The sequence below is a fragment of the Flavobacterium sp. I3-2 genome, from assembly GCF_013389595.1.
Classification (GTDB): Bacteria; Bacteroidota; Bacteroidia; order Flavobacteriales; family Flavobacteriaceae; genus Flavobacterium.
This window is the reverse complement of the sequence record NZ_CP058306.1, coordinates 3344344-3402014: the sequence shown is the minus strand read 5'-3', so window position 1 is coordinate 3402014 and position 57671 is coordinate 3344344. Positions and strand designations below refer to the sequence as shown.

Here is a 57671-nt window from a genome sequence, read left to right as displayed (position 1 = left end):
CAAAAAGAAATACGTTAAGAAAATGTAGCTTTTTGCGTAAAGAATCATTTGGCTGACTGAAGCTTTGAAAAAGCAAGATTCAAATGATTTAGCAAAATGCGCGCATTTTTAGAATTTCTTTTTGCAGTCTTGAACTTTTGTTTCTTTTGTTTCAAGACAAAAGAAAAGAAAAAGATAATTAGTTCTATTAAAACCTAGACATACATTTGAAAAACTATATACGATGCTGACCCGAGCCTGTGAATTATACGTAGTAATCCAAGTTTAGCATGACAAAATATAATATTAAGTACAAACAAAACAAGTACATTGTGATAGGGAATCGGGAAAAGAGAATCGGGAATCGAATTTCAAAATTTAAAGATTTGAAAATGAAATTAAATATTCAGTAGAATCGAAAACCCGACATCAAAAAGAAATACGTTAAGAAAATGTAGCTTTTTGCGTAAAGAATCATTTGGCTGATTATTCGAGCGCTAACAATTTTTTAAGTTTCTCATGAATACTGCGCCTTACACGCTCAGTGTAAATAGCCAAGTCATTAAGGCTTGTATTTGTGTTCTTTTGAGGGTAATCCAAACCGAAGGTTCATCGACACTTTAATTTAAAAATTACAAAGAGGAGGTAAAAGAACAAATAGAATTATAAATCTAAAATAAACATTTGAAAAACTAGATGCGATGCTGACTCGAGTTTCCCAACTACGTTTCACTTCGTTGTCTTCTTTTTTAAAAAAAAGAATCAAAAAACCCCTTTGAGAACTTCGTTCTCTTTTATAAGTTTTAAAATTAAGTTTTTCAAAAGTGAAGAAGAAGAGATGTTTAAAGTGTTTTGAATAGTTTAAAGATTATTAAATCCAACTCCAACAACAACAAACAACAATTCTCCTTTTGAATAAAATGTAATATCATTTAACACAACATCATTTAAACTTCATACAATCCATTTTTATACTTCAATTGATAAAATATTCATTTGAATAAATAAAACAAAGTACAACTTTTAAAAACATCTTTTCATTATTTCAATATCCAAAACAATTAAAATCCTTTTGAATAAAATAAAGTAATTCACTTTCAATTATCTATCAAACATTTCATACAACAACATTTATTTTAAGTACTACCAATTTTAATATCAAAATCAATAAAATATACATTTACATTTAAAATAATCAATACAACTTCAATTATTATCCAAAACGATAAATCCTTTTGAATAATCTTCTTTTACTTCCTTACTTTTAAAAAAGTAACAAAACTTCCTCTTTCAAACACTTTTATAACAAACGTTTATAAAAATCAAAATAATCGACTCACTGTCGCTCCTCTCTATTTTTCTTTTTATAAACTACCTTTTAAAATATTTAAGTGAGAATTTTAAGTTATACCAACGTTTTTTTTAACAACAACACTTTACCCCAAAACCATTTTTAAATTGATTGTACTTCATTTAAACATTATACAACCAAATTTTAAACTACACTTTTATAAAAATATATTATCAAACACCCACATTTATAGTGTGTTGGTGATGTTGTGGTTTGTTAGTGGTTACATTTATTTTGTGGTGGGTGTTGTATAGTTGGGGTGGGTTGGTGTACTTTACCTTTGTAAAACACAATACCTTACTACGTCCTTTGAAAAGTCGAAACTATTTAAGTGCAACAGCAGTAAGTGTTTTATACAAAAAGAGCTGACTTTTTACGGTCAGCTCGAGTTGTTTTTATTTTAATAAACATTATTCAACGTAGTAATAATCAAGGGGTGTGCTGATAACACCTCTTTTGACGCATTACGATTATTTATATTGTTTCCAATCAATTTGACTCATCAAATAAAATGCAAATATTAGATTAAAAAAAATTAAAATTATTACCCCCCAAACAATTATCCCGCCAATTATATTCTTCCTTTTAGATAATTGACTAAACTCTTTGTTATAAAGTTTCCACTTATTAGAGTGATTAAATATTAAATAATTAAGAGCAATAATCGCAATTAGAGGAATATAAACAATTGGTTTATATATTGTTAATTCAAATGTTTTTTTTGTGTAAACTGAATAGTAAATACCCAATGATAAAACTAGCCATAATTCTAAAGCAACGATAGAAATCCCTGCTTTAATATCGCTCCAAAATTTAGGAAAAGAAATAGTTTCCCAAAAAATAAAAAGCTTATAAAATAAATAATAATATCCCTTCATCTTAAAATTGTGGTTTCATTACAGCACCATTATTGTACTTTCTATAGATATTTTGAGCTTTATTATAGTCGTTTAAAGCGCCCTCAAACCCTTCAGGATGAAAAACTTCTGCACCATAATACAAAACCGCAGCCGGAGTTCCATATCCTGTTAATCCCCAGAGTGTGACAGACGTATTTAAAGTTGCTTTAGCAGGATGAACAACATGTTTTGATTCTGGATTTTGATAATAGTTCCAAACTCCAACTCCATCTAATGTTATTCCTATACCTGCAGTTGTCTTTGATAAAATACCCCCTATTTTTCCAATATTAGTTGTCTTAGCATATTGATTACCACCCCAACCGTTAGAATAATATTTTGGACTAAAACCCTTTTTTGTAGTTGAAAATCTAAATGACCCTGGAATTGTTTCTATACCAGAAGCTGCTAAACCAAAAACAGTGTTAGCTGTTCCCAAAAGTCCAAAAGTTCCTCTAGAATCGGATTCTCGACTCGAATTTATAGTTGTACCTCTTGGAGTAATAAAATTTGAACTCATTTCAGTACCACCTCTCGAGCTACTGCTACTACTTCCACCTCCTCCGTTAGGATTGTGATATTCCAGTAATTCAAAATTATAGTATACTGCACCTTCAAAAAATCCTTCAGTAACAACTAAATTGTATCCACCTAATATTTTATTTTCTTCAATTTTATAATTAGCTCTACCAATTTTATTAAGTGCAGCAAATTGCTTGGCTTGTAATTCAGTCTCAAACAACCCCGACGCATCACTAAAGAACACAGGATTATTAAAACCGTAACGGTAAGGAGTAAAGTCATAAGCTAATTCAGCTAATGGATCCATTACATTAAAACGTCCTAATGCACTATCATAATGTCTAAAGTCTGTTTCAGTTACGTTTAAACCAAAATTATCTTCAAATTCTTTATCTAAGAACTTATATTGCTCCGCTTCAACACTTCTTTCATCTCTGACTCCCATGTTGTATCCGTCGTGCTGTAACCCAAAGGGATAATAGTTTTTCTCTTCTAATATTTCACTTCCAGATTCTATCTTACCATTGCCATCTAAATCTGCGTAACTCAATCTTACATTTCCTAAGTGATCTTTGTATTGATATACGTAAAGATAACCACCGCCGTCTTTAGGCTTCACATAGCCCTCACTGTGCGGGAAGAACTGTAATTCGTTGTTTAAATACTGAAAACCATTCATGTATTCGGTGGTCTGTGCCAAACCACTCGTTGGCTGTACTACTTTGTTTACTTTTGTACCACTAGCATCGTAAGTATAAAGTATTTTACCTGTATTAAATGTAATTTCGATTGGTAAATTTAAGTGATTATATTTAATACTAGAAATATCTTTGTTATTATCTTTTGTTATGTTACCGAAATCGTCATAATCATAGTCATCTCCAGTGTTGGTTCCATCTTTAAAACCATCTTCACTACCTATTTCGTCGGTTACTTTCATTAATCTATTTCCTTTGTAGGTATAGGTTAATTCATCGATTTCGTTTAATTGTCCATCTGGTTCTTCGCCTGTTCTGTATAATGAAAGTATATTTCCGTTCTTGTCATAAGATAAACTTTCTTGGTGTTCTGATTTTCTAATCATCCCTGGTCCTCCACCAAGAGCACGTAACATTTGTGCATTTGTAAGTCTGTTTAAATGGTCGTAATCAAAGGAATAGCCTCTAAATTTATTATCTGTTTTTGTATGCCAAAGAACGCTGCTTATTCCGCCATTATATAATTTTACATCATCTAATATTCTATAGCCATCGTAATTATAATTTATTATTAAATTGAATAAATCTTTGTTATCCAAAGGGTCAAATTGATAGTTGTTTATTGTTGTAAGCCAACCACGAACGTTGTATTTATAATCTACTTTTTGTAAACTTCCTGAAGTTGCCCCAACATTTTTGGTTACTAAAACACCTAGCTCATCATATGTATTAGAAAAAATAGTTTCAAAAGGCTGACTACCAATTTGCTGTTTTTGTGTCAATAATCTTTCTCTATCATCATACGTAAACAGGTTAACAATTTTAGTATCACTATCACTTGATACTTTTTTGTAAGTCGTCGTAGTTTTAATAGGTGAACCACTAAATGTTAATTGATTATCCGTTTGTATAAAACCGCCTAAATAATTTTTAGTATAGCTTCTTAAAGGTTGATATTTGGCATTATACAAAGTATAAGATAAATCTCCTTTTTTTTCAGTGCTTGATGTAAGTACTCTTGTCCAGTTTCCGGTTTGTAAACCTTTAGGATTTTGAACACTAGCCACAGTTTCTATAACCGGAAATGCTGTTGGAGCATCTGGGTAGTTATAATCGTCATAATAATTTACACTTAATAGATTTATAGAAGACATCGGTAACACATTATTTGTATAACGAATCGCAATACCGTCTAATGTGCTGTTAGAGGTTTGCTTTTTTTCATTTAACACGGTTTGATTAGTAACAGCAGTTTGAATATTTTTTCGATCTAACGAAGTAAAATTTGTAGCATTATAAAAACCGGTATAAACAACTCGATTTAGTTCATCATATTTACTAAAGATCCAAGAATTAGATGTTTCACCAAATGGATTGCGTACAGGTCCTGTTTGTACTATGCGGTCTGCCTTGTCATAAACGATATACTCCCAAATTTTCTGAGGTAATTTTTTTTCTATCAGTCTGTTTTTTTTGTCGTAAATATATATATAGCAAAGCGTATTTAAAACTGTATCTGTAACAATTCCGTTTGCTAATGGTGGAATAACAAAAGCTAAATTACCATGAAAATCATAGGCATAATAAGTATCGTGCGCTACATTGTTGTTATAGGTTCGTTTCAAAATTACTTTTCCATCGACACCTTTGAATTCTTCGGTCGTATTATTTTTTCCAGAAGTCCAATTTTCGTTTTTTACAATGGTTTTATGTAAAGCGCTTTTAGGATAAAATCCATTATCAGAAATTGAATTTTTAAAAGATTCAGTTGTTGGGTCCCAAGTTGTACTTACATTAAATTTTTTTACTTCATTTGCATCATTAAAACTATATTCTGTTTTTATGGTATGCCCGTTACCCATTGCCCAATCTGCTCCAGGAGCTGCAGTTTCAACTACTCTAGGATCAGGTCTTTTTTCTAATCTAACTTCTGAATATGGGTTGTTTTTTCCCATGTATTCATAGGCATACCGATTTGTATGGAAATTAATTGCATTTGTTTTAGCATCAGCTACAAATTGAGTTCCGGTATTTGTAAAAGGTAAATAATCCTTGATTTTACCTATGTTTTTTTCATATTCAACATGAGTAACAATACTTTTTCCACTTTCAGGTGAAGCATTTTGTTCAACTACTTGTATGGTTCGTCCCAAGCCATCTAAGTATGTTGTTGTTACTATATTTTTAGTAGAAGTTGAATTGGAGACATTGTTTTCGTTCGCATAAATAATCTCTTTGACATAGTTTTGATCTGTAGATTGCGAAAAACCTAAATTGCAAACTATAAAAAGCGCGATATATATATAAATTTTATTTATCATGATGATTAGTTTTTATAGTTATAATTATATTCTTTCAAAATCAATCCACTATGGTCTTTGATACGGTAAAGCCTGTTAAAAATATCATATTCATAAAATTCGTCTCTACCATTAACATCAGTCATAGACGTCATGCCTACTAATGGATTAAAGGTGTAAGATTTTATTTTCGCATCTGGATGTGTGGTACGTAAATTATCAACAAAGTTGCGAATGTTGTTTTCATTGTAATTAAGATCAGTTAAATTACTAGCTGAAATTAAGTTTGTTAATGTTTGTACGTTAATTTCAGAATATCTTATATTATGTAATTCAGCGATTACAAAGGCTCCATTATATCCCCAAATTTGAGAGACATAAACTCCGTCTTTGGTTTTATATTCCTGAAGCTTGCCATCACAAGAATACACAGTGTATTCATTTTCTATTTCTAACGGAAGATTTGCTTTTGCAATTTCTGTTCTAATTAAATTATATAATGATGACACTGGTCTACCAATAACAGCACACTTTTTTAGTGAATAAAAATTTTCTGAACGATTTAAAGCTATGCCATTCTTAAATTTATTTATAGTTTTAGGCAAATACGAATCGTTATGTTTTACATAGGTATATTGCTCCTCAAAAGTTTCGTTTAAAAGAGAATTAATGATTTTTTTAGAAGTTAAATTTCGAGAAATCGTATCAAAGGTGCTTTCAGTAATCAATTCCAAAGGAGTTGAATTACCATTTACATAATTACGATTGATTACTTTCTCGTAAGTTATGATGGGTTGCTTATTAATTCCAGAAGCATTCGGGTTAAATTCTTTAAATGTTCTTGAAAAGATATTTTCTTCTACAATATTTCCAGTTTCGTCTTTTTTAACAATCTTGGTTGGAAGTTTTTTTATAAATGAATTATTTGGAAAATTATTTGAATTACTGCCGGTTGTATAATTTGGATTGTCAAAAGTGTATTCAATTGAACCTAAACCAGAAGTTTTAATGGAAACATTTTTATATAAAATTAAATCCGAATAATTTTTTAATTCATAATCATTAGACGGTGAATCTATTGAAGAATGTTTTGTTTGTCCGCTACTTGAGTTTACATCATTAAATTTTTTATAATTGAATGCTACTTGATTAGTAGGAATTTCGGAATTTATCCCATTGTTAAAATGTGTTAATTTTACATTGCTATCAAAAGTTGTTATCTTTTTTATTCTTAATCCGTTGGCATATAGGTGTTTTTGAATTGTACCTTCATTGTATATTTTGGCCTTTGCTGTAATAGATGAATAAGAATTTAGATGTCCAGCATCATAAACTAATGAATATTTAGTATTATACATCGGTATTCTGTAACCTAAATTACATAATGTTTCTGTTTGGGTCAAGGTTTTTTGAAGGCTACCAAAACTAGCCGAGTAATCTGCATTTAGGAAAAAACCATATATTTTTAATTTAGGAAAAACCATTTGATTATAACCTCCTTGTCCTGGTAGAGTAGGAATACCATTATTATCATTATAATAAGTTCCTGCATAATTTACATATACAAATCCATCAGAGTTTTCAAAATTTTGATAATTTAATTTATAGCGATTATTTAATGGATCATGTTCTAAAGGTACATTTTCAATGACGAAGTTTTCGGAATTAAATTGTTTGTATCTTTGTAAAAAAATATTTAATTCACCACTATTAAAACTTTCTGAAAGATTAAAATCATTTGGTTCAAATTCAAAAAAAACGCAACCTCCAGTTGGATACTTTATTTTTTTTAAAACAAGATGGTCGAAATATAAATTTTCTTTAAATGCAGCATAATCACTACTAAAACAAGGATCTAAATTCACTAGAAAGCCATGAGGTGTTAATCCAATATTTTTAATTTCTCTAGTATTGTATTCAAAGGTGTACTTTTGTTCAATGTAATTTGAAATATTATAAAATTCAATATTTTTCAATATTTTCTTACTCCAATCCCCATTTGATGTATTTATTACGACTTGATTATAATTTAATAAAATATTTTTTAAAATTGAATTATTAGGTTTTATAAAAGTTATTTGATCTTGATTAGTAGTAATTCTTGAAAAATTTATTGACCCAATTTTATTAATTGTTATTTTTTTTATTCTGTGTCTAATGTTCTGATAATTTTTAGTAATTGGACTTGGAAGTCTTCTTGAACCATAAATTTCATATTCATAATCACATATAAGATTATTATATTTGTCTGTAATTTTTGTCAGATGAAAATCTGTAGTGTATTTTTCAGAACCTTCAAAAATATAGTAGTCAAAAAGTTCAAAATCATATTTCAAACCATTTTTATCAGTAATCGAAAATGAGTTTGTTTTGAATTTTAAAAAACCATCAACATTGCTTTCTATATTTATATGTGCATTTATCTTAGCAAAATCATTTTGTTCGATTATTTGTACAATAAAATTATTATTTTCTTTTTTCAAATAAAATTTTCCTGATAATCCAAAAATATCATAATTGAAAGTGTCAGGATAGTTTAAATCATTATTAAGGTTGTTTTCATAATATTTTTCATCCGTCATTTTAGGTTCTTGTCCATAATGGAAATTGGTTGTTCTATTACTTATTCTTGTGATTTTAGGTAGAATAGATAATCTCCATGTATCTCCAAATTGATTTGTGGTATATTGTGCTGATGAGTTTGAATATAAATCATAATTTAAATTTAGATTTAAGTTAAAATTGGAATTTACAGTTGGTACATTGAATAAATCTATATTTATATCTGGGATTCCAGTAACATAATTGACTGGTGTATCTATACTACTTAAAATCGTTGAATTTGATCTTGACGCTTCATACATGGTCTGTCCAAAAACGTTCAATGTAATTAGTAAAAAATATATTTTTATAAGATATTTCATAAATTATTTTATTTTTTGATTACTTTAACGGAACCGTTAAAAACGTCTGTTTTAACATGAATTACATAAATTCCTACAGGATAGTTTCCTAAATCGATAGGTACCATATCATAAGAAATAGTTTCCGTATGAAGAATACGTCCTGCTAAATCGACAATACTTAGTGTTCCTTCAGTGTATTCATGATTGATAACAATGTTTGCGTATTGTTCGGTTGGATTAGGAAAGGCTTCTAATTTGATTTCTGTTTCCTTTTCTTTCTCTTTAGATTTTAATTTCACTATCCAGTAATCATCACGTCCTTGTGAACTTTTTTTGTCAGCTGATATTTTTCCGTTAGAATTACCTGCAAATACAAAACCTCCGTCTCTAGTTTGAGTAACTTTTCTTAGCAAATCGCTTCCATCAGTAGAGAGTTTTTTATTCCAAATTTCTTCACCTTTAGCGTTAGCAATTAACGAAATGTAACTTTTCTTAAAAGTCTTCTCATCCATTTGATAACCACCTAATAAAATCTCATCGGAGTTAGAATCGTAAATTATACTAGTTAAATAGTCATCACCTTTAAAATCATATGTAAATTGTTCGTCATTTTCGAAATTAAAATCAGTTTTAATAACCCAAAAATCATTGAACTTTTCAGAATTGACCGATTTGTTTCCACCTCCATTAGATGAACTGGTGCCAGCAATGATAAAACCCTTTTCTGTTTCAATTATATCAGTCAAAAAATCATCTGATTCACCACCAAATACTTTTTGATTTTTTAAATTACCTTCGGCATCTAATTTTAAAATCCAAAAGTCAAAACCTCCATTGGTGTCAAAATATTTGAATTCACTGATGGGAGAATTGGAACTTCCGCCAATAATAATTTCATCATTCTTTGTTAACAGTACAGATTTTACTTCATCATTATAAATTCCGCCAAACGTTTTTTGCCAAATGATGTTACCTGTTTTATCAAGCTTTAGTACCCAATAGTCCAGACCACCTAAATTTTTGTCTTGCTTTTCACCTGAGATAGTAGAATTAGAATTCGCAACAACTAAATATCCACCACCTTTGATTTGTTTAATTTGAACAAGCTTATCATCTCCATTACCACCAATGGTTTTTTGCCAATCAATACCACCTTTTGCATTAAGTTTAACAAGCCAAATATCATTTTTACCTCGTAACGTATCGGTTTTATCTCCTGATTTGTCAGAGTTTGAATAACCGCCTAACATGTATCCACCATCACTTGTTGAAATGATGTTTTTTAGAATATCAGCATTGGACCCTCCGAAGGAAAGTTGCCATTCTTCTTCGCCATCTTTATCCATTTTCCAAATGAAATAATCCAGATTCCCATTACCGTCTTTGGTCTTGTTACCTGATTTGTTTGAGAGTGAACTTCCAGCTAAGATAAAACCGTTGTCTGGAGTTGGTGTCATGTCGAAAAGATACTCGGAATATTTACCTCCCATTGTCTTTTCCCATAAAATTTTTTGCGAATAGCTGTAAAAACTTAATACTCCAAAGAGTATAAAGAGTAGTTTTTGTTTCATAATAGGTTTGATTTTTTAAAAATAAAATGGCGAAAATACTTTATAATATTTGATGTAGAGTAGTGGTAAACCATGATTTTTAAAATGTTTTAGTAGCTGAAATTATGTTTTGAAAAACACATTGAGGATTTAATTTTCTTTTCATAAAAATACCCCCAAATAGTGTATAACTTTTTTGGGGGCAGTGTATTCTGATATAGGTTCTTATTTGTAGTGTATTATCCAACGCGATTAATTTTTAAATTGTTTATATTTCTATAAAAGACAAATTTATTAAGACATTGAATAGATGTAAGAGCTGTAATTTTAGTCAAAATAGCTTCGCTAGTTCAAGCAAGCTCTCGGGTCTTGTTTTATATTCCTGAAAAAGTTTTAGTATAATTTCTTCTTATCATAAACTGATCATAAAGTTGAGAAAAGTGTAAAATCAAAAGCTGATTATTCGAGCGCTAACAATTTTTTAAGTTTCTCATGAATACTGCGCCTTAGTCGCACAGCTTAAATAGTAAAGTCATTAAGGCTTGTATTTGAAAATGATTTAGCAAAATGCGCGCATTTTTAGAATTTCTTTTTGCAGTCTTGATCTTTTGGTTCGTTTTGCATCAAGGCAAAATGAACAGAATAAAATACCAAAACGAGTACGTACTATTAAAACCATAACAAACACTTGAAAACTATATACGATGCTGTACTTCGACGAAGCTCAGCAACCAGTTCAATATGACATAATAGAATATGAAGTACAGGCCAAAAACGTTCATTGAAAACACAATAAAATATTAAGTAGAATCGTAAACCCGACATACAGAATTTTGACGAGAATCTACAAGGTGCAATTTCGTAAAAAAGTAACCTCTGTCCGAAGCGAAGCAAGTTTATTCGAGTGTTAATATTTTTTCAAGTTTCTCATGAATACTACGCCTTACACGTGTATTTTAAAAAGCTAAGTCATTAAGGCTTGTATTTGGTTACTTTTAGAAATAAGCCGTAGTAGATCGTTAAAATACTGCGTCGAAAACCCCTTTTGTTTCTTTTGGGGGTAATCCAAACCGAAGGTTCACCGACACTTTAATTTAAAAATAACAAAGAGAAGGTAAAAGAAAGAGTGAATTATAAATCTAAAATAAACTCTTGAAAACTATATACGATGCTGTACTTCGACGAAGCTCAGCAACCAGTTCAACATGACATAATAGAATATTTAGGACAAACAAAACTCGTTCATTAGAATAGGGAATAGGGAAAAAGAGAATCGGGAATCGAATTTCAAAATTTAAAGATTTGAAAATGAAATTAAATATTCAGTAGAATCGAAAACCCGACATCAAAAAGAAATACGTTAAGAAAATGAAGCTTTTTGCGTAAAGAATCATTTGGCTGAATATTCGAGTGCTAACATTTTTTTAAGTTTCTCATGAATACTGCGCCTTACACGCTCAGTGTAAATAGCCAAGTCATTAAGGCTTGTATTTGAAGCTTTGAAAAAGCAAGACCTTTTTGATTTAGCGTTCAAAACCATTTAGACCGTATTTAGACTGCGTCGAAAACCCCTTTTCGTTCTTTTGGGGGTAATCCAAACCTAAGGTTCACCGACTCCCTAATTTAAAAATAACAAAGAGGAGGTAAAAGAAAGAGTGAATTATAAATCTAAAATAAACATTTGAAAAACTATATACGATGCTGACCCGACCTTTTGAATTGTACCTAGTAAACCAAGTACAGTATGACAGAATAGAATATTTAGTACAAACAAAATACGTTCATTGAAAGAATAAAATCAATACTCAGCAGAATCGTAAACCCGACATACAGAATTTTGACGAGAATCTACAAGGTGCAATTTCGTAAAAAAGTAACCTCTGTCCGAAGCGAAGCAAGTCTGGTTACTTTTAGAAATAAGCCGTAGTAGATCGTTAAAATACTGCGTCGAAAACCCCTTTTCGTTCTTTTGGGGGTAATCCAAAAGGACAAATAGAATTATAAATCTAAAATAAACTCTTGAAAACTAGATGCGATGCTGACCCGACCCTGTGAATTGTACATAATAAGCCCCACCCAACACAAACCCAACACAAACCCACCACAAACCCAATACAAACCCAACAAAAAACCAATGTTTATCGTGGTTTAACCCACCACAACCAACAGTCAACCAATACAAAACACTAAAAGTGAATAAATACGTCTAAAATCAACCAAACCAGTTCGTATTTAGTCAAACCAGTTCGTAAATAACCAAATTCAAACGTAAGTGTTCACAAAAAAATATCCAATGCATTAATGTTTTAAGTTCGTAACATTAATAACAACTAAAAATTAAAATCATGGGAAAAATCACAGACAGCATTATTTCAGGTTCAACCGGTAGAATAGGCAGGGTGGTAGTAGCCAACGTAAACGGACAAGAAATTTTAAGAATGCGACCTCAAAAATCAACAAAACCACCAACAGCAAAACAAAACCTAATTAAAGATCGTTTTTTAAAAAGCATCCTCTTTGTACAAAGCTATAAAGAATTTGCAAAAATGCACTTTGGTACAAAAATAGGTATGAAATCGTGCTATAACCAAGCCACAGCCAGTGTGCTAAAAGCATTGGTTTGCGATATGGACACGCTAACCATAACACCCAACTATGCAGAAATTCAGTTTGCAAAAGGCAACGGACTTATTCCAAGTCCAATTGGGCTAGCTAGTTCGTCTGCATTAACCATTGAAATTTCGTGGGACAACAATGCACAAGGCACCCCTGCAGAAAACGATACTTTAGTGGTTTTATTGGCAGAAGATCAGGCATTAAACAACAATACCCTTTTTTTTACAACAAACATAGATCGCAGCCAAGAAAATTATGAACTAACTTTACTCTCAAGGTATCAAGGCATACAAATGCACGTTTGGATCGCTTTTATAAACCAAGAGCAAACCAAAACTTCAAATTCTGTTTACCTGGGTACAGTAACAGTTACTTAAATGTAAAAAAGCTCTTGAAAATTAATTTAAGAGCTTTTTAGTTTGTAATCTATTTTACTTTATTTCTAATAAGTTAAAAAATAAATTTAAGCCTTTACTCATAGTATCGGTCAATACGGTCTGTTTCGTCTTTATTGTCTTTGTAGATTAGGTCTCTTTTTATGAGCATAATGAGCTCTTAGATATAATTATTATTTTGACACTTTATAATCTCTCATATTTTGAAGATTACTATAAAATTCTTGAAAATTGTTTATATACCATTCTGTGAATTCATTCTTTTTATGAGGTAAAAGCTGATGTAAAAAAATTAATGTAGCTGTCATTAAAAAGTTTAATGTTTCTTGTAGTACATTTTGAGCGTTAATAGGTTCTCTAATTTGTGATATATATACTAAGTTGTTATTTTCGCCTTTTAATAGTTTACCTTTTATCACATCCATACCATGAATGTTGTTAGATAGTGTTCTGTAGAATATGTCATAATGAATTTCCATCTTTAAAGAATCTGCTAACTCTTTAATATTTCTTAATCCACTATCTATCGAATACCAATTGAATACCTTGTTTTTCTTATAGTATCTTTCATATTCAATAGCAGATTCTTTATATCCGGGTTGTTTTAAAATATCAGCTGAATTCGAAAGTGCTTTATCCACATTTATTCCTTCTACAGTTGAATAACTTTTAATTAGCTTATCATTAGTAAATTTACTTTTGAAAGTTTCATTTTCTAAAGTGTCTGATTTTAGTTTTTTATAATTCTTAATATCATTTTTAATTGACCAAACTAAAAAGTTGAAAGATCTTTTATCAGTATCTTTTATTAATAAATAATCGAGTTGAAAAACATTCTCAAGTAAAATTCTATTTAATGCTTTAATAGGTTCAATAGAAGAGTTTTTAAGAAGAATGGATATAGAATCAGCATATTCTATTATATTTCTAAAAAAAAGACATGGAACTATTTTTTCATCTCCCGATAAATTAGATTCTAAGTGTGATAACAGAAGGTTAGATGACATATCAGTCAATTTGTCAAGCATGCCAGAATAGTTTGATAATATATCTGGTATTTGATCATTACTTCTATTTATAAGAGCATTCGACATATTTGGTGGTATGAAAGAGTTATTTCTAAAAAAGAAGCTAAGTAATTAAACTTAGCTTCTAGAATAATGATAACTGACCAGGATATGACCTGCAATGTTGAGTTACATTTTCTAAACGGCCGTAGCGCATTCTAGTATAGGCTCTAACAAATACTGGTTTCCTACCAGCACATACAAAACATTTTTTCATGATATATGAATTTAAATTATTAAGCCATAATTTTAAATCTTCATGAATTTTTGTAATGCAGTGCGAATATAAAGAATAAATTAAAAAATATGTTACACTAGTTCATATTTTTTACATCAAAGTAAAGTTTTGTTAAATGAGTAATGGACATGTCTATTAGTGGTTCATACATAAATGAATTCAAATGAATATTTTCGGGTGTCATTAAATTAATTTTATCAATATATACTTTGTTAACGCTTTTTGGAAAAGCTGATAAGTATTTATTGGACAGTTCTCTAGTTTGGTTATGACCTAATTTACTTATATCTAATTCAGGTAATTTATTTAACATATATTGTTCTGCTTTTAACCTACATGCAATTGCTAAAACAATTTTGTTCTCTAAAATGATTCCGTCAATATTAGTTTCTTTAAGAATGTCATCTGCTACACCATATATGAACGCTAATAGGTTATAATCTTCATCAAAATCAAAAACTTTACCATGTAACTTTAATAGTCTACTTTTATATAATTCAATTATATCTTTTAAGATGATTGTATCTGTTACATCTTTAATATGTAAACAATTTGTAAGCATTGAATAATCATTACATTTGCTGGAATCTGTATATTCAATTATATTACGTACAAAAGGAATTAAGCTAATAAATACTTTAGGATCAGTATGGACTTGATCTAAAAGTTCTTTAAAAATTACTTTCGTATAGTTACTTGTTTTTAAAGTAATCTCTTTGGATTCATTTTTTGTTACGATGTAACAATTTTTATGTAAATCTAATCTTGAGGCAATAGTTCTATAAAAATCAAAGTTATGAGTTAAGATGATAGATTTAAATTTATCAGAATCATGTAATTCTTTAATATATTCAATTATTGCGTATTTATTTTTGTAATCAAATGAATCAGCAATGTCATCGAAAATTAAAAGTGTAGGAGTATCATGTAATTTTCTAGATTCAATTTCAAATAAAAATTGTAATATAAAATAAGCTCTTTGTTCTCCCTTACTTAATATTTTTAAAAGGTTTTCTTTGGTTTGTTTTACATCAGGTTCATTTGCATCTTTATAAACAAACTCTAAATTTGCTGTTTCTTGCTTTAATAAAACATCTTGTTTATTAGCTATATTAACTTCAAATGGAACATAAAATCTATCATTGAATTTCTTTGTGATTTCTTTCCATAATTCAATTTCCTCATTAGTTTTTGCAATAATTGCTTCTAGGGTAACTTTTTTTTCTTCATATAATTTTGAAAGATCTGTAACCTCTTTCTTTATCTCAGAAAGAAAATTTGTCCATACTTTCTTTTTATACCCATTATAGTCTTTTAATTCAATTAATAAAGTATTATTTTCTTCAATAACTTTTTTGAATGTTCTAAGTTCAGCATTTGCACCAATAGCTTTATCTACTTTGTCAAAGGATGCTTTAAGTTTTTGGTCAGCAAAAATCTTTTCAATTTCTTCTTGAACTAATTTTTTTAATTCTTCAGAATTTTTAATTTCCGTACCATCTTCTAAAATAAATTTATGTCCTGCATCAAAGAAAGCATTATCTTCTATTGATTTAATGATTTCATTTACTTGTTGTGTACCAAAAGTATTATTTGAAATTTTAAATAATTTCGACGATGATATAAGGCTATTGTAATTTGTTATATAATCATCAAGTAGTGATTCGTTCTTTGTTATAAATTCTTTTACTTTTCCTTTATTATCAAAAACTTCATTGTATTTAAATGGTGTTTTTTCAAAATCATCTTTTAATTCGTTTATATTGTTAGATAGTACCTCAAAGAAATTACCACTGTTATAAGTCGAAGTATATTCTCCTTCACAGTCAGTACTTCTAGATATATTTTTTAGTTGCTTTAGTAAATCATCTTTGGCTGTGTTTAACTCTGTATAAATTGTATCATACTGTTCTTTAAGTTCTTTACTAGCAATAAATGAAGTTATTTTATTTGTTGCATCAAATGTAATGTCTTCCGCGTTTATAACTAAAATTTTTGAAGGTTTAATTGTATTTCCATCTACAACTATATCATATTTTGATTTTTTACCATATACAAGATCTTTAGGTACATTCTTTTTAGAAACTAAATCAAAAGTCTTAGCGAATGACGTTTTCATCGTTCCATTAGGGGCGTAAAGTAAATAAGAATTCAATTTGGAAAAATCGAATTCATACTCAAATTTACCAATACCGAAACAATGTTCCAGATCAATTGCAAGTTGTTTCATAAGTGTAATTATAATATTTTGTTTAACAAGCTTTTGCAACAAGCTATGTTATTTTGTGAAATTTAATTAAAATAGTTATTTCCTGCACATCCATCTAAAAACCAATCATCGTTTATTAAGCAATGGTACATTACTGTTCTCCAATCTAATAATCCAAAACTATCCAGGTAACTTTGATAAGTTTCATTTAAATGATCTATAAGTTCAGTTCTATTCCTTTGAATATGTCTTTTAAAAAATAATCTCCTACCTCTTAATTCATTATTTGCTTCACTAGAGAAAAGCTCATTTATTTTATATGCGTCGAAATGAGTTAGTGAACGACTATATTTATTATCATCCCATGTAGGTATTCGTTGAACTTTAAAATGAAAACTTAATGGTTCTGCTCTTAGTAGCTCTGCAATAATCCAAGGTTCGTTATCAACTATGTCAAAATAGGGATGAAATGTTTGATTATCTCTATTTGTTGGATAGCTAACTTTTTTATCTGTGTTGCAATCTCTACAACTTGGTACTAAATTAGTAGGGGTAACGGATAAAAAAGGATATTTACTTTTTGGCAAAAAATGATCAATAGTAGTAACATTTTTTATTGTACAATATGGACAAGTATTATATGGTACAGATATTAAAAGTTTGTCATAGAAATTTCTGCCATTATCTCTTTCTAGCATCCTATATTCGTAATATCTTATCAGAGATTCTTCAGTTAATGTAATAGAAGCGGGAATTCCTCTCGAAATTTCGTATAGTGTATTATCTTGTGTTTTTGTTATATATTGATTTTCTAACGCTATCAGTGCTGTTCTATTAGAATCAATTTCCGAAACTGTCTGTTGCCTTGGACGATCATTTAAAAAAATATCTAAAATATCATTTATAGTTTCAGTTGGTCTTGTTATGTTTTTCATTTCTTCAATTTGTCATAAAATAGACTTCTTAAAATAGATTTTCCTTCTATTCCAAGTTTATCGTTTATACTATGTAATGCTCCTTCGTAATTATCATTTTCAGAAACAATTTCCTTCAGTAGTTTATAGTAACCAGCTTCAGTAATTTCTAAACCAAATATTTCATTAGTTAAGACACCAATATTTTCACCAAAGGTTTCTATTTGCGGTCTTTCAAATTTTGAAAACTCTCCCATTCTTGTAAGTTTATATATACAAGATTTTGGAACTTCTTGTAATACGATAGGTGAATGAGTTGTCATGATACATACTGCGTTTCTATTAATCAGTAATTTAGATAATGCTCTAATAAAAGAAGAAAGTAACGGTGGGTGTAAATGCGTTTCAGGCTCATCAAAAAACACTAGGCTTTTCTCTTGTAATAATTCAACCATCTTAGTAATAGTAAATAAAATTACTTTGTGTCCGGAACTTAACCTTCTAAATTTTTGGTTTAAACTATCTTTAATCATTTCAAAGTTGTTGTCAGTAATGAACCCTATAAAATCCTCACTTCTAAAAATTGGGTCACTTTCTAGTTCCATAACAATACTTTTCCATCTGTTAATTTTTTTGGTATTTAAAACAGATTCGATACTTGTAGTGAAGTCTTCAGCAAAATTATTAATTGTATGATGCTTATCTTCACTTACATATTTAGATCCTATATAATGATACTTTATACCTGATGTACTATTCTTTGATTGAAAATCATATTCATCAAATGTGCTAAACGATATACAGATTAAATTCGAGAAATTTTCATTTTGATTATAAGATTTGAATGTAAAACTTCCTTCTTTTAAAAAATTTTGTGGATTTAAAAGGTGAATAATCATATTGTTGAGCAAATGTGATTTTCCCGCACCATTACTCCCTATTATAGTATGAATATTTGTAGGAGGATTTTGTTCTGCAACTATGTTAAATTCAATAGATTGGCGTTGTGGTTTTGGTAAAGAATAAATAAAGCTATAATTTGTTAATCGGGCACCTCCATTTGCTATTCTTCTAAATTGATTGACAACTGTAGAATAAGATAAATCCCTCAGTAACGAAAATTGAGTAACTTCTTCATTAATAACTCTATTTAGTTGTTGATCATCAATTGCTATATCATTTAAAGCATAGAGAACAAAATCTTTTAACTCTTCAGAAATTGAATTCAAATTATCATAATAAGTATCTTCAGTCCCTAAAGAAAAAAAGTTTTTATCTAACTTCTCAAATGTATCACCAATATTTAAAACTCTTTCTACAGTTCCTATTTTTTGTTGAACTCTTGCAATTCTTACTGTACCAATTTCGTCAACTTTTCCTTGATAATTTACATAGTTTATACCAAAAAGAGTTACATAACCGAAATCATTCCAGTTATTTATACTAAGAAGAATCGTATTTTTTGTGTTTTCAGGAAAGTCACCAAAAGAGTTGGTAACAAGAAATTTAAATTGTTCCATCAAATGACGTATTTAATTTTAATTATCTTATTTTTTTTAATGTTTCTATTTTAAAAAAGCCCGTTTCCAGTTTAGAACCAGAAAACCATTTACAAATAATTTCACCATCTGTATGACCTGCTGTTTTATATGCTAGAGTAAATTGTTTTGTTGTTGTTTTTCCAAAAATATCATGTACAGACATTTCAGGTCCACCTGAAATTAATTGTACAATATCTCCAATATTAATTTCCATATTCATATAGTATTTTGTCAAAATTTTTTAGCTTAGTAGAACGTTCAAATATGCTACTATTTTATTTAACATTTCGTTTAGAGTTTGTTCTATATTTAGATTTTGTAATCAAACTATCTTTATTTTCTTCTATCTTAGTCTTTGTTAATTCAATTGAATCACATTTTTTTTGTGAATAAACTTCAAATTTTTGTATATGGACTTGTAATTTTTGATTATTAATTTCAATTGCAGGTTTTGCAATTTGTATTAATGAATATATAATGAATAATATCAATAGCGAACTTAATATTATTTTCAGAATAATAATTAGTGTCTTAAGCTTGGAAATCTTAGTCCAGATTTTTTTGAAGTCGTCTTGAAAATCAGAGTATAATTTGTTATAAGTATTCTTTATTTCATTTTCTTCTTTATTCACATCTTGATCTAAACACTTAATGTTATAACTAACCATATGCAGAATGTAAAAGGCTATTATAGTATAAAAAACATAGGCGGTAAGTATTAATCCTAATATCCAAAATTTATCTTTTACTTGGTAGCTTGCAAAAGCAGCTGCACTGAAAGTTAAAGGAAAAGCAAAAACTTGTTTATTTACAGTTTCAATATTTTTCTCCAGACTTTCGAAATATTTATTTCGTTCTTCTTTAAATTTAGATTTAATTTTTTCAAAACCAAAGTCTAAGACATAATTTTCATAATCTTTTTCGGCTAAATTTAAAAGCATTTTTAAATTTTGAATGATTTCGAAAAAACGATCATTTTTATCTTTTAGATGAACTCCAGAGTTAGTTACGATTTCTTTAAAGAATTGAATAAACTCTTTTTTTTCAAATAAAAGTGTTAATTCTTGATAGACAGGTTCTAAATCCTCCAGATTTTTTACACGTTTTTCTCTATATTTATAACCAATATGATAAACTCCATTATTTTTACTTACAATTATAAATTCATTATTAGTTTCATTTGTTAGTGTAGTGAATAAGAGATTTTGTTTAAAATAATTTAATATTTTTCGATAGACATAATAATTGAAAATTATTGATTTTTCAACGGAAAATACCTCTTCTTTATTTTTCAAAATAGGCTTGCCGGTTTCTTGTAGCACTAAAATTAGTTGTTTATTAAAATTTTCTTGCCATTTTTCAAAACCATTAAAAAAATCTTCAATCCCCCAATAAATAAAAGTTTTTTTTAAAATTAAAGATGATAGTACAACCTCGATTCTATTTTTAAGGAGTATATCAACTTTACTAAATATCTCTCTAAAAAGTGTGATGTTATAGCTTTTTCGATCATTTTCAGTAATTGTGAAACTAATTTTATGACCGTCATAATTTATAGATTTTGCTTCTATATCATTTGTAAAAACAGTTAAAAACGCTTTAAGTTTATCAAAATCATCCATTATCTCCATTTACCAATTGATATTGCTTGTTTATTTGATTTACTAATGTTTTTGAGTTTATAACAATTCTATTTTCTTCTATAACAACATCGTCTTTATTTATCTTATTATAATCAACATTCAGCTCAACACCTTCAACTCTAGCTCTTATTGTGACTAAAGTTTTCCATTTTGCCGAATCTCTAACAAATTCAGGATCTAAAATGATATTATTATCCACTGCAAAATTCAAAAATGTGAGTTCTTTATCATCTCCATAAAAATGCCTTCCCATATCTTTTAAATTTACAACTCTATTAGCTCTTGACTTAGCATATTCGTAAACAGCTTTTTTAAACTCATTATGATTATTATACCTTTTATTACCATTTTCATCAATAGGTAAATCTATGGATTTAATAATCATTACCAAATTTGCGGTATTTAAAGTGTTTTTGATATAACCAGCTGCTAAAACCCATTCTCTAAAATATTTAGAAACAACACCGTTTTGTTGTGTAGTAATTAAAGCTAAATAATTTCTTTTATCTTCAGTATCGCTATATATTTCAAGATTCAGTCTCGCAGCCATAGCAATTTTATCAATATTTATATTTTCGGAAGTTTTTAATTTATAAGTATTTCCAACTTTAGTAATATTGATGCCTGATTTCTTTCTTAGTAATATCACTCCTATAAATCTTTTACCATCAACAAAGTAATCTACAAACAAATAATATCCACCTGTCGCAAATGATTCGTTTTCAATTTTTGCTTTTAAATCTTCAAGACTCTTAGAAAATGTAAAAAAATCATCTTCTCCGTCAGTAGATAAATAGTCTATTAAACTATTAGTAAAGTTATTGGATTCATTATCTTTAAAATGTGTGTTTTTAAGTGAGCTACTTTCTGTTATTGCTTTATGAACTTCAGTCATTAAAGCAATTGAAAATTCATCACTTTCCATCACATCATTTGAGAAATCCAAGGTTGTTTCAGTTTTCTTAGCTTCTTTCTCTAAGAGGTGTATTATATATTTATTTATCTTTATTTCCATGTTTTCATAAGTGTTTATTAAGTTTTTTTCGGTTTTTTCTTATACTATATTTAATCTAACTCCTTATTAAACCCCATCTTTAAAAGTTCCTTTTCCATCGGATTAATTCCTTTTTTTCGAGCTTCACTATAAAGTGTATACAATTCTTCTAAATCATCAATTCCTAATTCTTTTGCAGATTTAGCCCAATTGTATAAAGCCATTTCACTATAAGTAGCGACAAGTCCTGGTTTTATTTGGTAGCCATCGTATTCTTTTCCTTTTATAGGTGTAAAGAAGTCTAATTTTCCTTCGGTTTGCGTTTCTTTGATTATTAATGTTTTAATCTCATTTAAATCTTTAGAGCTTTCTTGAGCATAGCTAAAAGAAGATATAATGATAAAGAAATAGAGTAGTAGGTGTTTCATATAAGAGTAGTTATTAGTTTGGTGCTATTTATTTTTTTATTGTAAAACCTTTAGGAGCCTTCAATGTTCCAGAATCATACATATTTATATATATCGAAACAGTATCTTTTGCACCTTGCCAAGTAACACGATAATTGTCTAGCATAACGCTACCACTTCCAAAGGGATCGTTTTTACTTTTAATAGGACAACAGCTACCAGCTCTAAAATAGGTAACAGCTTCACCATTCGGACCCGCAAGTGCATTTAAAAATCTGCGTTCATTTTTTGGTCCTTCATTAGAAGCTACTCCACCTACTTGAATTGGATTTTTTTCTGTTCCGTAGGTAGCATCAGTAGATATCTCGGATAACTCAAAAGTATTGTTGTCTAATAAATTGGTTTTAATATTTGTATTTCTAATAGGTGTACATGCAATAAATAACAATGTCATTCCAATAAAAGAAATTTTTTTCATAACTGTAATTTTATTTTTATAATATAAATTTTGAATTGGGACTAGATTCCTACTTTCTCAAAAAAATCTGCCAGTGTTATTCTGTTATTTTTGCATATTCTAATTATTGTAGATAATCCAATTCTATATTCTAGATCCTCTCTGATTTTTCTAACAGTCTTTTCATCAATTCCATTTTCTTTTGCAAATTTGCTGTTATTATTCATAGGGTCAGCGTATTTTTCTTTTATGAAATCTACTATTTTTCTATTCTCATCTCTCATGTTAAAAAAATATATCGGATATTTATCCGAATTGTAAATTATTTTATTATATTTGTATTAGCGAATTGATAATTAGACTGTTTTAGTCATAATTAAACGATGTAATCTCGAACCGAAACGACCAATTTTCTATCGAGAGTATCGTGAGATCGCTCCATGTCTCAAAAAAGTTTTGTACTTTCGCATACGGCATGGGCGGTTTTCACATATGCTTTAGGTAGAAGCTTAAATTTATTTTAAGTCGGGTTTGGTCGCCCTCGGTACTAAAGTGTGAAACCGCCTTGCCTTTTTTTGTGCAAAGTATCTTCATACCCTAGAGTACATCGTTCCATAAACCCAAAAACTATAAATTATGAGAACGAATTTTTTAAACTCCGTAACCCAACCTCCTTAAAACTTAAGCTACCTTTTTACCCTTGTAAACAACGTACACCGTTTAGTTAAACAGGTATTGCCCATACAAACCACTAAATACGTGTACAAACCACCATTTTGAAAACGTTTTAACTTTTTCAACAAGGTCTTCTATGTCTTTAAATTCGCACTTTAAAAATAGAGGCTTTTTTTAGAAGTTACAAACATATTGTTAGATATTTTTTAAAATAAGTTTTACAAGGGGGAAAGGTTTCTATAAAATAGATAAAAATCAGTAGTTTTTTAAGGAAAACGTTTGGTGAAAAGGGGAATAGTGAATAGGGAATGAATTTGTAATTAGTAACGAGTGACAAGGTAACTGGTGACGAGCTGAGTAAGTATAATAAGGAGTAGGAAAAAGGGAAAAGAGAATCGGGAACTGAATTTGAAGTATTTCGGTTAGGTAGTTATAAAGTTAGACGGTTATAAGGTAAGTGAATTTGTATTTAGTGACAAGTTACGGGTAACGAGGTGAGTAAGTATAATACGAAACAGGGAATTGGGAAAAGAGAATCGGGAAATGAATTTGAAGTATTTCGGTTAGAAAATTATAAAGTTAGACGGTTATAAGGTAAGTGAATTTGTAATTAGTGACAAGTAACGAGTAACAAGTGACGAGCTGAGTAAGTATAATAAGGAGTTGGGAATTGGGAAAAGAGAATCGGGAAGCTAATTTGAAAATGTAATAATTTGAAAATAAAATTAAATATTCCGCAGAATCGAAACCCGACATCAAAAAGAAATACGTTAAGAAAATGAAGCTTATTGCGTAAAAAATCATTTGGCTGATTATTCGAGCGTTTATATTTGTTTTGGTTCTCATGAATACGACGCCTTTCACTTTCAGTGTAAATAGCTAAGTCATTAAGGCTTGTATTTGAAGCGAAGCAAGATTATTCGAGCGTTAATATTTTTTAAAGTTTCTCATTAATACTGCACCTTAGTCGCACAGCTTAAATAGTCAAGTCATAAAGGCTTGTATTTGAAAATGATTTAGCAAAATGCGCGCATTTTTAGAATTTCTTTTGGTAGTCTTGATCTTTTGGTTCGTTTTGCATCAAGGCAAAATGAACAGAATAAAATACCAAAACGAGTACGTACTATTAAAACCATAACAAACTCTTGAAAACTAGATGCGATGCTGACCCGAGCTTGTGAATTGTACGTAGTAAACCAAGTACAGCATGACAGAATAGAATATTTAGTACAAACAAAATACGTTCATTGAAAGAACAAAATCAATACTCAGCAGAATCGTAAACCCGACATACAGAATTTTGACGAGAATCTACAAGGTGCAATTTCGTAAAAAAGTAACCTCTGTCCGAAGCGAAGCAAGTTTATTCGAGTGTTAATATTTTTTCAAGTTTCTCATGAATACTACGCCTTACACGTGTATTTTAAAAAGCTAAGTCATTAAGGCTTGTATTTGGTTACTTTTAGAAATAAGCCGTAGTAGATCGTTAAAATACTGCGTCGAAAACCCCTTTTGTTTCTTTTGGGGGTAATCCAAACCGAAGGTTCACCGACACTTTAATTTAAAAATAACAAAGAGGAGGTAAAAGAAAGAGTGAATTATAAATCTAAAATAAACACTTGAAAAACTAAATGCGATGCTGTACTTCGACGAAGCTCAGTAACCAGTTCATCATGACATAATAGAATATTAAGTAAAACAAAATAAGTTCATTGTAATAGGGAATAAGAAAAAGAGAATAGGGAATTGAATTTGAAAATGATATTGTGATTAAAAACCCAGCATATAGCCTAAAGCTTAAAATGAATATTTAATTTGAAAATGTAATAATTTGAAGATTTGAAAATGATATTCCGATTTAGAATTCGGAATAAAGCCTAAAAATTAAAGCATAATATTGAACGAAACCAATTCAAATAAGGTTTCACAATCATTCAGAAAATGCGTAAAATAGAGATTTACATTATCTATACTTCATCAACAAAGTATATTTTCCGCAATTGTTTACTTAAAAAAAAATAACCAATCAAACCACGCAAATAAAATATCATTTCATAAGTAGGTTTATAATTGTAGAAAGTCGTGGTTTGGGAGGTTTTGTTTAGGGAATGGGGAAGTAGAGAAATAGGGAATTGAATTTGAAAATGGAGTATTCAGGTTAGGAAGTTAGAAGGTAAGTGAATTTGTAATTAGTAACAAGTAATGGGTAACGAGTAATGAGGCGAATAAGTAAAATAAGGAATCGGGAATTGGGAAAAGAGAATCGGGAAGCTAATTTGAAAATGTAATAATTTGAAAATAAAATTAAATATTCCGCAGAATCGCAAACCCCGACATACAGTCAAAATACGAGTGTCTAAAAGTTGAGAAAAGCGTAAAATCAAAAGGTGTTTAAACGAAGTGAGTTCTTTTGATTTAGTGTTCGAAACCCTTTAGACCGTATTTAGACTGCGTCGGAGCACTTTGCTTCTTTAGTGCATTTAAAGAAGAAGAAAAAAGATAAGAAATTGTAATACGTACTATAATAACCAAATGTAGTCAGAAGGTAGAATCAAAACCCTTTGAAAAAGCAGTTTAAATTATTAAGTAGAATCGTAAACCCGACATACAGAATTTTGACGAGAATCTACAAGGTGCAATTTCGTAAAAAAGTAACCTCTGTCCGAAGCGAAGCAAGTTTATTCGAGTGTTAATATTTTTTCAAGTTTCTCATGAATACTACGCCTTACACGTGTATTTTAAAAAGCTAAGTCATTAAGGCTTGTATTTGGTTACTTTTAGAAATAAGCCGTAGTAGATCGTTAAAATACTGCGTCGAAAACCCCTTTTGTTTCTTTTGGGGGTAATCCAAACCGAAGGTTCACCGACTCCCTAATTTAAAAATAACAAAGAAGAGGTAAAAGAACAAATAGAATTATAAATCTAAAATAAACACTTGAAAAACTAGATGCGATGCTGTACTTCGACGAAGCTCAGTAACCAGTTCATCATGACATAATAGAATATTAAGTACAAACAAAACACGTTCATTGTAATAGGGAATAGGGAATAAGAAAAAGAGAATCGGGAACTGAATTTGAAGATTTGAAAATGATATTCCGATTTAGAATTCGGCTTACAGTTTACAGCCTAAAGTTAAAGAAGAAAAACACTCATATATTAATTATTTAGTTAGTTGCAGAGCAAAGTACACAGTTATGATAAAAATAAAGTTTAACCCGCTAGGTTTATTGTTGAGACAGATTAGCTGTGTACGGAAGCTCTTTTTAGGGAGTGGAGAATGAGGAAAAGGGAAAAAAAATAAAAAAGCAAAACCGAAAAATATTCTAAATACCAACAGTATAGATGCTACGTACGTAGAGCGTACTTAAAGCGTATATAGAGCATGAATTGGTTTTTAAGGTAAAAGATTAAATTATAGTTTATTTATCTAATATTTTAAAGTTTATTAGATTTTTTATCAAATGAAAATGTAAAGATTTTACTTGAAGTAGATAATCAAAGATAATGAATATTTGGAAATAGTTATTAGTAATTAGTTAATAGTGAAAGGGGAATTGAGAATTAAGAATAGTGAATAGTTTATTTACTGTCACTCCTTGCTTGACAAGGAGTCTCACAAGAAATTTATAATAATACGTTATTCTACTATTTTGTAATACCAAACTAAAAAGCATTAATCAACTATTCAGCAGTATTGCAAACCAGATATCAAATAAAACAATTTAATAAATAGAATCGAAAAATCGCCCTAAATAAAACAAAACATTCTATTTTGTAGAGTCGTAAAACCGACATCAAAAAGAAATACGTTAAGAAAATGAAACAATTTTCGTTAAAAATCAATTCGCTGATTATTCGAGCGTTTATATTTGTTTTGGTTCTCATGAATACGACGCCTTTCACTTTCAGTGTAAATAGTTAAGTCATTAAGGCTTGTATTTGAAGCGAAGCAAGATCGAAATGATTTAGAAAAATGTGCGCATTTTTAGTATTTCTATTTGCAGTCTTGATCTTTTGTAACTTTTGGATCAAGCCAAACCGAAGGTTCACCGACTCCCTAATTTAAAAATAACAAAGAGAAGGTAAAAGAAAGAGTGAATTATAATAATCTTAATATATTATAAAACCAAAACATATATAAAAAGCTTGATGCGATGCCTGGTACACCCAACATGACATAATAGAATATGAAGTACAAACAAAAACGTTCATTGAAAACAAAACAAAATATTAAGTAGAATCGCAAACCCGACATACAGAATTTTGACGAGAATCTACAAGGTGCAATTTCGTAAAAAAGTAACCTCTGTTCGAAGCGAAGCAAGTCTGGTTACTTTTAGAAATAAACCGTAGTAGATCGTTAAAATACTGCGTCGAAAACCCTTTTTGTTTCTTTTTGGGGTTATCAAAAAGAATAAATAAAATATAAGAATCTAAAATGTACTATTAAAACCTAAGCAACTCAAAAAAAACAAATGCTGTATTAAGGCAAAATGAACAAAATGAATTAAAAACATAATTATTGTAAACTCTAGAATTTGAAAATAAAAATTAAAAAAAATCATATACCTAAAAGGTTTTGAAAACCTTGCAGGAAAAAAAAATCCCCCTGACTAAAGTTGGCGCTCACATCAGGGAGATAAATATTAATTAACTGATTAAAACAAGCAAAATAACCAAATCACAGAATTTTCATTATTCATAATAGATAGGTAATTTTTCATTTCGAAAGTCGTGGTTTGGTAGATTTTATTTAGGGAAATGAGAATGGGGAACAGAGAATCAAATTTGAAAGTTTGAAGATTTAAAAATGAAATTAAATATTCCGCAGAATCGTAAAATCCGAACTCAAATAAAACAAAATAATTTATTGAGTAGAATCGCAAAATCGCCCTAAATAAAACAAAACATTCTATTTTGTAGAGTCGTAAAACCGACATCAAATAGAAATGCGTTAAGAAAATGAAACAATTTTCGTTAAGAATCATTTGCTGTTTGAAGCTTTGAAAAAGCGAGTTTCAAATGATTTAGAAAAATGTGCGCATTTTTAGTATTTCTATTTGCAGTCTTGATCTTTTGTAACTTTTGGATCAAGCCAAAAGTTAAAGCAAAATGTAACAATCTAAAACGTACTATTAAAACCAAAACAACTCAAAAAAACAAATGCTGTATCAAGGCAAAATGAACAAAATGAATTAAAAACATAATTATTGTAAACTCTAGAATTTGAAAATAAAAATTAAATAAAATCATATACCTACAAGGTTTTGAAGACCTTGCAGGAAAAAAAAATCCCCCTGAGTAAAGTTGGCGCTCACATCAGGGAGATAAATATTAATCAACTCGAATTATTAATTAACATTACAAAAGTATGAAAAAAATTACTTTTACAGCACTAACCGTACCCCTAACGTACGTGCTAATTATGCTGTTGTGTAGTTTAAAAACCTACGCACAAGAAAAAACACTGACTCTATCTGGAGTAGTGAAAGATGCCAACGGTCCACTAGCTGGAGTAAACGTGTGGCAAACCGATACCGAAAATGGTACCCAAACCAACGAATTGGGATTCTATACCATTCAAATTCCATTAAATACCCAAGTAACTTTTGATTATTTAGGTTACAAACCGCAAACGTTTACTGTAAAAACCAGCACTTTAAATGTTACACTGGTAGCAGATGAAAACACTTTAGATGAACTGGTAATTAATGCGGGCTATTATACCGTAAAAGACAAAGAACGCACCGGTAGTATAAGTAAAATAACCGCAAAAGAAATTGGTCAACAACCAGTTGCCAACCCACTGGCCGCTATGCAAGGACGTATGGCAGGGGTAAACATTACGCAGAATAGTGGTGTCCCTGGCGGTGGCTTCGATATACAAATAAGAGGGCGCAATAGTTTAAGAACCGAGGGAAATGCGCCCTTGTATATCGTTGATGGTGTACCCTATGCTTCGCAGTCTATTTCTGATAATGGGATATCATCATTTGTAATGCCTTTTGGTAATGTGAGTCCACTCAATAGTATCAACCCTAATGATATCGAAAGTATTGAGGTATTAAAAGATGCCGATGCAACGGCTATATATGGTTCTCGTGGTAGTAATGGCGTCGTATTGATCACAACTAAGAGAGGTAATTCTGATAAAACCACATTTTCATTTCAATCGACTACTTCAGTGAGTACTGTAGCCAAATATATGGATTTAATGAATACTGAAGCATATTTAAAGATGCGTAAAGATGCTTATGCGAATGATGGTATTATAGATTTACCTGCAGATGCTTATGATGTAAATGGTACTTGGGATGAGAATAAGTACACCAATTGGCAAAAAAAGTTTTTGGGTGGTAAGGCAGTATCACAGAGTACGCAATTTTCAATTGGTGGAGGCTCTGGTAAAACCAATTACTTGATTAATGCAGGACATCGAAAAGACGAAACAGTTTTTCCGGGTGATTATGGTTATAAACGAACAAATTTTGGATTAAATGTAAACCATCAATCAAAAGACGATCGTTTTTCAATAAGAGTCAGCATATTAAAAAGTTTTCAGAAAAATAATTTGATGGCTACAGATTTTTCAAATAAAATATTTCTATCTCCAAATGCACCAGACTTGTATGATGCAGACGGTAATTTAAATTGGGAAAACAACACCTTTGAGAATCCTTTAGCTAATTTATATGCAGAATATCGTTTTAAATCAAATGATAGTAATGGTCAATTAGGTATGGATTATAAGTTAACAGATCAATTTACATTTCGATTGAATACTGGATTCAATGAAGCTTCTGTTGATGAATGGCGTACAGCACCTTCTAAAATGTATAACCCAGGTTATGGTATTGGCAGTGACTCTTCTATATTGTCTTATAGTACAAGTAAACGATCAAGTTGGATTGTTGAACCACAATTGCATTGGGAGTTAAATTTGCATAAAGCAAAAATTAATTTTTTGATAGGAACAACCTTTGAAGAAAGAAAAGCACAAAGTATGCGTCTTGACGCAGGTGGTTTTACCACAGATGATTTCATTTATAATTTGGCAAATGCAACTATTGTTGATATCATTCGTGATACAGAATCACGATACCGTTATGCCGCAATTTATGGAAGATTTAATTTTATCTATAATGATAAATACATTGTAAATCTAACCGGACGTAGAGATGGTTCCAGCCGTTTTGGGCCAGGTAAAAAATGGGGGAATTTTGGAGCTGTTGGTGCCGCTTGGTTGTTTAGTAGAGAAAATGTATTTGATAAATCGTCTTGGTTAAGTTTTGGAAAACTAAGAGCAAGTTACGGTATTACAGGTAGCGATTTAATAGGAGATTATCAGTATTTAGACAATATGGGAATCAGTAGATATCAATATGATGGAATTATTGGAATAGAGCCCATACGTTTATTTAATCCTGATTTTAGTTGGGAAAGCAATAAAAAACTAGAAACGGCTCTTGAACTTGAATTTTTAAGAGGGAGGTTATCAACCTCAATAGCTTGGTATCGTAACCGTTCTTCGAATCAATTGGTGGGTATTCCGTTACCTGGTACTACAGGTTTTACAAGTGTACAAGCCAATTTGCAAGCAACAGTAGAAAATACGGGATGGGAATTTACACTAAACTCATTGAACGTTTCTCAAACCAATTTTAGATGGACAACAGATATAAATGTATCAATTCCTAAAAACAAACTGATTGCTTTTCCAAATTTAGAAGAATCAACTTATAAAAATCAATATGTTATAGGAGAATCTATTCACATGAGAAAGCTTTTTAATTATGTTGGAATAAATAACGAAACTGGTTTGTATGAGTTTGAAGATGTAAATGATGATGGAATTATTGATGCAAATGATAGAACGGCTATAGGTAATGTTGGCCCAAAGTATATTGCAGGTTTCCAAAATAGTTTTACTTATAAATCGTGGTCAATTAGTTTTTTATGGCAATTTGTAAGCCAAAAGGTAAACTCTCCAGACTATTATTCAGGCTATCTAGGTATGGCAGAAAATAGAACAGATCGTTCAATTGATTATTTTACTCCAGACAACAAAGATGCAAAATACCAAATACCTACAAGTGGTAAGAATACACTTGCAATTCAAGCAAATCAAAATTTCAAAAATAGTACAGGTGTAATTACTGATGGATCTTACATCCGATTAAAAAGTTTGCAATTGCAATATAAAGTTGGAGGTGATTGGTTGAAAAACAAATCGTTAAACGTTTACGCACAAGCAAATAATTTAATAACTATTACCAAATATTGGGGGCTAGACCCTGAAAGTATGGGTGGATATGTACCAAATATGAGAACTATAGCTTTTGGTTTTAATTTCCAATTTTAAAAAAAATTAAAATGAAAAAAAAATATATACAAATAGTACTAAGCATAACTTTGATAGGGTCAGTTTATGCTTGCGAAGATTTTTTAGAAGTAGAAATACCAAAAGATCAATTAGATAACAATAAAGTTTTTCAGAATGAAATGACAGCAACTGCTGCTGTAGTAAATGTTTATTCATTACTACGAAATAACGGTTTTTTAAGCGGAAATAAAGAAGGTATTGGTTATTTGATGGGATGCTACACTGATGAGTTAAAGGCAGTAAATAATCAAGATGTGAATTATCGTCTTTTTTACAACGGTACAGTCTTAAGTACCAATTCGGCTGTTAAAAGCCTATGGAATAATACCTACCAACAAATTTACGCGGTTAATAATATATTAGAAGGCATAGAGAATTCGAATAGTTTGTCCCCTGAGTTTAAAAATCAATTAAATGGCGAGGCATTAGCAATTAGAGGTATGTTACATTTTTATCTTGCAATGACTTTGGGTGATGTGCCTTATGTGAATACCACAAATTATGAACTAAATAAAAAAATTAGTAAACTCAAGTCTGAGGTTGTTTTAGAAAATGCAGTTCAGGATCTTTTAGCTTCAGAAAGTGTAATAAGCGAAAATTACGTTTCAATTGAACGTGTTAGATTAAACAAAAGTGCAGTTCAGGCACTTTTAGCAAGAGTATATCTTTATCAGAAAAAATGGGCGTTAGCCCAAGAATATGCTCAAGAAGTAATTAACAACACAACTTATGGTTTGGAGAGTTTAGATAAAACCTTTTTAAAAGAAAGTAAAAGTGCCATTTGGCAATTATTACCAGATAACCAAGGTAAAAATACTTTAGAAGGTTCTAGTTATATTTTTACCGCAATGCCTGCCAAAGATGTGGTGATTACGCAAGAATTGTATGATAGCTTTGAGAGTAATGATTTACGAAAAATACATTGGTTTAAAAGTGTAGGAGATTCAAATGTAGATAATATACATGCATTTAAGTATAAAGAAAGAGGTGCTACAGGTACCACATCAAAAGAGTATTCAATAGTTCTACGAATTGAAGAAATGTATTTAATACATGCAGAAGCTGCTGCAATGTTGAATGATTGGACAAGCTGTAACCAAATGTTAAATGCAATTAGAAATCGCGCAGGTTTGACAAATTCAGAACTTTCAGATATAAACACAGCACAAACATTGATAATAACTGAGAGACGCAAAGAGCTCTTTTGCGAATTTGGACATCGATTTTATGACCTTAAACGTTTACAAAGATGGAACGAATTAATTATTTCAAAACCTTTTTGGAGCAGCCATTTTGAAAAATTGCCGCTTCCAGAAACGGAGTTGCAGCTTAACCCGAATCTGCTACCGCAAAATAATGGATACTAATAGTGGTAATATGATGAATAGAGTCTTTTGTTTTTTTTGTATGGTGATTTGTTTGGTGTGTCATTTTAAAGTTTTTGCTCAAACCAGTCAGCACGAAATTCTGGTTAACGGGAAGGTGACAGAATCGGGAAGGTATGTTTCCTACTTTACGATTGTTAATAAGGTAAAGACAGGCTACGTAAAAGATATTTATAAGGACAGCCTTTACAGCTACGGTGATATAACGGATAAAACGGTATTAACAGACCGCTGGTTCATCGGATGGAATTACCGGAATAAATCTCTTTTTATAACAGACTTTAAAACGAGCAGTACGGAAACCCTGCACGATGTAAGCTATTATGAATTCGATGAAGCTGCTCAAATGCTGGTCTGCTACGACGATAATCATAGAACATTGAAGATCCGCTTTTTGAATGCAAAAACGAAAAGGTTCTTTACAGATGTCGTCTACTACAATTATTCTTTTGTCTCAAGAAAACTTCTCGTAGCAGACGACTCAGGTAAAGTTACGGTTCTTAATGTGGAGAAATCTGAATATAAAGAGTATGTTTTTAAAGATATTAAACAGCAGCATATAAAAAATACGCTATGGGATAAGCAAACAGTTCTTCTGTTAACGACTAAAAAAGATGACTTTAAAATTTTAAAGCTTGAAAAGAAAGGTGTAGCTGAGGTTTTTAGTGAAAAGATCGTTAATGAAAACCATCGTTATGCTGTAGATACTACTTTTTTGAATGTGAGGTTGTTGGCGAAGTATAGAGTTGCGCTTGGTGTGAAGAGCTACGATGGTCCGCAAGGGAAGGATGAAGCTGCGGAAATTTGGATGGGGAAAACAGACGGTATTCCGGGAGCTATGACGGGTAATGCGGAAGATCAGCTGAATCTGGCCGTGATTGATCTTAAGACAAAAAGAATTAAGCCTTTTATGGATACCGGTAAAAAGCTGCGGCATAAGATCAGTTTTAATGATGATACCATTTATGAAATGGAAGCTGTTGATGATATCACACAACAGTACCTGGGGTTGGTAGCGTATTATTATGATGAGGATCTGACTCGTAAAATCAGGTTGGCGCAGTTTGAAAATAGTAAGAATCCAATATTCAGTTCAAGACACTTTGCATCGGTATTTTATAAAGAGGGAGATAGGTGGATCGCATTCAATCCCAAAACAAAGAGAAAAATTTTAAGTACTGAAGTTAGCTCAGGTGATTTGCGCCCATCTCAAAACTTTTCGGTGTTTAGGCGCAGATGGCTGCTCTTTAATGACGGAAAGGACGTTTGGTTTTATGATGTGCTTAAAAATATTTTTACTAAAAAGACCGAAGGAGGGAGATTTGAGAAAGAATTTTATGTCTTGTCCTGCAATTATGAATTAACGAGTAAACCTTGGGGTTTCTCAACAGAAAGAGATATACAGCATTATAACGATATAGTCGTTAAATGGAATACTGAAGACTTTAAAAGTGAAGGGCTTGTATTAATAAATGAATTTTCACAAATGGTTTCTCTGGTAGAAGACAAAGCTCATATAGATCAGGTTAAAAGATCGCAGAATATTTTTACGTATGTGAAAGAAAACGTTAATAATCCGCCAGCTTTATTTCATCTTGATAAAAACACGGGGAAAGAGATATTGGTTTATCAGAGTAATAAGGATGATGATTCTGCTAAAAAAATTGTTTCGGAATATATAAGCTGGACAAATAAAGAGGGAGAGCACAGGGGAGCCATTGTGAGGTATCCGCTTTTTTACGATAAAGAGCAGAAATATCCTACTGTAGTAAGTATCTACGAAAAAAAAATTCAAACCCGCAACCACTATACTAATGATCTTGAAATCTTTGGAAATGTAATTAATTATAGAAATTATATTGCTGATGGATACTTTGTCATAGAACCTGATATTTATTATAAAGAAGGTGATCCTGGTGTGTCTGCTGTTGAGTGTGTTGATCAAGCTATGGATGTAGTGGGATCCAGATATGGTATAGATTTGGAAAACGTAGGTATCATAGGTCATTCGTTCGGTGGATATGAAACTAATTTTATAATAACCCAAAGCAAACGGTTTAAAGTGGCAGTATCAAGCGCAGGGGTGGCTGATCTGATAAGTATGTATCATACCGTTAATTGGAAAACCATGAAACCGGATATGTGGCGTCTAGAAACGCAACAGTGGAGGATGGGAAAAGGATTTTATCAGGGAACAGAAGCTTATCATAGGAATTCACCACTTACATACCTGCAAAATGTAGAGACTCCTCTATTGCTGATTGCCGGTAAGGAGGATTTTCAGGTCAACTATAATCAGTCTGTTGCAATGTTTTTAGGATTGAAGAGGTTGGATAAGGAAGTCAACTTTATTCTTTACAAAGATGAAGGACATACGCTTCAAAAAGATACAAATAAGAAAGATGCGCATGATAAAATTAAGTCGTGGTTTGACTACCACTTAAAAAATAACGAGCGGCCTGAATGGTTAAAGAAAGGCTGTCTTTAAGACAGCCTTTCCGTTAATTAATACTACGGGTTCATATAAAGTTCTCCTGAACAACTTAATAAGCCATTAAATTCCCAAGCAACATTCAATGAAGCGTCGGTACAGATTGGACCACTAATATTATTACAATCTACTTCAACTTGAACACATCTTTTACCTGCTGGTTCAGAAGCTTTGTAATAATACCCATGAGTAACATCTGTATTAAGTTTGTTATTCTCATTCTTTACATTTGATGCAAAAGCACCTACTACGCCAAGTACAATTACACCGAATGGTATCAAGGCTTTTTTAAAATTTGTTTTCATAATATTAATTATTTAGTTGGTTTACTCTTTTATACAGGTTTTCAACCGTTAATCCCTGCTATTGGCCAATAGATTTTTTTTGGGAATAGAGAGTAGGGAATTGGGAGTAGGGAATTCCCTTTTTTCCCTCTTTCCCCATTTCCCTCTTTTCTCATTTCCCTAATTCCCCCTTTCCCTAATTCCCCCTTTCCCTAATTCCCTAAATTATTTCCTCATTTTCAACGAAGCAATAAGCTTTATCAGCATCTTTTTTATAAGGGTTAAATCTTGAGTCAAAATAGAAGTAGAGGTACAATAGGTTAATCGATTCGAAATTTCTAACAGGCATTCTATTTCAGAAGTTGAGCCTAGCGAAATGTATAGAAATCGGATATATTCTTTAGTTGAGTTTTTAGAAACACCCTCAGATATATTGGTAGGAATAGAAACAGCTGCTCTTCGTAATTGGCTGGTAAGTCCGTATTTCTCTTCACTAGGAAAATCAGCCGTTATTTGATAAATGGATATAACAAAATCTAACGACTTTTGATAAACTTGTAAATCTGTATGCATCATAATAATATTATTTTAAATTTATTCTCTCATTCCCATTTCCCCATTTCCCTCTTTCCCCATTTCCCCATTTCCCCATTCCCAATTCATATTTAACCAACTCATTCCCAACCAACCCAAAGAAATACAAATCATTCAACGCAAATTCTTTGATTTTATCTTTTTGGTGGTCGTAAGCATAAAAGCTGTACAAGTATTCGTTTTTGTTATAATCGTATACATCAATAATACTGGCTTGATTCCACATACTTTTGGGTTCATTTTTACCTAATAATTCCGATTTTATATACAATTTACCCTTATAAGCGTAGGTTTTTGCATTCACTTTTTGTGGTGGAGCTCCCATTTTCTTTGTTCCATCAGCTAATTGGGAAACTTTAATTTTGGCTAGGGTAGTGGTGTCAATGGTTTTACCTTGAGTGAATGTGTTAGATTGTGAATGATATACTAAATATTGATTTCGATACGTGTAGGTATAAATGCCTTGTTGTGTTTTTTGGTCTGTAACCAATTGTCCATCGGTATCAAACACACCGTCAATTTGTTTTTGTAAAGCATCTTCATAAAGTTCAAAGCTTACTGTATCAGTCACTAATAGCTTACCTAAAACATGTTCACCGTTACTAGCCCGCTGACTCCTAAATAAAAAGGTATTTTCTGTTAAAGGTTGTAATAGTGAAAAGTAGATGGTTTCGGTCATAAATTTATGAGCATACCAGTTGCTTGTATCTCCTCTGTAGATGATAGGGATGCTTCCGTCGCTTACAAAAAAAGTATCATTTTGTATACGAACCAATAAACTACGAAACGAACGTTCGGTTTCATCGAGCTTTATTTGATGTTCTACTTTTGTTTTTAAGTCCCTAGAAATGGCAGTGATTAATAAGGGAGCTGTATAATTTCCTAAATAAATGGTATCTTGGGTTAATCCAGCTATATAATACGAATTAACTCCCAAATCTAAATACTCTGCTTTATCAATGTGATGCGGTATGAACCTACGAACAAACGGATTTTCTTTTTTCATCAAATGTTCTGATGTAAAAAATAAACTTATTACAACTAAACAGCTAATAAATAATGTAACAATAACAAGTAAGCCGGTACGTTTAATCTCGTAGCGATACAATAGAATCCATATAGCGAGTATACAAATAATACTATTAAACCAAAGATGCGCTGTCCAACCCATTTTTTCAAGTACTCCACCACAAGAACAAGGTACAAACGGACTGAAATTAAGAATAAGGTAAATGTAAACGCTGAAAGCAACCATAAAACCTAAAAAAAGATAAAGTCCCAATTTTTGAGTTTCACGAAAACATAGTAATAATGCAATGATAAGTTCGCCAATTACAACGCCATAGGCTATGGTAGTTGCAAAAGCACTTAATAACGGAGATTGTGCGATCTGTACTTGAAAGTTTTCAAAGTCGATAAGCTTACTTACAGCAGTATACACAAAAAGTACAATAAAGAAGTAAATGCTTAAAAAAGTTACATTTTTAATACTATTTTGCATGATATTATTGATTTTTATTTTAGTAAAGTTCAATAATGTAATTATATTTTAAATGCAGAATAAGAATTAAAAAATATAAAATAAGAATTATTTACTGCTGCTTTTTAAGCGAATTCCGTTTTTTTGTATTTTATTTGGTTCTATTTTTGATGCGAATTTTTTAAATTAAACCGAACTTCTTTTGGAAGTGTATTAAAATACGATTTAAAATAATTCACAAAAGGAGAATATTGTGGGTAACCAACCATCACAGCAATTTCTTTAAAAGCTAAAGTACTTGTTTCAATAAGTATATAAGCATGTTTCATTCTAAGTGAAATGAAATATTCGTACACAGAGGTTTGATATTGTTCCTTAAAAAGTTTTTTTAGTTGATTGGAATTGACTCCAAACTTTTTGCATATTTGATTTAAAGTTAGTTTTTTATTTAATGGGTAATGATCTATATAAACCTTGATATCTTCAATGATGAACTCATTTCTTCTGCGCTCTTTCAAACGATTGATATCAAAATTTTCTGTAATTAAAGATTTAAAATGTTTTGTATCCAAATACATTTGATACAAATTGATAACTAAGGTTTTATCATCATTTAATCCCCTGATATTAAACATATAATTTTGATCAAATAAAATAAGTGTTTGTTTAGAAAGTTTTGTAAAGTCTATGTTTTTTTGAATGCAGTCTTTTAAATATTCTGCTGTTTCTTGGTCTATTAAGTCTAAGAAGTTGAGATTTTTAATATCTTTAAAACACAAGGATTGGCTCGTAATAAAATCTTCACTAACATTATTGATTTTGAAATCTTTATTTACTATAATAGCATATTGATTTATATATTTTTGAAATTCATTTGGTTTTATAAACGATAAATGAAGTAAGCGTTCACGCCATTCTTCATTAACCAGATTGAATAAAACTTCCAAACATTCAAATTCGTCACCAGTATTTTGAATAAACACTTGTTGATCTAGTTTGCCGTTACCAAGATCAATAAGCGCATCAATTAAATAGTTCCATCTTTTTTTACTAACAGTGAATTCTTTCATAATTAATTTTTTATAGTTTCTTTAGTGATTTAATGTAAAGTACCGCTTCATCAATCGAATTAAAAAGCTTAGTTGTGGCTTTTGGAGTGTTAATTTTTATATAGAAGCGTGCCATGGTATAAACCCTTGCATTAGCAGCCACAAGTGCTACATTGGTCAATAAATTAGAACCATAGGTAGATAAATAAGTTCGTGCCTCACTGTTGATCGATCTAACTTCAGAGACATCGCAGATAACATCAAAATTAGAATAAGACTGAAAACGCAATCTATCTTGTACCAATTCTCTTGCTACATCATAAGTGATGTCCAAAGATTCTTTAAAAGTGACGTATAGAATTCGATCTTTTAATTTATATCCTGCATTGATATTTTCGTAATCATAATCCATAGTTTATTTTTAAATGTTATTAGATTATTTTATAAAAATATTAATATTTCGGGTAGCATTTTAGTTTTTTAATCTATAAAAAGTGATATAAAGGGATTAATACATGTAAAAAAAGAATTATTTTATAACAATGTAGCGTGATTTATGTGATTTATTTTCAATTTTAAAATTCTAAAAATGAATAGTATGGCTAAAATTAATTACAACAATACCTATGATACGATAGATCGAGTTATTGAAAATGCGAAAAATAAACAAACGATACATTTATATGCAGAAGACGAAGTCCTTAATGGAGATTCACTTTGTATCAACGGAAAGAAATTATGGCATTTTGCTACAACAGGTTACTTAGGTTTAGAGCAGGATGCGCGAATAAAACAAGCTGCAGCAGAAGCTATATTTAAATATGGTACGCAATTTCCTTTGTCAAAAACCTATATTTCTCATCCTTTGTATCGCACCTTAGAGCAAAAAATGGAGTTGATTTTTGAAGAATCAGTTCTTATAGCTAAAAATAGTACTTTGGCTCACCTAGCGGTTATACCACAAGCTGTAAACGATAATGATGTGGTTATTTTAGATCATCAGGTACATTGGAGCGTTCAAACGGCCTGTCAAATTCTTGAAACTAGAGGTATTTCTGTATTGTTAATTAGACATAATAATATGAACCAGTTAGAAGATTATCTGATTAAATACAATGGAAAACATCAGAAAATTTGGTACATGGCAGATGGTATATATTCTATGTATGGAGATCATGCACCTATCGATATTTTAAAAAAGTTAGTAAAAAAATATCCAGCCTTGCATTTGTATTTTGACGATGTTCATGGAATGAGTTGGATTGGAGATAGAGGGGTAGAGGAATACTTAATCGTTTTTATTTTTGAGACTCTGACCCGAGCTTGCGAACTGTACGGAGTAAATCAAGTTCAGAGTGACAAACATTTCCAAATTTTCAAATTACCTAATTCTAAAATCTCAATACTCAGTTCTCAATACTAAAAACTAAAAACTACTTCTTAATCACTTTAACAGTTGCTTGGGTATTTTGGCCGGTAGTTACTTTGATGAAGTACGTACCTGGTGCAAAGGTTTCTAAAGAAATGGAGTTGTCTCCATTAAACGAGTTGCTAACCAAACGTTGCCCTAAAATGTTATAAACCTCATAAGTTGTTAAGTTTTCTGGGGTATCTATAAATACGTTATTTGTTGTTGGGTTAGGATACACCTTTAAATTTAACTTTGTAAACGTATCGGTATCGAGATAATTACATGTGTTTTTAGCTAGTTTGGCAATAAAGAAATCGGTATTACTACCTGGGTTAGCTTTATTTAATTGACCAATAATCGGATGATTATTACCCATTCCATCACCAAATATCAGCGTACGCATATAACCACCAACGATATAATTCCCGTCTTTATCAGTTTCAACGGCAGTTAAACCTTCACGGTAGCCATTAGGGCCTTGTATGCGATGCCCACCAACAGGAACCCCTGTGTTTTTATTTAAACGTATTAATATAGGATCACTAAATGCACCTACTGTTTGACCTGTGATACCAAAAGCACCCCAAGTATTGTTATAAAAACCGGTACCAACCCCCAGTTCATCTCCATTAATAGTCATACTTCGGGTACTTTCAGAACTAGAGCCACCTGAACCTGGAATAAATATTCCGTCTGCGTTAGAGCCCCATAGTAGATTCCCTTGTGCATTAAATTTGATTACAAAGGACTGACGTCCTGATTGATTATTAAATTGATAACCACCAAAGTTTCCGTCTTCTGGACCATTAGACCCATTTGGTAAAATAGTTTTTTTTGTGCCAATTCCTGAAACATAGACATTGGATTGCTCATCAATTAGCAAACCTTGGACTAGAGCCGACCATGTATTATTTGCTGTTTTGGTCCACAGCACTTGCCCAGTGGCATTGAAACAAATGAGTATAGAAGTTCTATATTCTTGGTTGTTAATGATGGTGACAAATTCATCACTATCATTTGTATCGCGCCAAGACGTAAAATAATACTGTTGGGTTAAAGGATCGTAAGTGAAGTTTATTTTTTTAGGGAGATACCCTTCAGAATTTGAGTTAAAAGGAGCAGGGAGATACCCTAGTGAATTACCATTACTATCATATTTTAAAATATACAATTGCTGTTCGTATTGAGCTAAGCCTGAAATGTTTATCGTTCCATCTAAATGGCTACCATTACCCATACCAACCAACCAATGGGTAGTACCGTTAGGTTCTATAGTTACGCCATAATCGGTAGCTCTACTTGTTAGATATTGTAGCGAATCACTTTGTGGCATGCGCAACCATTGAAATTGTCCTTGACTGTTGTATTTGATTAAAGCTAATTTTTTATGTGTAGGGGAATTAACATTTTGGAGAGCTAATCCGTTCCAAGCTCTTGGTATTGGATCCATGATGCTGTCGGTATCGAAATGAACAGGTAAAGCAAAAGCGGATCCAACTATATTGGCAAGGCTGTCGTGAAAGCCTAGATTCGATACACGCATTGCCACATACACATTGTCTGAAGTATCGATACCCATAGAGCGGGTTCGGTTTTCGTTTCCGCCTCCACCAAAAACCTTATGCCAAAGATAATTTCCTTCACAATCGACCTTACTTAAAAGAATATTACTCCAAGGATCGATTGATGTAGGTTGGTGATAAGTGGTAATAGAATTTCCTGAAAAATTAGTATTGCCATAAGCAATATGACTTAAAAGATAAGTATGGTTATCTGAAGTGTTTTTTAAAGCAACGACTTCTTCATGATAATTTATATCATCATAAATACCTCCAAAAATATTATCTGCAAAGAGTTTATTTTCACCACCACCGGCTTTTGCCCATTGCCATTGGTAGTTTTGGGCGAAGCCCCCTAGCCCCCAAAGGGAAAAAATGATATATATAAATAATTTTTTTGTTGTCATGATGTATGTTTTTTAGTTTAGTGCTTAGGTATTATATCTTTTCTTTTTGAAGCACCAAAAAGAAAGAAAAAGTGCTCCGAAGCAGTCTAAATACGGTCTAAATGGTTTCGAACGCTAAATCAAAAAGGTCTTGCTTTTTCAAAGCTTCAAATACAAGCCTTAATGACTTAGCTATTCACACTGAAAGTGTAAGGCGCTGTATTCATGAGAACCAAAACAAATATAAACGCTCGAATAATCAGCCAAATGATTCTTAACGAAAAATGCTTCATTTTCTTAACGTGTTTCTATTTGAGGTCGCTTTACGAGTCTGCTTTATATTCCATTTTATTTTCAATGAACATTTCCAAATTTCCAAATTACCTAATTCTTAATACTCAGTTCTTAATACTAAAATCTCAATACTCAGTTCTCAATACTAAAAACTAAAAACTACTTCTTAATCACTTTAACAGTTGCTTGGGTATTTTGGTCGGTAGTTATTTTGATGAAGTACGTACCTGGTGCAAAGGTTTCTAACGAAATGGTGTTGTCTCCATTAAACGTATTGCTAACCAAACGTTGCCCTAAAATGTTATAAACCTCGTAAGTTGTTAAGTTTTCTGGAGTATCTATAAATACGTTGTTTGTTGTTGGGTTAGGATAAACCTTTAAATTTAACTTTGTAAACGTATCGGTATCGAGATAATTACATGTGTTTTTAGCTAGTTTGGCAATAAAGAAATCGGTACCACTTCCTTGAGTAGCTTTCATTAACTGTCCCACGATAGGATCAACATAGTCATCTCCATTTGTAAATAAATAGGTTCGCATATAACCACCAACGATATAATTTCCGTCTTTGTCGGTTTCAACGGCAGTTAAACCTTCACGGAAGCCATTAGGGCCTTGTATGCGATGCCCACCAACAGGAACCCCTGTGTTTTTATTTAAACGTATCAGTATCGGATCTGTAAAAGCTCCCATGGGTTGACCTGTGATACCAAAGGCTCCCCAAGTATTGTTATAAAAAGTTGTACCAACTGCTAGTTCATCTCCATTAATAGTCATACTTCTAGTACTTTCAGATCCTGAACCGCCTAGACCATCTCCTGCAGTACCATCTGCATTAGAGCCCCATAGTAGATTGCCTTGTGCATTAAATTTGATCACAAACGACTGACGGTTTAATGTATTTGTAAACTGATAGCCTCCGAAGTTACCATTTGAGCCATTGGGAAGGACTGTGCTACTGGTTCCTCTTCCTGAAACATAGACATTGGATTGGTCGTCAACCAACAAGCCTTCAACCAAGGCGGAGAAGGTATTATTTGCAGTTTTGGTCCACAACACTTGCCCAGTGACATTGAAGCATATCAGAATAGAGGTTTGATATTCTTGATTATTAATGATGGTGACAAATTCATCACTATCATTTATATCGCGCCAAGACGTAAAATAATACTGTTGGGTTAAAGGATCGTAAGTGAAATTTATTCTTTTTGAGTGGTACCTCTCTGTATTAGGGCGAAAAGGAACGGGTAGGTATCCTAACGAATTACCGTTACTGTCGTATTTTAAAATATAAAATTGCTGTTCGTTTTGAGCTAAGCCTGAAATGTTAATCGTTCCATCTAAATGGCTACCGTTTCCCATACTTACTAGCCAATGGGTAGTACCGTTAGGTTCAACAGTTACGCCATAATCAAAAGCATTACTTGTATTAATAGTTAACGAATCGCTCTGAGGCATCCGCAACCATTGAAATTGTCCTTGACTGTTGTATTTGATTAAAGCCAATTTTTTATGTGCCGGTGATTTTACATTTGGTAATGTTACACCGCCCCAATTACGTGGAATGGGATCCATGATGCTGTCGGTATCGAAATGAACAGGTAGTGCAAAAGCGGTTCCTGCTATATTAGCTAAACTGTCGTGATAACCATTGTTCCATACACGCATTGCTACATATACATTATCTGAGGTGTCGATACCCATAGAACGTGTTATATTTTCACCATCACCCCCCCCAAAAACCTTATGCCAAAGATAATTCCCTTCGCAATCGACTTTGCTTAAAAAAATGTTACTTCTGTGACCAATAGTCGATACTTGGTGATAAGTAGTAAAGGAAGTACCTGCATAATTGGTATTTCCATAACCCACATGGCTTAATAGATAGGTATTATTGTTTGAAGTGTTTTTTAAAGCAACTACTTCTTCATGATAATGCACATCACCATAAATACCTCCAGAAGTATAATCTGCAAAAAGTTTATTTTCACCTCCACCGGCTTTTGCCCATTGCCATTGGTAGGGTTGGGCGAAGCCCCCTAGCCCCCAAAGGGAAAAAATGATATATATAAATAGTTTTTTTGTTGTCATGATGTATAGTTATTAGTTTTTAGTTTTTGTTTATGCAGAATAGGCAATTTGTTTTTTTTTTACTTTTGAAATATTTAAGTAAGTTTTGACTAAATAAGCAACACACATATCTCTTAATATTATTCTTTCTTTTGGATTACCCCCAAAAGAAACAAAAGGGGTTTCCGACGCATTATTTTAACGATCTACTACGGTTTATTTCTAAAAGCAACCAAATACAAGCCTTAATGACTTAGCTTTTTAAAATACACGTGTAAGGCGTAGTATTCATGAGAAACTTGAAAAAATATTAACACTCGAATAAACTTGCTACGCTTCAAACAGAGGTTGCTTTCTAACGAAATTTCACCTTGCAGATTCTCGCTAAAATAATGTATGTCGGAGTTTACGAGTCTGCTTTATATTCTATTTTGTGTTTATGTGTTTTTTTACATTTGAGACTCTGAATCAAGTTCAGAGTGACAAACATTTCCAAATTTCCAAATTACCTAATTCTTAATACTCAGTTCTCAATACTAAAAACTAAAAACTACTTCTTAATCACTTTAACAGTTGCTTGGGTATTTTGGTCGGTAGTTACTTTGATGAAGTACGTACCTGGTGCAAAGGTTTCTAACGAAATGGAGTTGTCTCCATTAAACGAGTTGCTAACCAAACGTTGCCCTAAAATGTTATAAACCTCATAAGTTGTTAAGTTTTCTGGGGTATCTATAAATACGTTATTTGTTGTTGGGTTAGGATACACCTTTAAATTTAACTTTGTAAACGTATCGGTATCGAGATAATTACATGTGTTTTTAGCTAGTTTGGCAATAAAGAAATCGGTATTACTACCTGGGTTAGCTTTATTTAATTGACCAATAATCGGATGATTATTACCCATACCATCACCAAATATGAGCGTACGCATATATCCACCAACTATATAATTTCCGTCTTTGTCGGTTTCAACGGCAGTTAAACCTTCACGGAAGCCATTAGGGCCTTGTATGCGATGCCCACCAACAGGAACACCTCTGTTTTTATTTAAACGTATCAGTATCGGATCTGTAAAAGCAGCTGCAGGTTGCCCCGTAACACCGAAAGTACCTCCCCAAGTATTATTAAAAAAGCCGGTGCCAACCGCCAGTTCGTCTCCATTAATGGTCATACATCGAGTAGATTCAGAAAGCGAACCACCCAAATAATAATCTCCAGAATCATCTGCATTAGATCCCCATAGTAGATTCCCTTGTGCATTAAATTTGATTACAAAGGAGTGTCTATCAGATGAATTAGTGAACTGATAGCCTCCGAAGTTACCATTTGAGCCATTGGGAAGGACTGTGCTACTGGTTCCTCTTCCTGAAACATAGACATTGGATTGGTCGTCAACCAACAAGCCTTCAACCAAGGCGGAGAAGGTATTATTTGCAGTTTTGGTCCACAACACTTGCCCAGTGACATTGAAGCATATCAGAATAGAGGTTTGATATTCTTGATTATTAATGATGGTGACAAATTCATCACTATCATTTATATCGCGCCAAGACGTAAAATAATACTGTTGGGTTAAAGGATCGTAAGTGAAATTTATTCTTTTTGGTGTGTAAAAGCCAGAAGATGGAGTATGTAATACATTTATGGATAATGGGATGAAACCGATGTTATTTCCATTAGTATCATATTTTAATACATAATATTTGTATTGAGAAGGTAATAAACCTGAAATTTGTATTTGTCCATCAAGGTGATTGCCATTTCCTAATCCCACCATCCAATGCGTAGTGCCATTTGGTTCTACAAAAACACCATAATCCAATGCTTTAGCAACGCTTGTATAGGTTAGAGAATCACTTTGTGGCATGCGCAACCATTTAAAATGACCTTCGTTGTCGTATTTGATTAAAGCTAAAGATTTATAAGCAGGTGAAATAACATTTTGAATGATTGCTCCGTTCCAAGCTCTCGGTATCGGATCCATGATGGTGTCTGTATCAAAATTTACGGGTAGAAGAAAGTTAGATCCAACAACATTCACTAGACTGTCGTGATAACCACGATTATCAACCATAAGGCTGACATATATATTATCTGCAGTATCAATTCCCATAGAACGTGTGCGATCACCAGCTCCTCCTCCAAAAATCTTATGCCAAAGATAATTCCCTTCACAATCGACCTTGCTTAAAAAAACATTAGATAAATAATTTAATGATGAAGGCTGGTGGTAAGTGTTAAAGTAATTACCTGCGAAATTGGTGTTGTCGTAGGCGATGTGACTTAAAAGATAGGTATTGTTATCGGAAGTGATTTTTAAATCAACTACTTCTTCATGATAATTTATATCACTGTAAATCTCACTTCCAGAATTTAAATCTGCCCCTAACTTATTTTCACCTCCACCGGCTTTTGCCCATTGCCATTGGTAAGGTTGAGCAAAAGTAGTTAGGTTGAAGAGTGTTATCGTTAGTATGGTAATTATTTTTTTCATGTGTTGGGGGTTTTAGGTTTAAGGTTTAAAGTTTAAGGTTTTGGATTGTGATGAACATTTTCAAATCTTTAAATCCTTAAATTCTCTAATTGTTTGTTTTTGAGACTCTGACCCGAGCTTGCGAACTGTACGGAGTAAATCAAGTTCAGAGTGACAAGCGTTATGAACATTTCCAAATTACCTAATTCTTAATACTCAGTTCTTAATACTAAAATCTCAATACTCAGTTCTCAATACTAAAAACTACTTCTTAATCACTTTAACAGTTGCTTGGGTATTTTGGTCGGTAGTTACTTTGATGAAGTATGTACCTGGTGCAAAGGTTTCTAAAGAAATGGAGTTGTCTCCATTAAACGAGTTGCTAACCAAACGTTGCCCTAAAATGTTATAAACCTCATAAGTTGTTAAGTTTTCTGGGGTATCTATAAATACGTTATTTGTTGTTGGGTTAGGATACACCTTTAAATTTAACTTTGTAAACGCATCGGTATCGAGATAATTACATGTGTTTTTAGCTAGTTTGGCAATAAAGAAATCGGTACCACTTCCTTGAGTAGCTTTCATTAACTGTCCCACGATAGGGTCTACATAGTCATCTCCATTTGTAAATAAATAGGTTCGCATATAACCACCAACGATATAATTCCCGTCTTTGTCGGTTTCAACGGCAGTTAAACCTTCACGGAAGCCATTAGGGCCTTGTATGCGATGCCCACCAACAGGAACCCCTGTGTTTTTGTTTAAACGTATCAGTATCGGATCTGTAAAAGCTCCCATGGGTTGACCTGTGATACCAAAGGCTCCCCAAGTATTGTTATAAAAAGCTGTACCAACTGCTAGTTCATCTCCATTAATAGTCATACTTCTAGTACTTTCAGAACCAGAACCGCCTAGACCATCTCCTGCAGTACCATCTGCATTGGAACCCCATAGTAAATTGCCTTGTGCATTAAATTTGATTACAAACGATTGTCTATTTGAAATATTCGTAAACTGATAACCTCCAAAATTTCCGTTTTGTGGTCCATAATTTCCATCTGGAAGGACCGTGTAACTGGTTCCTCTACCTGAAACATAGACATTGGATTGGTTGTCAACCAATAAGCCTTCAACCAAGGCAGAGAAGGCATTATTAGCTGTTTTGGTCCACAACACTTGCCCTGTGGCATTGAAACATATCAGAATAGAGGTTCTATATTCTTGATTATTAATGATCGTGACGAATTCATCATCATATACGGAATCTCGCCAAGACGTAAAATAATACTGTTGGGTTAAAGGATCGTAAGTGAAGTTTATTTTTTTAGGAAGATATCCTTCTAAATTTGAGTAAAACGGAGCAAGAAAGTAGCCTAACGAATTACCGTTGCTGTCGTATTTTAAAATATACAATCGCTGATCATATTGGCCTAAACCAGTAATGTTAATAGCTCCGTCTAAATGACTACCGTTACCCATACCTACCAACCAATGGGTAGTTCCGTTAGGCTCTACAGTTACGCCATAATCGGTAGCTCTACTTGTCAGATATTGTAGTGAATCGCTTTGTGGCATACGCAACCATTGAAATTCACCAGCGCTGTTGTATTTGATTAAAGCCAATTTTTTATGTGTTGGGGAATTAACGTTTTGAAGAGCTAATCCGTTCCAAGCTCTTGGTAGTGGATCCATGATACTGTCGGTATCAAAATGAACAGGTAAAGCAAAAGCGGATCCAACTATATTGGCAAGGCTGTCGTGAAAGCCTAGATTCGATACACGCATTGCCACATACACATTGTCTGAAGTATCGATACCCATAGAGCGGGTTCGGTTTTCGTTTCCGCCTCCACCAAAAACCTTATGCCAAAGATAATTTCCTTCACAATCGACCTTACTTAAAAGAATATTACTCCAAGGATCGATTGATGTAGGTTGGTGATAAGTGGTAATAGAATTTCCTGAAAAATTAGTATTGCCATAAGCAATATGACTTAAAAGATAAGTATGGTTATCTGAAGTGTTTTTTAAAGCAACGACTTCTTCATGATAATTTATATCATCATAAATACCTCCAAAAATATTATCTGCAAAGAGTTTATTTTCACCACCACCGGCTTTTGCCCATTGCCATTGGTAGTTTTGGGCGAAGCCCCCTAGCCCCCAAAGGGAAAAAATGATATATATAAATAATTTTTTTGTTGTCATGATGTATGTTTTTTAGTTTAGTGCTTAGGTATTATATCTTTTCTTTTTGAAGCACCAAAAAGAAAGAAAAAGTGCTCCGAAGCAGTCTAAATACGGTCTAAATGGTTTCGAACGCTAAATCAAAAAGGTCTTGCTTTTTCAAAGCTTCAAATACAAGCCTTAATGACTTAGCTATTCACACTGAAAGTGTAAGGCGCTGTATTCATGAGAACCAAAACAAATATAAACGCTCGAATAATCAGCCAAATGATTCTTAACGAAAAATGCTTCATTTTCTTAACGTGTTTCTATTTGAGGTCGCTTTACGAGTCTGCTTTATATTCCATTTTATTTTCAATGAACATTTCCAAATTTCCAAATTACCTAATTCTTAATACTCAGTTCTTAATACTAAAATCTCAATACTCAGTTCTCAATACTAAAAACTACTTCTTAATCACTTTAACAGTTGCTTGGGTATTTTGGTCGGTAGTTACTTTGATGAAGTACGTACCTGGTGCAAAGGTTTCTAACGAAATGGAGTTGTCTCCATTAAACGAGTTGCTAACCAAACGTTGCCCTAAAATGTTATAAACCTCATAAGTTGTTAAGTTTTCTGGGGTATCTATAAATACGTTATTTGTTGTTGGGTTAGGATAAACCTTTAAATTTAACTTTGTAAACGTATCGGTATCGAGATAATTACATGTGTTTTTAGCTAGTTTGGCAATAAAGAAATCGGTACCACTTCCTTGAGTAGCTTTCATTAACTGTCCCACGATAGGATCAACATAGTCATCTCCATTTGTAAATAAATAGGTTCGCATATAACCACCAACTATATAATTTCCGTCTTTGTCGGTTTCAACGGCAGTTAAACCTTCACGGTAGCCATTAGGGCCTTGTATGCGATGCCCACCAACAGGAACCCCTGTGTTTTTATTTAAACGTATTAATATAGGATCACTAAATGCACCTACTGTTTGACCTGTGATACCAAAAGCACCCCAAGTATTGTTATAAAAACCGGTACCAACCCCCAGTTCATCTCCATTAATAGTCATACTTCGGGTACTTTCAGAACTAGAGCCACCTGAACCTGGAATAAATATTCCGTCTGCGTTAGAGCCCCATAGTAGATTCCCTTGTGCATTAAATTTGATTACAAAGGACTGACGTCCTGATTGATTATTAAATTGATAACCACCAAAGTTTCCGTCTTCTGGACCATTAGACCCATTTGGTAAAATAGTTTTTTTTGTGCCAATTCCTGAAACATAGACATTGGATTGCTCATCAATTAGCAAACCTTGGACTAGAGCCGACCATGTATTATTTGCTGTTTTGGTCCACAGCACTTGCCCAGTGGCATTGAAACAAATGAGTATAGAAGTTCTATATTCTTGGTTGTTAATGATGGTGACAAATTCATCACTATCATTTGTATCGCGCCAAGACGTAAAATAATACTGTTGGGTTAAAGGATCGTAAGTGAAATTGATTTTTTTAGGATGATAACCTTCTGTATTTGGACGAAAAGGAACGGATAGATATCCTAACGAATTACCGTTGCTGTCGTATTTTAAAATATACAATTCCTGTTCGTATTGAGCTAATCCAGAAATATTAATAGAACCATCTAAATGGCTACCATTTCCCATACTTACCAACCAATGGGAAGTACCGTTAGGTTCTACAGTTACGCCATAATCAAAGGCTCTACTTGTATTAAGCATTAACGAATCGCTCTGCGGCATGCGTAACCATTGAAATTCACCAGCGTTGTCGTATTTGATTAAAGCCAATTTTTTATGTGCCGGTGATTTTACATTTGGTAATGTTACACCGCCCCAATTACGTGGAATGGGATCCATGATGCTGTCGGTATCGAAATGAACAGGTAGTGCAAAAGCGGTTCCTGCTATATTAGCTAAACTGTCGTGATAACCATTGTTCCATACACGCATTGCTACATATACATTATCTGAGGTGTCGATACCCATAGAACGTGTTATATTTTCACCATCACCCCCCCCAAAAACCTTATGCCAAAGATAATTCCCTTCGCAATCGACTTTGCTTAAAAAAATGTTACTTCTGTGACCAATAGTCGATACTTGGTGATAAGTAGCAAAGGAAGTACCTGCATAATTGGTATTTCCATAACCCACATGGCTTAATAGATAGGTGTTGTTATCTGAAGTGTTTTTTAATGCAACAACTTCTTCATGATAATGCACATCACCATAAATATCGTTATAGATTATATCGGCGTAAAGTTTATTTTGTCCACCACCGGCTTTTGCCCATTGCCATTGATAGGGTTGAGCGAAGCCCCCTAGCCCCCAAAGGGAGAAAATGATATATATAAATAATTTTTTTGTTGTCATGATGTATGTTTTTTAGTTGTTAGTTTTTAGTATTGAGAAATTAGACTTGTTGTAATTTTTAAAATCTAACCAAGTTTATGTTGATAACCTTTGAATGGACTTTTCTTTAATTAAACATTTATTTTTTTAAAGATGATTATTCTAATAAAATAACACTATCTGTGCTAATATAAAAAAATATCAACACAGATAGCTGGTTATTTACTGATAAAATTAGTTTTTGATTAAAATTTGTTGTTTGATAAATTCGTTGTTTACACGTAGAATTATGATGTATTGACCTGAACTTAATCTGCTAGCATCGAATACTACTGATTCTGAAGATTCACTAGAATCATGAACCCACATTTGTACGCCCATCATGTTATAAACTACCAATTGTACATTCGTTTGTTCTTTTGTATCTAACTCGTAACTAATGGTTGTAGTTTCTTTAACAGGATTTGGCGCAACCACTAAGTTTATCAACTGTGGGTTACCGTTTGCTTCGCTGTCTTGAGGATTAGTTACGGCAGGACGTGCGCTTGGTACATCCCACATTTCCGAATACTTACATTGTAAACTTTCAGTACCTTGTATATTGAATTTTACTTCTAACATACCTGGAACAAAATTCGCATTCGGATAGAAATACAATGTTATACCTCCTGTAGATCCATTGGCTGGAATATAGAAACTGGAAGGGGAGAAGGTGCCCATCGTGCTTTCTAAGCTAATATTAATTCCTTCACCATTTGGATTATAAATGTCTACATGGTATTGGTAAACTAAGAATGGATCGTAGATTATTTTTTCTATTTCGTGATTTACTTCTAATTGACAACGACCGCATCTGCCGTTATAATTTGCTCTTAATTCACCACTTGTTGCGTCACAATTTCCATTGCTTAGCATCAATTGGTAAGTTCCATTTAACATGTATGATAACTCACTAACAGCTCCGCTACCACCAGCAATGGTACTTCCGTTTTCTAACCAACGGTAACTATTGAATTGCGCATAAGGTGAAGGACCTAAGATCACGCGATCGGTATCTATTTTTTCGCCACAATAGCTGTAACAGCCTGTTGGGAAAATCCATAAATAGCCATCTGGACTCTTAGGAACATCAAATTGATTACTCACTTCGCAACCCACACCGTTGCTTGCCGTTACTTTGTACGGACCACCTTCGGTAACTTCAATACTAGCACCAGTCATTCCATTACTCCAAATGTACTGACTTGCATTACCTGTAGCAGTTAAACGTACACGATAAGGCGAACAGCTTAAAATTTGATGACTTAAACTTGGTACACTTGGTGGATTACTTACTACCACGGTATGTGTATAACTACCCACACAATTAGGATACAATGGATTACGAACTTCTAGCGTATACGTATAAGTTCCTGGAGTTTGTTCTGTAAACTGGCGATCGAACGGGGTTGTTGTATTCCAAGTCGTTAATGGACTGTTGTTACGTAACCAACGACGAGGGAAACCTTCATTTTCGCTTACTCCATTTAATGTAAATGGAACGCCTTTACAAGCCCCATCTGGTCCTTGAATATATACATAAGGCGCTTTGATTAAAGTTACATTTACTGCAGGTGTTTTATAGTTTGCACAATCATCTGCTGTATAGGTAACTACCCAATAACTACCTGATTCGTCAGGCGTGTAGGTACTATTTGTTGCACCAGTAATTGGATTGTTGAATCGCATCCATTGGTATGATGCAACATTTGAACTTCCAATAGCAGAATATTCTAACGTTACAATATCGGTTTCACAATATGAACCTCCACCATCAATTTTCCCGTCATTATTATTCCGATTAACCCGTATTTCTTTAGAATAGTGGTATTCGCAACCTTCCTTGGTTTTGATGGTTAGTTTAACTTCGTCTGAATAACGAAGATTCACCGTTGGTGACATACTACTATTCGTCACATCATTGAAGTCCCAAATATAAATAAAGTTTGAGTTACTAATAGGAGGAATTAGGGTTACTGCCTCGGTATCGCAGGTTTCTGAAATGGAAATACCGTTTTGTTCAAAGTCAATTTCATCGTTTATACTAGGTAATTGTGGTAAATCTACAACAATTTCTTTGGTACAAATTATTGCACCGTTTAAAGTAACCGTTGCTGTATAAATACCTGGAGCAACATTAGGGATTTCAAATGGTGAATCTGAACTTGAACCATAGTTACCAGATAACGTTAACGTAAAACTAGGTGGTGTGCCAATATAGGTTGAATTATCCCACAAGGTTACGGTATAGTTATTTGTATTCATGTTACAGACAGCACTAAAACGTATGTCTGGCGTGTATTTTTTATCCATACTTACGGTATCGAACTTATCACAATAATTTCCACCATATTGTGCAATGGCTGAAACGTCATGAATACCTGCAACGTTTGTTGTAAATTCTGCCGTTACAACACTTCCGCTTATGTTTTGAGAAGCAATATCAAAAGTAACATATTGTGGGTTGTAATTCCAACCAATAGTAGGAGATCCAGTAAAGTTAGCTGTAATTTTGAACCTAGTACAATCTAACCATTGGGAATTGGTAATGATTATGCTATTATTGTGACTTTGACAATTCGGATTACAATTTTCGTTAACAAATTTAAAATAATCTCGAGCTTTACAACCATTTTCTGCTGTTGCTTCTACGTAATACTCTCCCAAACCATCAATATTTGTAATCGTAATCGTTTGCATACCAGTACTTCCAGGGATTAGAGTGTTATCACCATAATACCATGCTAAAGTAGTATCGGTTAAATTCATTTGCATATTAGCCGTAACCGTATGACTAAAGTTTGAAGGATCACAAACGACTATTAATTTGTGAGAAGTTATATGTACTACAGGTGCTGGTAAAACCATTAGGTTATGTACCACCATATTGTTATTTGTACAGCCACCAACAGTTGCACCTGTGATGGTTACGGATCTTCCTACTTCATCAACTACGTTAGCAAAATATTCTAAGTCTATATCAATCGTATTAGTATAGCTTCCAGAATAAATAAATTGAGCACCTGGATGACTTCCGTCGCTGTACACAATATCGAATACCGCATGATTCACAGGAATACTAGTTTCAATTGTAATTGTAAAATCAGTTGAACCGCAAACCTGTACTGGAGCATCAACAATCCAAAAATCAATATTGTTGATTACAGTGAAAGGAAATTTAACTGTTTTGGTTTCAGTACATTTTCTAACGGTAAGCATTAAAAAACCTGAAGAAGTTGCAGCTGTATTACTTGTTTGATTGAAACTCACGACTGGAGACAAAGTATATTGCCCAGAGATGATATTTCCAATTGAACTTTCAATACTATTTGAATCTAAAAATTGCCACTCTACATGATCGTATTCTGTAAAGCTTACATTTGCAATAAATTGCGTGATAGATGACGCACAGAATTGGTTTAATCCTTGAACGTTAGCTATTGTAGCATCTAAAGTTTTAACTTGTACTTGTAAAGAAATTTCGTCAGATTTGCAGAAAGGCGCATTTTTTAAACGTTTTATCACCGAAATGGTTTGCGTACCCAGGGTGTTAAATTGTACAGAAACCGAATCTCCAATGTTAGAGCCATCAAAAATTCCGCCTGTTATATTCCATTCCAAGATATATTTCGCAGGGTCATCATTTACTGCAGAGAAAACAAATGAAGTTTTTAGACAAGCTTCTGTAGGGCCTTCAATTGGTTCTTGAACAGGAGTAGGTGTTTCAGCTACAGTAATAAAAATAGGTTCGCTTTCGCAATAATTTGGTGCTATTGCCGTAAGTACATAAGCCCCAGGAACATCAAAGATATGATCGAAGTTTTGTCCATTAAAAGTAGTAACTACATTAGTCCCTTTTTTAAGTGTCCAAACTGCATTTGAATTATCAGAATTAAAATGACCTTCAATTCCTTGACAAATTAAATTATCTGTTTTTGTCCAAGTTATAACCGGATCGGTTACTTCAATTTCAAATTCGGCAACGCCACCGCAACCTAATAGGGTGTTTTTATATACACAACGCAATAAATAAGTCCCTGCTTCTAAAGCATTTACAACAACCTCATTTCTTTGATCGGTGTTGATGATCGTTGTACCATATCCACCAGAAATCGGTACAATTTCCCATTGAAAATCAGTTGTTGGCCATTGAGGTAAGGTGTATCGTGCTTGTGCATTGTTACAAATGGTTGGTAAACCTTTAATTGTACCAACGCTTTGTATAACTGGTACTTTTACCGTTGTCCAAACCGGGCACGTACAATCAGATAAGTAACTAACATATCCAAAACCACTTTCGTTTACTTGATCCCATAAAACTTCGATGGCATGTCCATTATCGTTTACAATTGTACCTCCATCAACTTTCCATTTACCTCCACACTCGTCTCTTACAGAATAAGTTGCAGAGAAGCCGTCGCAAACAACCGTAGGACATTCGATAGTCACATTCGGACGATCAATAACTTCAATTTCTATTGCGTACGTGTCGGTACAATTACATTCATTAGTTACACTTAGAATTACTTTATAATTTCCAGGTGAAGTATATGTATGTGTTGGCTGAAACTCGTTTGAATAGGTATTGTCACCGAAATCCCATTGGTAAGAAACCAATGCAGTTCCACCATTAGTTGTTGAAAGATTGATAAAGTTTAATTCTGTGTTTAAACAGCTAACTGGCTCTTTGGAATTACTTATTTGAAATTCTGCAATCGGTGAAGCAATGATTTCAACACAATTTTGAATGACTTGTGTAGAGTTATCTTGCTTAACTACAGTAACTTCAATAGAACCTCCACCCATGGAAGACCATTCTACATTAGCTGATAAGCCGTTTCCGTTCGGAGTAACGATACCACCTGTTACACTCCAAGTGGCAGTTACTAAATTAGTACCACTCACCGTATAGGTGACGCGACTTCGCTCACAAACTCTGATACATTCATCGGAATCGATGTCTTCTGAGAGTCCGCGCTCTTTGTCTTCTTCATAAATCCGACAGCCTACTTCGCCATCCCACGTAAGTTTTGTGGGTTGCACTTGGGCGTACGTCTGAAAATGAAACAGCAGTGCTCCAAATAGAAGCAAAATCATCTTAATAAAAGATGTTTGGGTAATTGCTTTTTTCATAATAAAAAAATTAAATGGATAATTAATGAGAGCTACTACTCTTGGTTAATAGTTTTGTAGTAGTTTTTGGTAATTGTTATTAAAATTTTCAATTGATTATTTCAAAAAGACAAGCGTTAAATACCGCAGATGCAGGTTGGTCTAAATAACCTTTTACAATGAATATTGTTTTACCTTTTTTCCATTCTGGATCATTGTAATCTTTTAAATTCAATGTAACATATTGTAATAATTCTGTTTCAAATGAATTGATGTTATTTGTAATAATTGAATTATTTAATTCATCAATATTGATCTCAGAATTGATTATTAAATCTAAAATTTCTTTACATTTCAGTGAAACATTTAAATTATCATAGATATAATTTTTATTGTTAATAAGAGTTTCTATTTCTATTGTGGTTGGTATAGAATAATTATTTATTTTTAAATTTTGAAATTCAGAATTTGTTAGTGTAATTGAATCTAAACGAATGATGACTTCATTAAAGTTCTGGTTATTATGTATAGAATTTTGTGAGTAAACTTTTAAAAGACTATCTTGAATCATTAATAACTTGTTTGTCGTTGTTTTAGAATTAAATTCTTTTGCGGCATTTTTAAATTCAGGATTTTCATCAATAAGTTGAGATGTTGTACAACCAATAAGAATAAAAATTAAGAATAGAGAGTAAATTTTTTTCATAATTAAGAGAATATTGTTTTCTCAAATCTATCTTA

At 32.1% G+C, this 57671-nt stretch carries 31 protein-coding genes and 1 pseudogene; 5 read left to right on the top strand and 27 right to left on the bottom strand.

From position 1 onward, the window contains the following. Positions 1–1800 precede the first annotated feature (1800 nt). The 5 genes and pseudogenes from HW119_RS15950 to HW119_RS16800 all read right to left on the bottom strand — a co-directional run. Positions 1801–2208 carry a hypothetical protein gene (locus tag HW119_RS15950; protein WP_177766278.1) on the bottom strand — a complete coding sequence of 136 codons (408 nt, stop codon included), beginning with the start codon at positions 2206–2208 and terminating at the stop codon, positions 1801–1803. 1 nt (position 2209) lies between these two features. Then, a complete protein-coding gene (locus tag HW119_RS15945; RefSeq protein WP_177766275.1) occupies positions 2210–5770 on the bottom strand; it encodes a DUF6443 domain-containing protein in 3561 nt (1186 codons plus the stop codon). A 5-nt stretch (positions 5771–5775) separates the two neighbouring features. Then, on the bottom strand, positions 5776–8673 hold the full coding sequence (locus HW119_RS15940; protein WP_177766270.1) for a hypothetical protein: 2898 nt from the start codon (positions 8671–8673) through the stop codon (positions 5776–5778). A gap of 8 nt (positions 8674–8681) precedes the next feature. Beyond that, complete coding sequence (locus HW119_RS15935; protein ID WP_177766267.1) at positions 8682–10226, bottom strand: T9SS type A sorting domain-containing protein; 1545 nt, start codon at positions 10224–10226, stop codon at positions 8682–8684. A gap of 218 nt (positions 10227–10444) precedes the next feature. After that, positions 10445–10645 (bottom strand): annotated as a pseudogene (locus tag HW119_RS16800) (hypothetical protein); the annotation flags it as partial. Between the two features lie 1905 nt (positions 10646–12550). Between HW119_RS16800 and HW119_RS15930 the strand changes: the two are divergent. Next, positions 12551–13198, top strand: a complete 648-nt coding sequence (locus HW119_RS15930) for a DUF6266 family protein (protein ID WP_177766263.1) — start codon at positions 12551–12553, stop codon at positions 13196–13198. A 191-nt stretch (positions 13199–13389) separates the two neighbouring features. Here the strand turns inward: HW119_RS15930 and HW119_RS15925 are convergent, their stop codons facing one another. From HW119_RS15925 to HW119_RS15880, 10 genes are all read right to left on the bottom strand, one after another. Next, on the bottom strand, positions 13390–14310 hold the full coding sequence (locus HW119_RS15925; RefSeq protein ID WP_177766260.1) for a DUF5677 domain-containing protein: 921 nt from the start codon (positions 14308–14310) through the stop codon (positions 13390–13392). 287 nt (positions 14311–14597) lie between these two features. Next, entirely contained in the window at positions 14598–16751 is a 2154-nt protein-coding gene (locus HW119_RS15920) for an AAA family ATPase (RefSeq protein WP_177766256.1), read from the bottom strand. Between the two features lie 62 nt (positions 16752–16813). Continuing rightward, entirely contained in the window at positions 16814–17665 is an 852-nt protein-coding gene (locus tag HW119_RS15915) for an HNH endonuclease (protein ID WP_177766252.1), read from the bottom strand. Further along, positions 17662–19164, bottom strand: a complete 1503-nt coding sequence (locus HW119_RS15910; protein ID WP_177766248.1) for an AAA family ATPase — start codon at positions 19162–19164, stop codon at positions 17662–17664. Before HW119_RS15910 ends, HW119_RS15915 begins: the two co-directional genes overlap by 4 nt. A gap of 22 nt (positions 19165–19186) precedes the next feature. Next, positions 19187–19399 (bottom strand): YodC family protein, encoded by a 213-nt coding sequence (locus tag HW119_RS15905; RefSeq protein ID WP_218620376.1) that lies wholly within the window; start codon positions 19397–19399, stop codon positions 19187–19189. A 61-nt stretch (positions 19400–19460) separates the two neighbouring features. Then, entirely contained in the window at positions 19461–20807 is a 1347-nt protein-coding gene (locus tag HW119_RS15900; protein WP_177766242.1) for a hypothetical protein, read from the bottom strand. Further along, complete coding sequence (locus tag HW119_RS15895) at positions 20800–21843, bottom strand: nucleoid-associated protein (RefSeq protein WP_177766239.1); 1044 nt, start codon at positions 21841–21843, stop codon at positions 20800–20802. Before HW119_RS15895 ends, HW119_RS15900 begins: the two co-directional genes overlap by 8 nt. 50 nt (positions 21844–21893) lie before the next feature. After that, on the bottom strand, positions 21894–22250 hold the full coding sequence (locus HW119_RS15890; RefSeq protein ID WP_177766236.1) for a hypothetical protein: 357 nt from the start codon (positions 22248–22250) through the stop codon (positions 21894–21896). A gap of 28 nt (positions 22251–22278) precedes the next feature. Beyond that, positions 22279–22707, bottom strand: a complete 429-nt coding sequence (locus HW119_RS15885) for a 2-dehydro-3-deoxyphosphooctonate aldolase (RefSeq protein ID WP_177766233.1) — start codon at positions 22705–22707, stop codon at positions 22279–22281. Positions 22708–22748: 41 nt separating this feature from the next. After that, entirely contained in the window at positions 22749–22970 is a 222-nt protein-coding gene (locus HW119_RS15880; RefSeq protein ID WP_177766230.1) for a hypothetical protein, read from the bottom strand. A 5765-nt stretch (positions 22971–28735) separates the two neighbouring features. Between HW119_RS15880 and HW119_RS15875 the strand changes: the two genes are divergently transcribed. Genes HW119_RS15875 through HW119_RS15865 form a run of 3 tightly spaced genes read left to right on the top strand, consistent with a single transcriptional unit; the run spans position 28736 to position 35620 of the window. Further along, positions 28736–31726: a SusC/RagA family TonB-linked outer membrane protein gene (locus HW119_RS15875; RefSeq protein WP_255497936.1), complete on the top strand. Its 2991-nt coding sequence runs from the start codon at positions 28736–28738 to the stop codon at positions 31724–31726. A gap of 11 nt (positions 31727–31737) precedes the next feature. Beyond that, positions 31738–33114 (top strand): RagB/SusD family nutrient uptake outer membrane protein, encoded by a 1377-nt coding sequence (locus HW119_RS15870; RefSeq protein WP_177766225.1) that lies wholly within the window; start codon positions 31738–31740, stop codon positions 33112–33114. Beyond that, entirely contained in the window at positions 33104–35620 is a 2517-nt protein-coding gene (locus tag HW119_RS15865; RefSeq protein WP_177766222.1) for a prolyl oligopeptidase family serine peptidase, read from the top strand. The genes HW119_RS15870 and HW119_RS15865 overlap by 11 nt, the downstream gene beginning before the upstream one ends. A gap of 23 nt (positions 35621–35643) precedes the next feature. Here HW119_RS15865 and HW119_RS15860 read toward each other — a convergent pair whose 3' ends face one another. The 5 genes from HW119_RS15860 to HW119_RS15840 all read right to left on the bottom strand — a co-directional run bounded on the left by HW119_RS15860 (position 35644) and on the right by HW119_RS15840 (position 39442). After that, the gene (locus HW119_RS15860; protein ID WP_177766218.1) at positions 35644–35928 is read right to left on the bottom strand and encodes a DUF6520 family protein; all 285 of its coding nucleotides are present in this window, start codon (positions 35926–35928) and stop codon (positions 35644–35646) included. A gap of 204 nt (positions 35929–36132) precedes the next feature. Beyond that, entirely contained in the window at positions 36133–36483 is a 351-nt protein-coding gene (locus HW119_RS15855) for a four helix bundle protein (RefSeq protein ID WP_255497935.1), read from the bottom strand. Positions 36484–36490: 7 nt separating this feature from the next. Next, positions 36491–38002 (bottom strand): MauE/DoxX family redox-associated membrane protein, encoded by a 1512-nt coding sequence (locus HW119_RS15850; RefSeq protein ID WP_177760575.1) that lies wholly within the window; start codon positions 38000–38002, stop codon positions 36491–36493. A gap of 140 nt (positions 38003–38142) precedes the next feature. Further along, positions 38143–39051, bottom strand: coding sequence for a helix-turn-helix transcriptional regulator (locus HW119_RS15845; RefSeq protein WP_177766215.1), 909 nt, complete (start codon positions 39049–39051; stop codon positions 38143–38145). Between the two features lie 10 nt (positions 39052–39061). Then, positions 39062–39442 carry a hypothetical protein gene (locus tag HW119_RS15840; RefSeq protein WP_177766212.1) on the bottom strand — a complete coding sequence of 127 codons (381 nt, stop codon included), beginning with the start codon at positions 39440–39442 and terminating at the stop codon, positions 39062–39064. A gap of 177 nt (positions 39443–39619) precedes the next feature. Here HW119_RS15840 and HW119_RS15835 point away from each other — a divergent pair, with 177 nt between their 5' ends. Beyond that, on the top strand, positions 39620–40453 hold the full coding sequence (locus tag HW119_RS15835; RefSeq protein ID WP_177766209.1) for a pyridoxal phosphate-dependent aminotransferase family protein: 834 nt from the start codon (positions 39620–39622) through the stop codon (positions 40451–40453). 10 nt (positions 40454–40463) lie between these two features. On the opposite strand, the gene HW119_RS15830 is transcribed toward HW119_RS15835, so the two are convergent. From HW119_RS15830 to HW119_RS15800, 7 genes are all read right to left on the bottom strand, one after another. Next, positions 40464–42407, bottom strand: a complete 1944-nt coding sequence (locus HW119_RS15830) for a T9SS type A sorting domain-containing protein (protein WP_177766206.1) — start codon at positions 42405–42407, stop codon at positions 40464–40466. 432 nt (positions 42408–42839) lie between these two features. Beyond that, complete coding sequence (locus HW119_RS15825; RefSeq protein ID WP_177766203.1) at positions 42840–44771, bottom strand: T9SS type A sorting domain-containing protein; 1932 nt, start codon at positions 44769–44771, stop codon at positions 42840–42842. A 529-nt stretch (positions 44772–45300) separates the two neighbouring features. After that, positions 45301–47244: a T9SS type A sorting domain-containing protein gene (locus tag HW119_RS15820; protein ID WP_177766200.1), complete on the bottom strand. Its 1944-nt coding sequence runs from the start codon at positions 47242–47244 to the stop codon at positions 45301–45303. A gap of 243 nt (positions 47245–47487) precedes the next feature. Next, on the bottom strand, positions 47488–49431 hold the full coding sequence (locus HW119_RS15815) for a T9SS type A sorting domain-containing protein (RefSeq protein ID WP_177766197.1): 1944 nt from the start codon (positions 49429–49431) through the stop codon (positions 47488–47490). A gap of 425 nt (positions 49432–49856) precedes the next feature. After that, the gene (locus HW119_RS15810; RefSeq protein WP_177766194.1) at positions 49857–51800 is read right to left on the bottom strand and encodes a T9SS type A sorting domain-containing protein; all 1944 of its coding nucleotides are present in this window, start codon (positions 51798–51800) and stop codon (positions 49857–49859) included. A gap of 213 nt (positions 51801–52013) precedes the next feature. Then, positions 52014–56951, bottom strand: coding sequence for a PKD domain-containing protein (locus tag HW119_RS15805; RefSeq protein WP_177766191.1), 4938 nt, complete (start codon positions 56949–56951; stop codon positions 52014–52016). 88 nt (positions 56952–57039) lie between these two features. Beyond that, entirely contained in the window at positions 57040–57636 is a 597-nt protein-coding gene (locus HW119_RS15800) for a hypothetical protein (RefSeq protein WP_177766188.1), read from the bottom strand. Positions 57637–57671: the final 35 nt, after the last annotated feature.

What these genes read in the sequence shown, in the direction of transcription:
- HW119_RS15875 (WP_255497936.1), top strand. Translation starts at nt 28,736, where the DNA reads ATGAAAAAAATTACTTTTACAGCACTAACCGTACCCCTAACGTACGTG.
- HW119_RS15815 (WP_177766197.1), bottom strand. Translation starts at nt 49,431, where the DNA reads ATGACAACAAAAAAATTATTTATATATATCATTTTTTCCCTTTGGGGG.
- HW119_RS15825 (WP_177766203.1), bottom strand. Translation starts at nt 44,771, where the DNA reads ATGACAACAAAAAAACTATTTATATATATCATTTTTTCCCTTTGGGGG.
- HW119_RS15880 (WP_177766230.1), bottom strand. Translation starts at nt 22,970, where the DNA reads ATGAGAGATGAGAATAGAAAAATAGTAGATTTCATAAAAGAAAAATAC.
- HW119_RS15900 (WP_177766242.1), bottom strand. Translation starts at nt 20,807, where the DNA reads ATGGATGATTTTGATAAACTTAAAGCGTTTTTAACTGTTTTTACAAAT.
- HW119_RS15945 (WP_177766275.1), bottom strand. Translation starts at nt 5,770, where the DNA reads ATGATAAATAAAATTTATATATATATCGCGCTTTTTATAGTTTGCAAT.
- HW119_RS15915 (WP_177766252.1), bottom strand. Translation starts at nt 17,665, where the DNA reads ATGAAAAACATAACAAGACCAACTGAAACTATAAATGATATTTTAGAT.
- HW119_RS15910 (WP_177766248.1), bottom strand. Translation starts at nt 19,164, where the DNA reads ATGGAACAATTTAAATTTCTTGTTACCAACTCTTTTGGTGACTTTCCT.
- HW119_RS15810 (WP_177766194.1), bottom strand. Translation starts at nt 51,800, where the DNA reads ATGACAACAAAAAAATTATTTATATATATCATTTTCTCCCTTTGGGGG.
- HW119_RS15820 (WP_177766200.1), bottom strand. Translation starts at nt 47,244, where the DNA reads ATGAAAAAAATAATTACCATACTAACGATAACACTCTTCAACCTAACT.
- HW119_RS15950 (WP_177766278.1), bottom strand. Translation starts at nt 2,208, where the DNA reads ATGAAGGGATATTATTATTTATTTTATAAGCTTTTTATTTTTTGGGAA.
- HW119_RS15865 (WP_177766222.1), top strand. Translation starts at nt 33,104, where the DNA reads ATGGATACTAATAGTGGTAATATGATGAATAGAGTCTTTTGTTTTTTT.
- HW119_RS15885 (WP_177766233.1), bottom strand. Translation starts at nt 22,707, where the DNA reads ATGAAAAAAATTTCTTTTATTGGAATGACATTGTTATTTATTGCATGT.
- HW119_RS15925 (WP_177766260.1), bottom strand. Translation starts at nt 14,310, where the DNA reads ATGTCGAATGCTCTTATAAATAGAAGTAATGATCAAATACCAGATATA.
- HW119_RS15840 (WP_177766212.1), bottom strand. Translation starts at nt 39,442, where the DNA reads ATGGATTATGATTACGAAAATATCAATGCAGGATATAAATTAAAAGAT.
- HW119_RS15845 (WP_177766215.1), bottom strand. Translation starts at nt 39,051, where the DNA reads ATGAAAGAATTCACTGTTAGTAAAAAAAGATGGAACTATTTAATTGAT.
- HW119_RS15935 (WP_177766267.1), bottom strand. Translation starts at nt 10,226, where the DNA reads ATGAAACAAAAACTACTCTTTATACTCTTTGGAGTATTAAGTTTTTAC.
- HW119_RS15870 (WP_177766225.1), top strand. Translation starts at nt 31,738, where the DNA reads ATGAAAAAAAAATATATACAAATAGTACTAAGCATAACTTTGATAGGG.
- HW119_RS15930 (WP_177766263.1), top strand. Translation starts at nt 12,551, where the DNA reads ATGGGAAAAATCACAGACAGCATTATTTCAGGTTCAACCGGTAGAATA.
- HW119_RS15890 (WP_177766236.1), bottom strand. Translation starts at nt 22,250, where the DNA reads ATGAAACACCTACTACTCTATTTCTTTATCATTATATCTTCTTTTAGC.
- HW119_RS15850 (WP_177760575.1), bottom strand. Translation starts at nt 38,002, where the DNA reads ATGCAAAATAGTATTAAAAATGTAACTTTTTTAAGCATTTACTTCTTT.
- HW119_RS15805 (WP_177766191.1), bottom strand. Translation starts at nt 56,951, where the DNA reads ATGAAAAAAGCAATTACCCAAACATCTTTTATTAAGATGATTTTGCTT.
- HW119_RS15905 (WP_218620376.1), bottom strand. Translation starts at nt 19,399, where the DNA reads ATGGAAATTAATATTGGAGATATTGTACAATTAATTTCAGGTGGACCT.
- HW119_RS15920 (WP_177766256.1), bottom strand. Translation starts at nt 16,751, where the DNA reads ATGAAACAACTTGCAATTGATCTGGAACATTGTTTCGGTATTGGTAAA.
- HW119_RS15895 (WP_177766239.1), bottom strand. Translation starts at nt 21,843, where the DNA reads ATGGAAATAAAGATAAATAAATATATAATACACCTCTTAGAGAAAGAA.
- HW119_RS15860 (WP_177766218.1), bottom strand. Translation starts at nt 35,928, where the DNA reads ATGAAAACAAATTTTAAAAAAGCCTTGATACCATTCGGTGTAATTGTA.
- HW119_RS15940 (WP_177766270.1), bottom strand. Translation starts at nt 8,673, where the DNA reads ATGAAATATCTTATAAAAATATATTTTTTACTAATTACATTGAACGTT.
- HW119_RS15830 (WP_177766206.1), bottom strand. Translation starts at nt 42,407, where the DNA reads ATGACAACAAAAAAATTATTTATATATATCATTTTTTCCCTTTGGGGG.
- HW119_RS15800 (WP_177766188.1), bottom strand. Translation starts at nt 57,636, where the DNA reads ATGAAAAAAATTTACTCTCTATTCTTAATTTTTATTCTTATTGGTTGT.
- HW119_RS15835 (WP_177766209.1), top strand. Translation starts at nt 39,620, where the DNA reads ATGAATAGTATGGCTAAAATTAATTACAACAATACCTATGATACGATA.
- HW119_RS15855 (WP_255497935.1), bottom strand. Translation starts at nt 36,483, where the DNA reads ATGATGCATACAGATTTACAAGTTTATCAAAAGTCGTTAGATTTTGTT.